The following is a 57671-nucleotide window of genomic DNA, read 5'->3' as shown; positions in this document are numbered from 1 at the left end:
GGCGCTGCCGTCCTCCTGGGGGCGCATCTCGCCGTACAGGAGGGTCAGGAAGCGGCTGCGGGCGCCCTCGTCGAGGATCGCGGAGTTCAGGCGCTCCAGGACGGCCGGCCCGCTCAGGCCCTCGCGGGCCAGCAGGCGCAGGGCGTGCCGGGCGAGGCCGGTGACGGCGGCGGCGTTGGGGCCCGTGCCGCAGACGTCGCCGATGGCGAAGCCGTAGGCGCCGTCGCTGATCGGGAACAGGTCGTAGAAGTCGCCGCCGACCTCGTTGCCCTCGCCGGCCGCGCGGTAGATGACCTCGACCTCGACGCCGTCGATGTGCGGCAGCTCCGGCGGCAGGAGGCTGCGCTGGAGGGACTGGCTGATGGCCGTGCGCTCCGAGTACAGGCGGGCGTTGTCCAGGGCCAGGGCGGCCCGGCGGCTCAAGTCCTCGGCGAGTTCCAGGATTTCCTGGCGGAAGTGCTCGTCGGTGGGCTTGCCCAGGGTGAGCATGCCGATGACGCGGTTGCGGGCGACCAGCGGCAGCACGACCGTCTCGCCGCCGAGCGCGGAGGCCACGGCGAGCGTGGGGCCCATGCCGGAGGCGATCTGGTGGATGGGGCCGCCGGTGAGGCCGAGGCTGCGCATGGAGCTCCGCAGGGCCGTCTGGTGGGCGGTCTCGCCGGGCGTGCTCCACACGCGGGCGCCGGGGGTGGGCACCGGGTCCGGCGGGTCGATCTTGGAGAGCAACGACTTGATGCCGTCGATGAGTTCCTCGTCCTCGTGCAGGACGTACGACAGATACGGCTCGGAGGCCTGGTCGGCGATCGTGTAGACCGCGCACCAGGTGGCCAGGGTCGGGACCGTCATCTGGGCCATGAGGGCGAGGGTCTGGTCGCGGTCCAGGGTGCCGGCGAGGAGGTCGGAGGCCTCGACGAGGAAGCTGAGGGAGCCGCGGCGCAGGCGCTCCAGCTCGCCGAGGCGGGCCGACTCCACGGCCAGCGCGATGCGGTCGGCGGCGAACTGCAGGCGCAGCGCCTCTTCGTTGGAGTAGCGGCCCGGGGCTTCGGCGGCGACGCCGAGGGAGCCGGTGAGGCGGCCCTCGACCTTGAGCGGGACGGTGACGACGGAGCGCATGCCGGTGCCGTTCAGCAGGGGGACGGCGCCGGGGACGGCCGTGAGGTCGTCGTGGACGGCGGGCATGCGGGCGGAGCCGTAGCGGCCGGGGCCCGCCTCGACGGGGACGCGCGCGAAGCGCTGGCGGGCGGAGGGCAGGCCGGTGGAGGCGCGGACCTCCAGCTCGGTCTCGTCGTCGGTGGCGAGCAGCAGGAAGGCGGAGTCGCCGTCGAGCATGTCGCGGGCGCGTTCGACGGTGCGCTGCAGGAGGCCGTCGAGGTCGTCGGGGGCGGGGGAGCCGATGAAGGCGTCGAACGGGTCGTTGTTCTGTCCGTCGGCGGTGGCCGGGTCGGTGGCGGGGGCCCGCAGGGGCGTCTGCAGAACGGCGCGTTCGTGATCGCGGACCAGGAGGCAGACGGTGGAGGGCTCGCCGGAGGTGTCGCGCACGCGCAGGTGGGAGGCGTAGACGGGGATGACGCGGCCGTCGGCGCCGCGGATGCCGTAGCTGCCCTCCCAGCGGGAGAGCTGGAGCGCCTCGGCGATGCCGGTGCCGGTGCCGGGGGTCTGCGGCCAGGCGGCGAGGTCGGTGAGGGGCTTGCCGGTGACCTGGTCGGCGGCGTATCCGAAGAGTTCCTCGGCGTCCTCGCTCCAGGCGCTGATCGCGCCGCCGCGGTCGATCTGGACGACGGCGACGCGGATCCGGCCGTCGGCGATCGGCAGCAGCTCGGCGGGCAGGGCCGGGCCGGCGGTGCGGGTGCCGACGGGGCGGGCGGGCAGGTCGAGCTGGAACCAGACGTTCTTGTGGGTGGGCGTGTACTCCACGCCCCAGCGGCCGGCCAGGGCCGCGCACAGCTGGAGGCCGCGGCCGCCCTCGCGGTCGGGGCTGCCCATGTTCACGGCGGCGCTCTGGACGGGGATCTCCCGCTCGGGGTAGCGGTCGGAGACCTCGATGCGCACGCCGTCCTCGGTGCGCAGGCACAGCACGTCGGCGTGGGTGCCGGCGTGGACCACGGCGTTGGTCACCAGTTCGCTGGTCAGGACGACGGCGTCGTCCACGATGTCCGCGAACCCCCAGCCCTGGAGGGTGTCGCGGACGAACGAGCGGGCGGTCGCGACCGATCGCCCGACAGGCTCGAAGCTGGCTGCCGCGCGCGCGGTGATCACGAAACTCCTCGGCCGGTCGTCGACGTGCTGGGCTGCCCCCGCGTCGGGCTCGCTCCGCTGGTGCGGCGGGCGCGCGCTCGTCGGCCGGGGTTCCGGGGGTTGTGCCCCCGGGATCAGTCCGGTGGTCATGTCTGCGGCCGCCCCTCCGATGCCGGCTCGTACTGTGCCACCGCCCAGGCCGGACGGATCGGTGCGGCTGGACAGCCGCATGCAAGGGTACTTACCTTCCCCGTCCATCCGGATGCCGGTCAGCAGTGTTTCCGTCCGGAGGGTGTGCGGACGATGTGCGAAGCTGCCGAACTGTTATGGCCTGGTTCGGCGAGGGTGAAACACTGGGCAGGCTTCCGGTGAAGGTCCGGGCGGGCCGAGTGTCGTCCGGCCAGGGTGGGCAGCAGCCCGTTCGTGTGGTCTGCCGGCAACGGGCTGACACACGCGGTGGCACCTGGTACGCCAAAGCGGCGGGACCGGGGCACTACGAGCACGGCAGTAACGGTCGATCCCTGCGGGAGGGACACAGTGGAGTCTGGCGCAGCGACGCGGGGCACGAAGACGCGCGCGAAGGACCAGCGCACATCGCGGGGCGGGACGACCGTGGTGGACACGGCTGCCCTGAACCGGCTCCTGGCGGCTCTGGTGTCCATGCGTGACGGGAATTTCCGCAAGCGGCTCACGGTGTCCGGGGACGGCGTGATGTCGGAGATCGCGGCCGTGTTCAACGAGGTGGCCGACCGCAATCTGCATCTGACGGGTGAGCTGTCGCGGGTGCGGCGCATGGTGGGCCGTGAGGGAAAACTCACGGAACGGCTGGAGACGGGCGCCTGCGAGGGCTCGTGGGCGGCCGCCATCGACGCCTCCAACGATCTGGTCGACGACCTGGTGCGGCCGGTCTCCGAGGTCAGCCGGGTGCTGTCGGCGGTCGCGGACGGTGATCTGTCGCCGCGCATGGAGCTGCGGACGCAGACGCCGGAGGGGGCCGGGCATCCGCTGCGCGGGGAGTTCCTCAAGGTCTCGCGGACTGTCAACAACCTTGTCGATCAGTTGTCGACCTTCACCGACGAGGTCACGCGGGTGGCCAGCGAGGTGGGCACCGAGGGCAAGCTCGGCGGGCAGGCACGCGTGCGTGGTCTGTCGGGCTCCTGGAAGGACCTGACGGACTCCGTCAACACGATGGCGTCGCGGCTGACCGCGCAGGTGCGGGACATCGCCCTGGTGACGACGGCGGTCGCCAAGGGTGACCTGTCACGCAAGGTGACCGTGCACGTGGCCGGCGAGATGCTGGAGCTGAAGAACACCGTCAACACGATGGTCGACCAGCTCTCCGCGTTCTCCTCGGAGGTGACGCGGGTCGCCCGTGAGGTGGGCACCGAGGGCATCCTCGGCGGCCAGGCGCAGGTGCCGGGCGTGGACGGGGTGTGGAAGGAGCTGACCGACTCCGTCAACACCATGGCAGGAAACCTTACTGCCCAGGTGCGCGGGATCTCGGAGGTGACGACGGCGGTCGCCAGCGGTGACCTGTCGCGGAAGGTGACCGTTCCTGCGCGCGGTGAGGTCGCGCAGCTCGCCGACACGATCAACCAGATGACGGAGACGCTGCGGATCTTCGCCGACGAGGTCACGCGCGTGGCCAACGAGGTCGGTGCCGAGGGGCGGCTCGGCGGCCAGGCGAACGTGCCGGGCGCGGCCGGCACCTGGAAGGACCTCACGGACTCCGTCAACACCGTGTTCCGGAACCTGACGACGCAGGTGCGGGACATCGCGGCCGTGACGACGGCGGTGGCCAACGGTGATCTGTCGCAGAAGGTCACCGTGGACGTGGCCGGCGAGATGCTGGAACTGAAGAACACCGTCAACGGGATGGTGGACCAGCTCCAGGCGTTCGGTGCCGAGGTCACGCGCGTGGCGCGGGAGATCGGTGTCGAGGGTGAGCTGGGCGGTCAGGCGCAGGTGCCGGGGGCTGCGGGCACCTGGAAGGACCTGACGGACTCGGTGAACACCGCGTTCCGCAACCTCACCGGGCAGGTGCGCAACATCGCCCAGGTGACGACGGCGGTGGCCAACGGTGATCTGTCGCAGAAGGTCACCGTGGACGTCTCGGGCGAGATGCTCCAGCTGAAGAACACCGTGAACACGATGGTGGACCAGCTGTCGTCGTTCGCCGACCAGGTGACGCGGATGGCGCGGGACGTGGGCACCGAGGGCCGGCTCGGCGGCCAGGCCCGCGTGGACGGCGTGTCGGGCACCTGGAAGGAGCTGACGGACTCCGTCAACTTCATGGCGGGCAACCTCACCTCGCAGGTGCGGCAGATCGCGCAGGTGACGACGGCGGTGGCGCGCGGTGACCTTTCCCAGAAGATCGACGTGGACGCGCGCGGCGAGATCCTGGAGCTGAAGAACACCATCAACACGATGGTCGACCAGCTGTCCGCGTTCGCCGACCAGGTGACCCGGGTCGCCCGCGAGGTGGGCACCGACGGGCGCCTGGGCGGTCAGGCGCAGGTGCCCGGCGTGGCCGGCGTGTGGCGGGACCTGACCGATTCCGTGAACGGAATGGCAGGAAACCTCACCGCCCAGGTGCGCAACATCGCGCAGGTGGCCACCGCGGTGGCACGCGGTGACCTCTCCCAGAAGATCACCGTGGACGCGCGCGGCGAGATCCTGGAGCTGAAGAACACCCTGAACACGATGGTGGACCAGCTGTCGTCGTTCGCCCAGGAGGTCACGCGCGTGGCCCGCGAGGTGGGCACCGAGGGCATCCTCGGCGGCCAGGCGGAGGTGCAGGGCGTCTCCGGCACCTGGAAGGACCTCACGCAGTCCGTGAACGGCATGGCCAACAACCTGACCCTTCAGGTGCGGTCCATCGCCGAGGTCACCACCGCGGTCGCCAAGGGTGACCTGTCGAAGAAGATCACCGTCGACGCCAAGGGCGAGATCCTCGAGCTGGTGACGACCGTCAACACGATGGTGGACCAGCTGTCGTCGTTCGCCGAGCAGGTGACCCGGGTGGCCCGTGAGGTGGGTACCGAGGGCATCCTGGGCGGCCAGGCGCACGTACCGGGTGTCACGGGCATCTGGAAGGACCTCAGCGACAACGTCAACCTGATGGCGAAGAACCTGACCACGCAGGTGCGCAACATCTCCCAGGTGTCGGCGGCGGTCGCCAACGGTGACCTGACGCGGCAGGTGACCATCGAGGCGCGCGGTGAGGTCGCGCAGCTCGCCGACACCATCAACACGATGGTGAAGACGCTGAGTTCGTTCGCCGAGCAGGTCACCAAGGTGGCCCGTGAGGTGGGCACGGACGGCATCCTGGGCGGCCAGGCGCATGTGCCGGGTGTGGCCGGCACGTGGAAGGACCTCACCGAGTCGGTGAACCAGATGGCGTCCAACCTGACCGGTCAGGTGCGCAACATCGCGCTGGTCACCACGGCGATCGCCAAGGGCGACCTGAGCAAGAAGATCGACATCGACGCCCGCGGCGAGATCCTCGAGCTGAAGACGACGATCAACACGATGGTCGACCAGCTCTCCAGCTTCGCCGAGGAGGTCACCCGCGTGGCCCGCGAGGTGGGCACCGAGGGGCAGCTCGGCGGTCAGGCACGCGTGCGTGACGTCGACGGCACGTGGCGGGACCTGACCGAGTCCGTGAACGAGATGGCAGGAAACCTGACCCGGCAGGTGCGGGCCATCGCGCGCGTGGCCACCGCGGTGACCCGTGGTGACCTGAACCTGAAGATCGACGTCGATGCCTCCGGCGAGATCCAGGAGCTGCAGGACTACATCAACAAGATGATCGCCAACCTGCGGGACACCACGATCGCCAACAAGGAGCAGGACTGGCTGAAGGGCAACCTGGCCCGCATCTCGGCGCTGATGCAGGGGCGGCGCGACCTGGAGGACGTGGCCTCGCTGATCATGAGCGAGCTGACGCCGGTGGTCTCCGCGCAGCACGGCGCGTTCTTCGTCGCCATGCCGCTGATGGAGGGCAAGGACGTCTCCGGCGGCGAGGACGACTACGAGCTGCGCATGCTCGGGTCGTACGGCTACTCGATGGGGTCCATGCCGGCGTCGTTCCGGCCCGGTGAGGCGCTGGTGGGCACGGCCGCCGAGGAGAAGCGCGCGATCCTGGTGGAGAACGCGCCCAGCGGCTATCTGAAGATCTCCTCCGGGCTCGGTGAGGCGCCGCCCGCGCAGGTGATCGTGTTGCCGGTGCTGTTCGAGGGCAAGGTGCTCGGTGTGATCGAGCTGGCGTCGTTCACGCCGTTCACGCAGATCCAGAAGGACTTCCTGAACCAGATCGCGGAGATGATCGCGACCAGCGTCAACACCATCTCCGTCAACACCAAGACCGAGCAGCTGCTGAAGCAGTCGCAGGAGCTGACCGAGCAACTGCGCGAGCGGTCGGCGGAGTTGGAGCAGCGGCAGAAGGCGCTGCAGGCGTCCAACGCCGAACTGGAGGAGAAGGCCGAGCTGCTGGCGCGGCAGAACCGCGACATCGAGGTGAAGAACACCGAGATCGAGGAGGCGCGGCAGGTCCTGGAGGAGCGTGCCGAACAGCTCGCCGTCTCGATGCGCTACAAGAGCGAGTTCCTCGCCAACATGTCGCACGAGCTGCGCACCCCGCTGAACTCGCTGCTGATCCTGGCCAAGCTGCTCGCGGACAACGCCGAGGGCAACCTGTCGCCGAAGCAGGTGGAGTTCGCCGAGACCATCCACGGCGCCGGATCGGACCTGTTGCAGCTGATCAACGACATCCTGGACCTGTCGAAGGTCGAGGCGGGCAAGATGGACGTCTCGCCGACCAGGATCGCGCTGGTGCAGCTCGTGGACTACGTGGAGGCAACGTTCCGGCCGCTGACCGCGGAGAAGGGCCTGGACCTGTCGGTGCGGGTCTCGCCGGAGCTGCCCGCCACGCTGCACACCGACGAGCAGCGGCTGCTGCAGGTGCTGCGCAATCTGCTGTCGAACGCGGTGAAGTTCACCGACTCCGGTTCGGTGGAGCTGGTGATCCGGCCGGCCGGCACGGACGTGCCGCAGTCCATTCGCGAGCAGCTGCTGGAGGTCGGCTCGCTGACCAGCCCCGACGAGCCGTTGATCGCGTTCTCGGTGACCGACACCGGCATCGGGATCGCGGCCAGCAAGATGCGGGTGATCTTCGAGGCGTTCAAGCAGGCCGACGGCACGACCAGCCGCAAGTACGGCGGTACGGGCCTCGGGCTGTCTATCTCGCGGGAGATCGCGCAGCTGCTTGGCGGCGAGATCCACGCGCAGAGCGAGCCGGGGCGCGGTTCGACGTTCACGCTGTACCTGCCGCTGCACATGAGCGAGCTGCCGCCGCAGGGCTACCAGCAGGCCGCGCCGGCGCTCGGGGGCGGTGACCTGGGGGCGTCCCGGAACGGGGCCCGGGAGCTGTCCGGCCCGGACTTCGAGACGCCGGCCGAGGTGAAGTCGTACCACGAGACCCAGAACGGCGCCGCGGCGCTCTTCCGGCGCCGCCGCCGGGCCGCGTCCGCGGCGCTGGAGCAGCGTCCGGCGGCCCAGCCCGAGCAGTGGCCCGGGACGGGCTCCGGTGCGGCCGGGATCTCGGGGAGCGAGCAGGAGGGGGCGCCGCAGCCGCGCCGCGGCATCCGCTTCGGTGGCCAGAAAGTGCTGATCGTCGACGACGACATCCGCAACGTCTTCGCGCTGACGAGCGTTCTGGAGCAGCACGGACTGTCGGTGCTGTACGCGGAGAACGGCCGCGAGGGCATCGAGGTGCTGGAGCAGCACGAGGACGTGGCGGTCGTCCTGATGGACATCATGATGCCCGAGATGGACGGGTACGCGACGACCACCGCGATCCGCAGGATGCCGCAGTTCTCCGGGCTGCCGATCATCGCGCTCACCGCGAAGGCGATGAAGGGCGACCGGGAGAAGGCCATCGAGTCCGGTGCGTCCGACTACGTCACCAAGCCGGTCGATCCCGATCACCTGCTGACCGTGATGGAGCAGTGGATGCGCGGGGAATGATCGGTGACGTTCACCGGGAGTCGCTGACAGAGGGCGCGCGTGGCTGTGTAGAAGTACGGCATCCGGGGAACCTTCTGGTCTCCCACTACGTTTCTGCTACGTGCACAGTGACATCGCGGTGACAGGGTGTGGCGACGGGCGGGGTGCAGCTACGATGACCGGCACGAGGACGGACGGCGCAAGGGAGTCGTCCAGTGGGGCGGCGCCCGGTGCTTCCCCAAGTCCTGCGGACAGGGGAGGCCCCAAGCCGGGGCGAGGAGGGCGGGCCATGGTGCAGAAGGCCAAGATCCTCCTGGTCGATGACCGGCCGGAGAATCTGCTGGCGCTGGAGGCGATCCTCTCTGCGCTCGATCAGACGCTGGTGCGGGCATCGTCCGGGGAGGAAGCACTCAAAGCGCTGCTCACGGACGACTTCGCGGTCATTCTGCTGGACGTCCAGATGCCGGGCATGGACGGCTTCGAGACGGCCGCGCACATCAAGCGGCGGGAGCGCACCCGGGACATCCCGATCATCTTCCTCACCGCGATCAACCACGGCCCCCACCACACCTTCCGCGGTTACGCGGCGGGCGCGGTCGACTACATCTCCAAGCCGTTCGACCCGTGGGTGCTGCGGGCGAAGGTCTCCGTGTTCGTCGAGCTGTACATGAAGAACTGCCAGCTGCGCGAGCAGGCGTCGCTGCTGCGGCTGCAGTTGGAAGGCGGCGGCAAGGGCGGTGTGGCCGGCAAGGAGTCGGCCGGGCTGCTCGCGGAGCTGTCCGCGCGGCTCGCCGCCGTCGAGGAGCAGGCCGAGGCGCTGTCCAAGCAGCTGGACGAGGAGTCGGCCGACGCGGCCGCGGTCGCCACGGCGGCCCACCTGGAGCGCAAACTCACCGGGCTGCGCCGGGCCCTGGACGCCCTGGAGCCGGGCACCGGCAGCGGCGGCTCCCCGGTGCCCCCGCAGAGCTGACGCGCACGAGGTGCGGAACGACGCGTGCGCTGCGCCCCGTTGCGTATGAGCACGCGTCAGTTCCCCGTGGCGTCCCGCAGGTCGTTCCGCTTGCCGTCAAGCACGTCGGCTGTCCCGAAGTCCGCGGCGACACGAACGGGTGAAGCAGTGGGCACACGTGTCCGCTGTCGTCTCCACCGGTAACCTCACACCCATGGCCTCACGTCCCTCCGCAGCCAAGAAGCCGCCCGCGAAGAAGGCGGCCGCTCCCGTGAAGGCTCCGGCGAGGAAGGCCGTCGCGAAGAAGGCACCGGCCAAGAAGGCGCCCGCCCGCAAGGCCGCGGTGAGGAAGCCCGTGGCCAAACCGGCGCCGAGTCCCACCGGGGGCCTGTACCGCGTGGTGCGCGCGCTGTGGCTGGGCGTGGCGCACGCCGTCGGCGCCGTCTTCCGCGGCATAGGGCAGGGCGCGAAGAACCTCGACCCCGCCCACCGCAAGGACGGCATCGCGCTGCTGCTGCTCGGTATCGCGCTGATCGTCGCCGCGGGCACCTGGGCCGATCTCAAGGGCCCGGTCGGCGACCTGGTCGAGATCCTGGTGACCGGCGCGTTCGGCCGGCTGGACCTGCTGGTGCCGCTGCTGCTCGGCGCGATCGCCGTGCGCTTCATCCGCCACCCGGAGCAGCAGGACGCCAACGGCCGGATCGTGATCGGCCTGTCCGCGCTGGTCATCGGCGTGCTCGGACAGGTCCACATCGCCTGCGGCTCGCCCGCCCGCAGCGGCGGCATGCAGGCCATAAGGGACGCCGGCGGCCTCATCGGCTGGGCGGCGGCCACCCCGCTGACGTACACCATGACCGAGGTCCTCGCCGTACCCCTGCTGGTGCTGCTGACGGTGTTCGGACTGCTGGTCGTCACGGCGACCCCGGTCAACGCGATCCCGCAGCGGCTGCGGCAGCTCGGCATGAAGCTGGGCATCCTGCCCGACCCGGCGGACGACGAGTACGCCGAGTACGGCGAGTACACCGACGACGACGAGCGCTACGACGAGCAGTGGCGCGAGGCGCTGCCCGCGCGCCCCCGCAGGCGCTCGAGCGCCCCCCAGGGATACGACCCCGAGAGCGCCGAACAGGAGGCGCTCGCCCGGCGCCGCGGCCGCCCGCGCCGCTCCGCCGTGCCGCAGCCCGCCCCGGACCGTCAGCTGGACGCCGTGGACATCGCCGCCGCTGCCGCCGCCGACCTCGACGGCGCGGTCCTGCACGGCATGCCGCCCTCGCCGATCGTCGCCGACCTGACCCAGGGCGTGCGCGTCGGCGACCGCGAGGACACCACCCCGACACCCACCCCCACCCCGGCCCCCGCACCGGCGTCCACCCCCGTGCCCGCCGCGCGGCCCCAGCCCGGCAGGCGCACCCCCCAGCCGGAACCCGCCGAGCCCGCCGGGGGCAGGTCCGCGGTCCCCGACCTCACCAAGACACCGCCCACCGAGCCGCGCGACCTGCCGCCGCGCGCCGAGCAGCTCCAGCTGTCCGGTGACATCACCTACGCGCTGCCCTCGCTCGACCTGCTCATAAGGGGCGGCCCCGGCAAGGCGCGCAGCGCGGCCAACGACGCCGTCGTCGAGTCGCTGACCACCGTCTTCACCGAGTTCAAGGTCGACGCGCGCGTGACCGGCTTCACGCGCGGCCCGACGGTCACCCGCTACGAGGTCGAGCTGGGCCCGGCCGTCAAGGTCGAGCGGATCACCGCGCTCACCAAGAACATCGCCTACGCCGTGGCCAGCCCGGACGTGCGGATCATCAGCCCCATCCCGGGCAAGTCCGCGGTCGGCATCGAGATCCCGAACACCGACCGGGAGATGGTCAACCTCGGCGACGTGCTGCGCCTCGCGGAGTCCGCGGAGGACGACGACCCGATGCTGGTCGCCTTCGGCAAGGACGTCGAGGGCGGGTACGTCATGCACTCGCTGGCGAAGATGCCCCACATGCTGGTCGCCGGCGCCACCGGCTCCGGCAAGTCGTCCTGCATCAACTGCCTGATCACCTCGGTCATGATGCGGGCGACCCCGGAGGACGTGCGGATGATCCTGGTCGACCCCAAGCGGGTCGAGCTGACCGCGTACGAGGGCATCCCGCATCTGATCACGCCGATCATCACCAACCCCAAGCGGGCCGCCGAGGCGCTGCAGTGGGTCGTGCGCGAGATGGACATGCGCTACGACGACCTCGCGGCGTACGGCTACCGGCACATCGACGACTTCAACCGCGCCGTGCGCGAGGGCAAGGTCAAGGCGCCGGAGGGCAGCGAGCGGGAGCTGCAGCCCTACCCGTACCTGCTGGTGATCGTCGACGAGCTGGCCGACCTGATGATGGTCGCGCCGCGTGACGTCGAGGACGCGATCGTGCGCATCACCCAGCTCGCGCGCGCGGCCGGCATCCACCTGGTGCTCGCCACCCAGCGTCCGTCCGTCGACGTCGTCACCGGTCTGATCAAGGCGAACGTGCCCTCGCGGCTGGCGTTCGCCACGTCCTCGCTGGCCGACAGCCGCGTCATCCTCGACCAGCCGGGTGCGGAGAAGCTGATCGGCAAGGGCGACGGGCTGTTCCTGCCGATGGGCGCGAACAAGCCGACCCGTATGCAGGGCGCGTTCGTGACCGAGGAGGAGGTCGCGGTCGTCGTCCAGCACTGCAAGGACCAGATGGCGCCGGTCTTCCGGGACGACGTCGTCGTCGGGACCAAGCAGAAGAAGGAGATCGACGAGGACATCGGCGACGACCTGGACCTGCTGTGTCAGGCGGCCGAGCTGGTGGTCTCCACGCAGTTCGGGTCGACGTCCATGCTCCAGCGCAAGCTGCGGGTCGGCTTCGCCAAGGCCGGCCGGCTGATGGACCTGATGGAGTCGCGCAACATCGTCGGCCCGAGCGAGGGCTCCAAGGCGCGGGACGTGCTGGTCAAGCCGGACGAGCTGGACGGGGTGCTGGCGGTGCTGCGGGGGGAGTCCGAGGGCTAGGCCCGGTGCCGGGGCCGCCCGGGTGGTCCTGGCGGGCTTCACCCGGGCGGTCGGTGCGCTGCGCCCGAGTGGGCGGACGCGTTTCGCCCGGGTGGCCGACTGCCGCTCGACCCGGTCCAGGGGGCCGGTTTTCCCCCGGACGGCCGGGTGGGTTGCACCCGCGTGGTCGATCCGCTTCGCCCGGGCGGACTCTCCGTGACTCACCCGTTAGAGAACCCCGGGCAACCGTTTCCCTTCCTCACACGTCAAGTTGAGCGAGAGGACGGGTAGGGGTTTCATCATGGGCTCCGCGCCCGGCCCGTCATCGGTGTGTCCGGCCATACCGATGGCGTACAAAGTCCCACCGCCCGGTTGCCTCACCCTTTCGTACCCCCCCTAGACTGAACCTCCAGCACAGGTGGCTACACGCTCGAAAGGCGCCCCCGTGTCCCTCGGCAACTCCCCTGAAGACGAGCGTCCCTTCGAAGACGGTCGCGAGGAAGCCGGCCTCTCCGTCGGCCGTGCCCTGCGGCAGGCCCGTATCGCCGCCGGACTGACCGTCGACGACGTCAGCAACGCCACCCGGGTCCGTATCGCGATCGTGCACGCGATCGAGGCGGACGACTTCGCCCCCTGTGGCGGCGACGTCTACGCCCGCGGCCACATCCGGACCCTGGCCAAGGCCGTCCACCTCGATCCCGAGCCCCTGATCGCCCAGTACGACGCCGACCACGGCGGGCGTCCCGCGCCCACGCCCGCGGCGCCCCTCTTCGAGGCGGAACGTATCCGCCCCGAGCGGCGCGGGCCGAACTGGACCGCCGCGATGGTCGCGGCGATCGTCGTCGTGATCGGTTTCGTCGGCTTCACCTTCGTCAAGGGCGGCGGCGACAGCGGCGCCGGCCAGCAGGTCGCCGAGGGCTCCGAAGCCGCCACCAGCGCGCCCGCCGCGCCGAAACCGGCCAGGACCAAGCCCGCCGACCAGAAGCCGGAACCCTCCGACAGCGCCATCGCCGCCGCCCCGCAGGACAAGGTGACCGTCCAGGTCAGCGCGACCGACGGGCGCAGCTGGATCCAGGCCAAGGACCACAACGGCCGGCTCCTCTTCGACGGGCTGCTCAAGCAGGGCCAGTCCAAGAGCTTCCAGGACAGCACCAAGATCAACCTCGTGCTCGGTGACGCGGGGGCGATCCAGCTCTACGTCAACGGCAAGAAGATCGAGGACGACTTCCAGCCGGGCGCCGTGGAGCGCCTGACCTACACCAAGGGCGACCCGCAGGTCGGCTAGGCGACGGCACGCGACGCAGCGCAAGGGGCTGGCCAAGATCGGCCAGCCCCTTCGACATGGGGTGCCGGTGGGACGAAGTAGTCTTGAGCCCATGCCTGAACGCCGTACCGTCGCACTCGTCACCCTTGGCTGCGCCCGTAACGAGGTGGACTCGGAGGAGCTCGCAGGCCGTTTGGAGGCGGACGGCTGGCAGCTCGTGGAGGACGCCTCGGACGCCGACGTCGCCGTCGTGAACACCTGCGGCTTCGTCGACGCCGCCAAGAAGGACTCCGTGGACGCCCTCCTGGAGGCCAACGATCTCAAGGGGCACGGCAGAACGCAGGCCGTCGTGGCGGTGGGCTGCATGGCCGAGCGGTACGGCAAGGAACTCGCCGAGGCCCTGCCCGAGGCCGACGGCGTGCTCGGCTTCGACGACTACGCGAACATCTCGGACCGCCTCCAGACCATCCTGAACGGCGGCATCCACGCCGCGCACACCCCGCGCGACCGGCGCAAGCTGCTGCCGATCAGCCCGGCCGAGCGCCAGGAATCGGCCACCGCGGTGGCCCTGCCCGGGCACGGCCCGGCCGACCTGCCCGAGGGCGTGGCCCCGGCCTCCGGTCCGCGCGCACCCCTGCGCCGCCGCCTGGACGGCTCCCCGGTGGCCTCCGTCAAGCTCGCCTCCGGATGCGACCGGCGCTGCTCGTTCTGCGCCATCCCGTCCTTCCGCGGCTCCTTCATCTCCCGCCGCCCGAGCGACGTGCTGAACGAGACCCGGTGGCTGGCCGAGCAGGGCGTGAAGGAGATCATGCTGGTCTCCGAGAACAACACCTCCTACGGCAAGGACCTCGGCGACATCCGCCTGCTGGAGTCGCTGCTGCCCGAGCTGGCCGAGGTCGACGGCATCGAGCGGGTGCGCGTCAGCTACCTCCAGCCGGCCGAGATGCGTCCCGGCCTGATCGACGTGCTGACCTCCACCCCGAAGATCGCCCCCTACTTCGACCTGTCCTTCCAGCACTCGGCGCCCGACGTGCTGCGCGCCATGCGCCGCTTCGGCGACACCGACCGCTTCCTCGAGCTGCTCGACACCATCCGCAGCAAGGCCCCGGAGGCGGGCGTGCGCTCCAACTTCATCGTCGGCTTCCCCGGCGAGTCGGAGTCCGACCTGGCCGAGCTGGAGCGCTTCCTGAACGGCGCGCGGCTGGACGCCATCGGCGTCTTCGGCTATTCCGACGAGGACGGCACCGAAGCGGCGACGTACGACAACAAGCTCGACGAGGACGTCGTCGCCGAGCGGCTGGCGCGGGTGTCCCGGCTCGCCGAGGAACTCGTCTCCCAGCGCGCCGAGGAGCGCGTCGGCGAAACCGTGCACGTCCTGGTCGAGTCCGTCGACGAGGAGGAGGGCGTGTACGGCCGTGCCGCGCACCAGGCGCCGGAGACGGACGGCCAGGTGCTGCTCACGAGCGGCGAGGGGCTCAGCGTCGGTCGTATGGTCGAGGCGAAGGTGGTCGGTACGGAAGGTGTCGACCTGGTGGCCGAGCCGCTGGCGTGTCCTGAGGAGGCGGGCAGATGACGGGTGTCCCGGCGTCGTCCGCCGCGGGCGGCTCCTCCCAGGCGAAGGGGGCGCCGGTGCCGTCCGGCTCGGACGCCTCCGGCGCATCGGCGGGGGCCCGCTCGCCGCGCGGCGGCAAGATCGCCGCTGCCGCCGTCAACCAGGCGAGCGTGTGGAACGTCGCCAATCTGCTGACCATGCTCCGCCTCCTGCTCGTGCCGGGCTTCGTCGCGCTGATGCTGGCCGACGGCGGGTACGACCCGGCGTGGCGGTCGCTGGCCTGGGCCGCCTTCGCCATCGCCATGATCACCGACCTGTTCGACGGGCATCTGGCGCGCACCTACAACCTCGTCACCGACTTCGGGAAGATCGCCGACCCCATCGCCGACAAGGCGATCATGGGGGCGGCGCTGATCTGTCTGTCCGCGCTCGGTGATCTGCCGTGGTGGGTCACGGGCGTGATCCTCGGCCGGGAACTCGGCATCACGCTGCTGCGTTTTCTGGTCATTCGCTACGGCGTCATCCCGGCCAGCCGGGGCGGAAAGCTGAAGACGCTCACCCAGGGCGTCGCCGTCGGCATGTATGTGCTGGCGCTCACGGGGTGGCTGGCCACCCTGAGGTTCTGGGTGATGGCCGCGGCGGTCGTTTTGACTGTGGTGACCGGTCTGGACTACATCAGACAGGCCATTGTGCTGCGGCGGCAGGGAATCGCCGAGCGCCAGGCGGCGTTGGAGGAGAAGGAAGCGTGACGTTCCCGGCCACCGACGTGGTGCGACTACTGACGGTGAGGGGCGAGACCCTGGCGGTAGCCGAGTCGCTGACGGGCGGGCTGGTGGCAGCGGAGATCACCGCGGTGCCCGGAGCGTCCAAGGCGTTCCGCGGTTCGGTGACGGCGTACGCCACCGAGCTCAAGCAGGAACTGCTTGGCGTGGACGCCGCCCTGCTGGCCGAGCGGGGAGCGGTGGACGCGCAGGTCGCGGCCCAGATGGCGGCCGGCGTGCGCAAGGCGCTGGGTGCCGACTGGGGCATCGCGACCACCGGCGTCGCCGGTCCGGAACCGCAGGACGGGCAGCCCGTCGGCACGGTCTTCGTGGCCGTGGACGGCCCCCGCGGCGCCGATTCCGGTTCCGCCGGTGGCGGAAAAGTGGAGCCCCTGCGGTTGAACGGCGACCGTGCGGAAATTCGTAGAGAGAGTGTACGGAGCGTGCTCGAGCTGCTTCTGAAGGAGCTTGCGGGCGAACAGACCGGGAATGAGCGGGCACAGGATACGGAACAGAACGGGGGGTTTTGATGTTTGCAGCCCTGAGTGAACACGACATCGCTCCCCGCACGGCCGCGGCGCGAGGCGGTACGGTGGGGCGAGAAGGATGCGGCTACGCGGTCCGAGGAGGGAGCCACCGATGATTCTGCTCCGTCGCCTGCTGGGTGACGTGCTGCGTCGGCAGCGCCAACGCCAGGGCCGTACTCTGCGCGAAGTCTCCTCGTCCGCCCGAGTCTCGCTCGGCTATCTCTCCGAGGTGGAGCGGGGGCAGAAGGAGGCTTCCTCCGAGCTGCTCTCCGCCATCTGCGACGCGCTGGACGTACGGATGTCCGAACTCATGCGGGAAGTGAGCGACGAACTCGCCCTCGCCGAGCTGGCCCAGTCCGCTGCGGCCACCCCGAGCGAGCCTGTGCCCACATCGGTCCGCCCGATGCTGGGATCTGTGTCGGTGACCGGCGTGCCACCGGAACGGGTGACCATCAAGGCGCCCAGCGAAGCGGTGGACGTCGTCGCCGCCTGACACACCTGTCCGTGGCCCCGGCCGGGGCTTCTCCGGAGCGAACGGAGAAGCGCGGTCGGGGTTTTTGCGTACCCGCGACCTCTGTGGTGCGGCGTTCGACGGTCGTTTTGGTCCATTTGCCCGTCCTGGATGGGGCCGTCATGGTGGAGGGGACGACCGGGTGAACCAACGGAGGCGTGGATGAACGTCGTGAAGAGCCCCCTGTCCGACACCGACCTGAAGACCGTCGGCGACGCCCTGCAGGGCGCGCTCGTCGACCTGGTGGACCTGTCACTGGTCGCCAAGCAGGTGCACTGGAACGTGGTCGGGCCGCGGTTCAGGTCCGTGCACCTCCAGCTGGACGAGGTCGTCGACAGTGCGCGCACCCACATGGACACCGTCGCCGAGCGGGCGTCCGCGCTGGGCGTGTCGCCGGACGGCCGGGCCGCCACGGTGGCCGCCGGCAGCGGCCTCGGCCAGGTCACCGAGGGCTGGATCAAGGACACGGACGCGGTGCGGACCCTGGTGGAAGCGCTCGGCGCGGCGATCACCCGGATGCGGGAACGCGTGACGTCGACGGCCGAGCCCGACCCGGTCAGCCAGGACATCTTCATCCAGATCACCCAGGATCTCGAGAAGCACCACTGGATGTTCCAGGCCGAGAACAGCTGACGGCCGGCTCCCGAGGTGCCCCGATGTGCCGCTCGCGCGCCCCGGCTGTGCCCGGGGCGGCCTTCCGGCGTCCGGCTGGAGGGGGTGGTGGCATGGCGGGGCGAACACCGCGCTGGGGCTCCATAGCGCGCTGCGGGGCCGGGGCGGGCCTCGCGGCGGTGTGGTGGTGGGCTGTTCTGCGGCTCGCCCTCAGCCCTGCGGCAGGGGCCCTGGAGGGCGCCGTGGTGGCCGGCGGCTGGGGGCTGAGTGTGCTGCCGGTGCACTGCGTGCCCAAGAGAAGGGCTGCGGGGGCCGTGCGTGCGGGGCGATGGCGGGAGGCGTGGCGCGGGAGCGCGGGGGGCGGGAGCGAGGCTGGCAGGAGCGCGGGGGGCGGCAGCGCGGCGGGCGGCAGCGCGGGGGGCCCGGGGGGCTACGAAGCGGCGGATGTCGGAGGGGACCCTGTGGATCCCGAGGCGTCACCCCTTCGGTCGGGCGAGGAGTCCGGCCCGTTGTGAACGCCGACGCATGGCCGGCCGGGTGGGGCGCGGGTCTGGAGTCGGGGAGGACGCGTGCCGGGCGCCGGGGAGGGCGCGGGCCGGGTGTCGGGTAGCGATCGGGGACGACGCGGGCCGGGTGCCGGGTGGTGTTCGGGCTGGGCGCGGGCCGGGTGGCGCTAGGTCGCTGAGGCCGGTGCCGGGTCGTCGCGCGGTCGTGGGTCCCGGGGGCGTCAGGGGGTTGTGCGGTACCGGTGGCCGCGGCGTGGGGCCGGGCTGGGGGCCGGGCCCGCCTGGCACCTGGGACACCAGTACGTCGGGCGCTCACGGGACCCGTCGCCCTGGTCGGCCACCCGGATCGAGGTGCCGCACCGCAGACAGGGGCGCGGCGCACGGCCGTAGACGAACAGGTCCTGGCCGCGCTGCCCGGTCGTGGCGCGGATGGGGCGGTCGCGGTTGACCTCCAGCAGCTTCTTGGCCAGCGCGGGCAGCTGCGCGGCGCGCTCGGCGGGCAGGGCGCCGACCGGGAGCCATGGAGTGACGCCCAAAAGGAAGCAGAGCTCGCTCTTGTAGACGTTGCCGATGCCGGCGAGATTGCGCTGGTCCAGCAGGGCCTCGCCGAGCGGGCGCGCGGGGTCCCGCAGCAGGTTCGCCAGGGCGCGGTCGCCGTCCCAGTCGGGACCCAGCAGGTCGGGTCCGAGATGGCCGACGAAGCGTTCCTCCTCGGCGGTGCGCACAAGATCCAGCACCGGCAGGCGGTAGCCGACGGCCGTACGCTCGACGGTGCCCAGGATCGCGCGGATCTGGTGCCCTGGACCGCCGCTCCAGCGCTGGCCGGGGGCGTAGACCTTCCAGGAACCGTCCATCCTCAGGTGCGAGTGCAGGGTCAGGCCGCCCTCGACGCGGGTGAGCAGGTGCTTGCCGCGCGAGGTGACGTCCAGGACGGCACGGCCCGTGAGGTCGACCGTGGCGTACCGGGGGACGCGCAGGTCGCTGCGGGTCAGCACGCTGCCCGCGAGGGCCTCGTGCAAGCGCCTCGCGGCCTGCCAGACCGTGTCACCTTCGGGCATGGGTCAAGGGTGACACGCGCCTCCGTCAGGCCCGTAGCCGAAGGCCGCGGGGAGTCGCGATGAACCCCGCCCCTTCCAGGAGGGTGCCGAAGGGCGAGGTCAGGGCGGAGGCGCCGTTGACGCGCTCCACCGTGACCGTGCCGAGCGAACCGGCGCGGGCCGCCGCCGCCAGGGCCTCCGCCGCCGCCCGCAGACGCGCGTCCTCGGTCGCCTCGGCGTCCGGCTCGGCGGGCCAGGCCAGCAGGGTCTTGCCGCCGCGCTCCATGTACAGCGCCAGCTCACCGTCGACCAGCACCACGAGTGAGCCGGCCTTGCGGCCCGGTTTGTGTCCGGCGCCCGTGGGCGGCTCCGGCCAGGGCAGGGCGGCGCCATACGCGTTGGCCGGGTCGGCGGCGGCGAGGACGACGGAGCGGGTGGCGGCCGCGGGGTCGGTGCGGCGGTTGCCGTAGGTGCCGTACGTGCCCTGGTTGCCGGAACGGCGGTCGTACCCGGGTGCCGAGCCGGTACCGGTGTCGTAGCCGCCGCCGTAGCCGTCGTACGGCGTGCCGGTGCCGTGGCCCGAGCCGCCGCCTCTGGGACCGCCGGCGCCCGGGGACGCGAAGTCGCGCGGGGAGACGTAGTCGCCGGGGGAGGGCGGGAAGTCCGGGAAGTCGGAGAACTGCGTGCCGTCGGGCGGGCCGAAGGCCTTGGCCCAGTCGGCGTCGGAGGCGGGGAAACCGTCGGATCCCGGAGCATCCGGGCTGCCGTGGCCGTCGCCGCCGGGGGCGCCGAAGCCCGCGGGGGCCGCCGCCCTAGCGGCGTCACCGCGCTCGCGGGCGTTGGCCACCGCGCGGAGCCGGTCGACCGCGCCGTCCATGGCGAACTGCGCGGCGCCGAGACCCTCCACCACGTACCCGCGACGGGCCTGGCCGCTCTCCTCGAACACGGACAGGACGCGGTAGACCGCCGAGAAGCCGCCTTCGACGCCCTCCGCGCCGACGGCGCCCCGCGTCACCACGCCGTGCCGGTCGAGAAGTGTGCGGGCCAGGGCGTGGGCGCGGACCGTGGCATCCGGCTCCTGCGCCGGGAGCAGGGACCAGCGCCCGGCGACGGTGGGCGGCCCACCGCGCGAGGCGGGACGGGCCGCAGCGGTCAGCGAGCCGTAACGGCCGCGCGGGACCGCGCGTTTGGCGCGGTGGGCGGTGGAGCCCGCGGTGCGGCCGGAGCCCAGCAGGGAACGCATCGGGGCGAGGGTGTCGTTGGTGAGGCGGCCGGACCAGGCCAGGTCCCACAGCACGTCGGCCAGTTGGGGATCGGTGGCGTCGGGGTGGGTGGTCGCACGCACCTGGTCGGCGATCTGACGGAAGAACAGGCCGTAACCGCCGGACAGCGCGCCCAGGACCGACTCGTGCAGAGCGGTCAGCTCCAGCGGGTGGGGCGGCGGCAGGAGCAGCGGGGCCGCGTCCGCCAGATACAGCGAGACCCAGCCGTCCTTGCCGGGCAGCGCCCCCGCGCCGGCCCAGACGATCTCTCCGGCGGCGGTGAGTTCGTCCAGCATCGCCGGGGTGTAGCCGTTGACCCGGGACGGCAGGACGAGCTTCTCCAGCGCGGACGCGGGCACGGACGAGCCCTGCAACTGCTCGACGGCACGCACCAGTCCGTCGACGCCCCGCAGGGAGTGGCCCTTGCCGATGTGCTGCCACTGCGGCAGGAACTGGGCCAGCGCGGCCGGCGGCACCGGCTCCAGCTCGTGGCGCAGGGCGGCCAGGGAACGGCGGCGCAGCCGGCGCAGCACGGCCGCGTCACACCACTCCTGGCCGATGCCGGCCGGGTGGAACTCGCCCTGGACGACCCGGCCGGCCCCCGCCAGCCGCTGCAGGGCGCCGTCGGTGACCGCGACCCCCAGCCCGAACCGCGCGGCGGCGGTGGCCGAGGTGAACGGGCCGTGGGTGCGGGCGTAGCGGGCGAGGAGGTCGCCGAGCGGGTCCTTGACGGGCTCGGTGAAGGCCTCGGGGACCCCGACCGGCAGCGCGGTGCCGAGCGCGTCGCGCAGCCGGCCCGCGTCCTCGATCGCCGCCCAGTGGTCCCGGCCGCCGATGCGGACCCGGATGGCCCGGCGGGCCGCGGCGAGTTCCTGCGCCCACGCGGGTTCGGCGCCGCGCTCGACCAGCTCCGCGTCGGTGAGCGGGCCGAGCAGGCGCAGCACGTCCGCGACGCCCTCGACGTCCTTGACGCGCCGGTCCTCGGTGAGCCACTGCAGCTCCCGCTCCAGCTCGGTGAGCACCTCGGCGTCGAGCAGCTCGCGCAGCTCCGCCTGGCCGAGCAGCTCGGCCAGCAGCCGGGAGTCCAGCGACAGCGCGGCCGCGCGGCGCTCGGCGAGCGGGGAGTCGCCCTCGTACAGGAACTGGGCGACGTACCCGAAGAGGAGGGAACGGGCGAACGGGGACGGCTCCGGGGTGGTCACCTCGACCAGGCGCACCTTGCGGGACTCCAGGTCGCCCATCAGCTCGGTCAGGCCGGGGACGTCGAAGACGTCCTGGAGGCACTCGCGGACCGCTTCCAGGACGATCGGGAACGAGCCGAACTCGCTCGCCACCTCCAGCAGTTGCGCGGCGCGCTGGCGCTGCTGCCACAGCGGGGTCCGCCGCCCGGGGTTGCGGCGCGGCAGCAGCAGGGCGCGGGCGGCGCACTCGCGGAAGCGGGAGGCGAACAGGGCGGAGCCGCCGACCTGATCGGTGACGACCTGGTCCACCTCGCCCTTGTCGAAGACGACGTCCGCGGCGCCGACCGGGGCCTGGTCGGCGTCGTACTCCGTGCCCGCCTTCGACGGCTGCTGGTCGAGCAGCTCCAGACCCATGAGGTCGGCGTCCGGCAGCCGCAGCACGATGCCGTCGTCGGCGTGCATGACCTGCGCGTCCATGCCGTACCGCTCCGCGAGGCGGGAGCCGAGCGCGAGCGCCCACGGCGCGTGCACCTGGGCACCGAAGGGGGAGTGCACCACGACCCGCCAGTCGCCGAGCTCGTCACGGAAGCGCTCCACGACGATCGTGCGGTCGTCGGGGATGTGACCGCAGGCCTCCCGCTGCTCGTCCAGATACGCCAGGACGTTGTCCGCGGCCCAGGCGTCCAGGCCGGCCGTGAGCAGCCGCAGCCGTGCGTCGTCCCGGTCGAGGGAGCCGACCTCGCGCAGGAAGGCGCCGACCGCGCGGCCCAGTTCCAGCGGACGGCCCAGCTGGTCGCCCTTCCAGAAGGGCAGCCGGCCCGGCACGCCCGGCGCCGGGGAGACCAGTACGCGGTCGCGGGTGATGTCCTCGATGCGCCAGGAACTGGTGCCCAGCGTGAAGACGTCACCGACCCGCGACTCGTAGACCATCTCCTCGTCCAGCTCGCCGACCCGGCCGCCGCCCTTCTTCGGGTCGGAGCCGGCCAGGAACACCCCGAACAGGCCGCGGTCGGGGATCGTGCCACCGGAGGTCACGGCCAGACGCTGCGCGCCGGGGCGGCCGGTGACCGTGCCGGCGACGCGGTCCCACACCACGCGCGGGCGCAGCTCGGCGAACGCGTCGGACGGATAGCGGCCCGCCAGCATGTCGAGCACGGCGGTGAACGCCGACTCCGGCAACGACGCGAAGGGCGCGGCGCGGCGCACCACGGTGAGCAGGTCGTCGACCTGCCAGGTGTCCAGCGCGGTCATGGCGACGAGCTGCTGGGCGAGGACGTCGAGCGGGTTGGCGGGGACCTTCAGCGACTCGATGGACCCGGAGCGCATCCGCTCGGTGACCACGGCCGCCTGGACCAGGTCGCCCCGGTACTTGGGGAACACCACGCCCGTGGACACCGCGCCCACCTGGTGGCCGGCGCGGCCGACGCGCTGCAGACCGGAGGCGACCGAAGGCGGGGACTCGACCTGCACGACGAGGTCGACGGCGCCCATGTCGATGCCCAGCTCCAGACTGGAGGTGGCCACCACCGCGGGCAGCCGGCCCGCCTTCAGGTCCTCCTCGACCAGAGCGCGCTGCTCCTTCGACACCGAGCCGTGGTGGGCGCGGGCGATGACCGGTGGGGCGCCCTGCGCCGCGCCCGAGCCGCCCATCAGCTCGGCCGGCGCGTGGTGCTCGTCCAGCGTCTCGCCGGTCGCCCGCTCGTAGGCGATCTCGTTGAGCCGGTTGCACAGGCGCTCGGCGAGGCGGCGGGAGTTCGCGAAGACGATCGTGGATCGGTGGGACTGCACCAGGTCGGCGATCCGCTCCTCCACGTGCGGCCAGATCGAGGGCCGCTCCGCGCCTTCGGAGGCGTCGGCCGCCGGGGAGCCGCCCAGTTCGCCCATGTCCTCCACCGGCACGACCACCGACAGGTCGAACTCCTTGCCCGATTCCGGCTGGACGATCTCCACCTTGCGGCGCGGCGACAGGTAGCGGGCGACCTCGTCGACCGGACGGACGGTCGCCGACAGGCCGATCCGGCGGGCCGGCTTCGGCAGCAGCTCGTCCAGCCGCTCCAGGGACAGCGCGAGATGCGCCCCGCGCTTGGTGCCCGCGACCGCGTGCACCTCGTCCAGGATCACCGTCTCCACGCCCGCCAGCGCGTCGCGCGTGGCAGACGTCAGCATCAGGAACAGCGACTCCGGGGTGGTGATCAGGATGTCCGGCGGACGCGTGGACAGCGCGCGGCGCTCGGCCGGCGGGGTGTCACCCGAGCGGATGCCGACCTTCACCTCCGGCTCCGGCAGGCCCAGGCGGACGGACTCCTGACGGATGCCGGTCAGCGGGGAGCGCAGGTTGCGCTCCACGTCGACGGCCAGCGCCTTCAGCGGGGAGACGTACAGCACCCGGCAGCGCTTCTTCGGATCGGCCGGGGGCGGGGTGGAGGCGAGCTGGTCCAGGGCGGCGAGGAACGCGGCCAGGGTCTTGCCGGAGCCGGTCGGGGCGACCACCAGCACGTCCGACCCCGCACGGATCGCCTGCCACGCCCCCGCCTGGGCGGCCGTGGGCGCGGAGAAGGCACCCGTGAACCAGCCGCGGGTCGCGGGGGAGAAGCCGTCGAGGGCCGGATGGGCGGAGCTGACCATGCGTCCATCCTGCACCCACCCACTGACAACGGCGCTGAGCTGCGGTGACGCTCGGCGGGTCCGGGCAGTGGGCGGGCGGGGTAGCGGCGGTTCCGGGGGAGGCGGGGAGTTCGGCTCGGGTGGGCGTGAGGGTGACGGTGAGTGGGTGGGGCGGGGCTGCCTTGTCCCGTCGCCCGTCGCCCGTCGCCCGTCGCCCGTCGCCCGTCGTCCGTCGTCCGTCGTCCGTCACCCGTCACCCGTCACTCGGCCCCCGGTCGCCCGTCATCCGCGCCCGCCGGAGGCGCCCCTCACCCGATGGCGCGGCCGTACGCCCTGAGCGTGCGCAGTGCCTCGATGGTCACCATGGGCCGTGCCTCCAGCACCGTGCCCGGGGCCCACTGGCGCCATCTGACCGGCCAGCCGCCGTCCTCCCGCTGCTCGCTCGCGAGATGGTCCAGGGAGCGGGCCATCTCGTCGTCCGTGAACCACCCGCGCGCGAGTGAGTCCGGTGTGGGCGCGAAGTCGTGCGGGAAGTGGTGCTCGCCGGGGGCGTAGCCCGGCGCGACCGGATAGGCGCCGAGGTCGTCCGGGTCCAGGGCGGCGAGCCGCTGCTCCCGTACCAGCCGGCCCAGACGGTCGGCCGCGGCATGGGCGCGCGCCTGGTCGGGCGCGGAGTCCAGGAAGGCCACGGCGGCCTCGATCTCGTACGGATGGGACTTCTCCAGCGACTCGATGCGCTGCCAGCAGAAGTCGGTGGCCCGGAAGAGCCAGGCGTGCCACACCTCGTTGCGGTGCAACAACCCGACCACGGGCCCGGTGGCGAGCAGGTCGCTCGGCGGGTCGTCCACGATCGGGAGGAAGGGCGCCGCCGGGTAGTCCCGCTGGCTGGGGTGGATGGCCGGCAGCGCGCCCTCCGCCGTGGACACCGAGGTCAGATAGCGGCACACGCGTTCGACGCGCTGTCCGGCGCAACGCCCGATGCGGTCCAGCACCCGCAGCGCGTGCGCGGTGTGCAGCGGCTGGCTCACCGGACCGCGCAGGTCCGGTTCCAGGCCGTGGCCGTATCCGCCGTCGGCGTTGCGGTAGGCGTCCAGCGCGGTCTCCACCGGGTCGGCGTCGCCCCGCAGGAAGTGGTACGCGAACAGACGCTGCTCCAGCACGCGCGCGGTGAGCCAGACGAAGTGCTCGGCGCGCGCGAGCGGGGAGCGCGCCGGGGGCGTGGAGAGGAGTGGGGATGCTCCGGATTCGGCCATGGATCAGACCGTAGGCCGGAAAGCGGTCTCGGCGAGCGGTCCTGGGCCGGAGCCCACTCTCAGGGGCGGGATACTGGTGCCATGCGGTTGACGGTCTTCTGGGAGCGGATGGCGGAGCACTTCGGTGCGGGCTACGCCGACACCTTCGCGCGCGACCACGTGATGTCCGAACTGGGCGAACGCACGGTGCACGAGGCGCTGGCCGCCGGCTGGGAGGCCAAGGACGTGTGGCGTGTGGTGTGCACGGTGATGAACGTCCCGCAGGAAAGGCGCTGAGCGCGACCGTGCGGACGACGGGACGCCGCCAGGTCACGACGGGACCACACCGGGTGACCACGGGACCCCGCCGGCTACGGAAAGCCGCGAAAACCCGGGGGCGGGCGCTTGTCGAGCGCAGGCCGGCGAAGGGTTGTCAGTGGCGTCGGCGAGACTTGGTCCGTGGCATCCACTGACGACACCGGGCAGTCCGCCCCACAGGCATCCACCGACGGCGCGACGCCGCCCACCCGGCCTCCGGCCGAGAGCGACGCCGGGCCGGCCGCCCGCATGCCCCGCTGGCTGCCGCGCGCCATGGTGCTCGCGCTCGCCCTCGTCGCGGCCTTCCAGTTCGGCAGCTGGGCGTTTCACCAGCTCACCGGGCTGCTGATCAACATCCTCATCGCGTTCTTCCTGGCCCTGGCCATCGAACCCGCGGTGAGCTGGATGTCCTCCCGCGGCCTGCGCCGCGGGTTCGCCACGTTCCTGGTCTTCCTGGGGCTGCTGATCGTCTCCGCCGGGTTCGTCACCCTGCTCGGCTCGATGCTGGCCGGCCAGATCATCAAGATGATCGAGCACTTCCCCGACTACCTCGACTCGCTCATCCACTGGATCAACAGCACCTTCCACACCGACCTCAAGCGGCTGGACATCCAGCAGGGGCTGCTCCGCTCCGACTGGCTGAAGAAGTACGTGCAGAACAGCGCGGCCGGTGTCCTGGACGTGTCCACCCAGGTCCTCGGCGGCCTTTTCCAGCTGCTGACGATCAGCCTGTTCTCCTTCTACTTCGCCGCCGACGGACCCCGGCTGCGGCGCGGCATATGCTCGGTGCTGCCGCCCGCCCGGCAGGCCGAGGTGCTGCGCGCGTGGGAGATCGCCGTCGACAAGACCGGCGGTTACCTGTACTCGCGCGGGCTGATGGCGCTGATCTCGGCCGTCGCCCACTACGTCATGCTGCAGGCCCTCGGCATCCCGTACGCGCCCGTGCTGGGCATGTGGGTCGGTGTGGTGTCGCAGTTCATCCCCACCATCGGCACGTATCTCGCCGGTGCGCTGCCGATGCTGATCGCCTTCACCGTCAACCCGCTGTACGTGGTGTGGGTTCTGGTCTTCGTCGTGGTCTACCAGCAGTTCGAGAACTACATGCTGCAGCCGAAGCTGACCTCGAAGACGGTGGACATCCATCCCGCGGTCGCCTTCGGCTCGGTCATCGCCGGCACCGCTCTGCTCGGCGCGGTCGGTGCGCTCATCGCCATCCCCGCGGTCGCCACGCTCCAGGCGTTCCTGGGTGCCTATGTGAAGCGGTACGCCGTCACGGACGACCCGCGCGTGCACGGCCACCGCGGCCGCGGCGCGGGCGCCCTCACCCGGGCCCGGGGCCTGTGGGGACGGTCCCGCACACGCGACGAGGACGAGGCCGGTACCTGAGAGCCGGGGCGGGAGGGCCGACTGGTGTGAGGGGCCGGGACGTGAGTGCGAGTGCGTGAGGGCCGGTACGTAAGGGACTGGTCCGTGGGGGGCCAGTCATGAGGTGCTAGTACGTGACGAGCGCCCACACGCCCGCTCCGGCCACCGCGGCGGCGTAACCCCATACCGCCACTGCCACGATCCGCCTGCGCACCCCCGCGTCCCACGAGGTGCGCGCCAGCAGCCAGGCCAGCGCGGGCAGTGCCAGGACGGCGTGCAGGCTCACCCCGTGCAGCGGCTTGAGCGGAGCCGTCGAGTGATACGCCGCCTCCTGATGGCCGGTCCGCGTGAGTACGACACCGCGCGCGATCATCGCCGCGCCCGAGGCGAGTCCCACCAGCAGGATCGCGAAACCGGAGCGCACGGCGAGCGCCATGCCCGCGGGACCGGACGGCCGTCGCCGGAACGACGTCACCGCGAAGACGGTCAGCAGCACGACCAGCACACCGCCGCCCACCGCGAGCGTCATCGAGACCGCCGTGTCGAAGGGCGTCTCCATGTCCAAGTGGGAGGGGACCCGCCGCCACGCCTGCAGCGTGATGCCGCCGACCTCCACCACGCAGTCCACGGCGAACACGGTGAGCAGCGCTGAGCGCAGCCGCGCGCCCACGCTGACGTACGAGGTGACCCATGCGACCGCGAGCAGCGTCACGCCGAACGACAGCCCGAAGGTCACCGGCTTCCGCCAGGAGACCGGTCCGTACCAGGGACCGCCGTCGACGGCGAAGACCAGCAGATGCGCCAGCCCCGAGACGATCAGAACGGCCCCGGTGACCAGGCAGAGCCGGTCGACGCCCCGCAGCGGGCCGGGAGAGCGAGGCCCGGCCGGGGCTGTGCCGAGGTGGAGGGTGTGGTGGGTGTCCCGTGCCTGGGCCGGGAGCGTGCCGTGACGGGTGTCCTGTCCCCGCGCCGACCTGTTGTCCATGCGAGCGAGTTTCCCGGCTGCCGCGGGGGCCGTCGTCGTCCCGCGGAAGACACCCCGCGTACACCGCGGGGAGCAGCGGCCGGGTGAGGTCCCGGTCGGCGTTCAGGCGCGGGCGTACGCTCGGAGGTGCCGCGTGGCGCGCTTGACACCAAAATCGAACATCCATTCATATGGAGGCTCCGGCGAGGCTCAACGGAGGGGATTTCGCCCCATTTTGTAGGGGTGTGTCCCGGGGTTATCCACAGGCCGAACCGGCGTCGGGGCGCGTTGTCAGTGGCAGGCGTTAGCGTCTTTGACGTGAAGCGATCGACTCAAGCAAACCGGGTGGAACCCATGGCAGGTACCGACCGCGAGAAGGCGCTCGACGCCGCGCTCGCACAGATTGAACGGCAATTCGGCAAGGGCGCGGTGATGCGCCTGGGCGAGCGGCCGAACGAGCCCATCGAGGTCATCCCCACCGGGTCGACCGCGCTCGACGTCGCCCTCGGTGTCGGCGGCCTGCCGCGCGGCCGTGTGGTGGAGGTCTACGGCCCGGAGTCCTCCGGTAAGACGACCCTGACCCTGCACGCGGTGGCCAACGCGCAGAAGGCCGGCGGCCAGGTCGCCTTCGTCGACGCGGAGCACGCCCTCGACCCCGAGTACGCGAAGAAGCTCGGCGTCGACATCGACAACCTGATCCTCTCCCAGCCGGACAACGGCGAGCAGGCGCTGGAGATCGTGGACATGCTGGTCCGCTCCGGTGCGCTCGACCTCATCGTCATCGACTCCGTCGCCGCGCTCGTGCCGCGCGCGGAGATCGAGGGCGAGATGGGCGACAGCCACGTCGGTCTGCAGGCCCGACTGATGAGCCAGGCGCTGCGGAAGATCACCAGCGCGCTCAACCAGTCCAAGACCACGGCGATCTTCATCAACCAGCTCCGCGAGAAGATCGGCGTGATGTTCGGCTCCCCGGAGACCACGACCGGTGGCCGCGCGCTGAAGTTCTACGCCTCGGTGCGTATCGACATCCGCCGCATCGAGACCTTGAAGGACGGCACGGAGGCGGTCGGTAACCGCACCCGCTGCAAGGTCGTCAAGAACAAGGTGGCCCCGCCCTTCAAGCAGGCCGAGTTCGACATCCTCTACGGCCAGGGCATCAGCCGCGAGGGCGGCCTGATCGACATGGGCGTGGAGCACGGCTTCGTGCGCAAGGCCGGCGCCTGGTACACGTACGAGGGCGACCAGCTCGGCCAGGGCAAGGAGAACGCGCGCAACTTCCTGAAGGACAACCCCGACCTGGCCAACGAGATCGAGAAGAAGATCAAGGAGAAGCTGGGCGTCGGTGTGCGTGCCGAGGAGCCCGCCGCCGAGCCGGGTGCCGACGCCGCGGTCTCCGCCGGTGGCGACGACGCGGCCAAGGCGGCGCCCGCCCTGGCAGCGGCCAAGGCCACCAAGACCAAGGCCGCCGCAGCCAAGAGCTGACCGTGACACGACGAACCGACTGGGCCGAGTACGCCCACCTCGACGCCTCCGCTGAGCGGGCCGAGAGGCAGGGCGTGACCCCGGCCCGGACCACGGACGGCACCGAGTACGACGACGCCACCGGGTACGACAGCGGGGAACCGCGTCGCGCGGGCGGTGCACGGGACGGCGCGCGTTCCGGGGGGACGCGCGGCGGCCGTGGGCGTCGGCGGCGCGGCTTCGGTGAACAGCCCGGGGAGCCGTCCGCCGAGGACGGGGGCGCCTCTTCCTTGTCGAGGGCCGAGGAGGGGGAGCCCCCCGGGGACCCGGTCGAGCGGGCACGGGCGATCTGCCTGCGCCTGCTCACCGGGACCCCGCGCACTCGCAAGCAGCTCGCGGACGCCCTGCGCAAGCGGGAGATCCCGGACGAGGCCGCCGAGGAGGTGCTGTCACGGTTCGAGGAGGTCGGGCTGATCAACGACAGCGCTTTCGCGGACGCCTGGGTGGAGTCCCGGCATCACGGCCGGGGCCTGGCCCGGCGGGCTCTCGCCCGGGAGCTGCGCACCAAAGGCGTCGACTCGGTCCTGATCGACGAGGCCGTGGCGCAGCTGGACAGCGAGCAGGAGGAGGCGACCGCGCGTGACCTCGTCGCCCGCAAGCTGCGTGCCACCCGCGGCCTCGACCGCGACAAGCGGCTGCGTCGCCTGGCCGGCATGCTCGCCCGCAAGGGCTACCCGGAGGGCATGGCCCTGCGCGTGGTGCGACAGGCGCTCGAGGAGGAGGGCGAGGAGACGGACTTCCTCGACGAGGGAGGACTCTGACGCCGTCCCCGTGCCTGACGTCCTCAGGGTCGGCTCTGAGCTGTCAGGCGTTGACCTCTGAAGGGGACGCGCGTCGGGCTGCGTCGGGCCCGACAGTCCCGACAGGTATCTCCGCGGCCGGCGTGTGCCGACCGCCGACGGCCGGCGTGTGCCGGCCGGCGTGTGACGACCTCCGGCGGCGTCACGGTGCCGGACGCCGTACGGGCCCGGCACCGTCATACCGCTCCTACCGTTCCTGTGTCGTCACCGGCAGCCCCGCTGCACGCCAGGCCTGGAAGCCGCCGACGAGATCGGTTGCCCGGCGCAGGCCCAGCTGGTGCAGGGAAGCGGCCGCCAAGCTGGAGGCGTAGCCCTCGTTGCAGATGACCACGATGCGCAGATCGTGACTCGTGGCCTCGGGGAGACGGTGGCTGCCCTGGGGGTCGAGACGCCACTCCAGTTCGTTGCGCTCGACGACCACCGCGCCCGGGATGAGGCCGTCCCGTTCGCGCAGAGCCGCGTACCGGATGTCGACCAGCAGGGCCTCGCCGGTGCCCGCGGCCTCGTACGCCTCGCGGGGCTCCACGCGCGCGTATCCGGCCCGCACCCGCTCCAGCAGCGCGTCGATGCTCACCGCGGCGCTCACTGCCAGTCCTCCGGGCGCTCGACCTGCTCCAGGCGCAGCACCTGGCCGGTCCGGCTGTAGCGGCGCATGAGGGGCAGCGGCGGGTAGTAGGCGTGCACGGAGACGGCGTGCTCGGCCGTGGACCGGTTGAGCACCTCGTGGACGTGGTGCCGGCCGAAGGAGCGGCCGCGGCCGGCGGGCAGCTGTCGGGTCCGGTCCACCCCGTCGGTCAGCTCCAGGGTCTTCCAGCCGTCGGCGGGCAGTCGCGCCGCCAGCGCGTTCTCCCGCAGCTCACCACGCGCGGTGACGAAGGCACCGATGGATTCGGCGTGGTCGTGCCACCCCGTACCGGTACCGGGCGGCCAGCCGATCAGCCAGGCCTCGCTGCCACCGGGCCCCTCGAGACGCACCCAGGTGCGGCCCTCCGGGTCGAGGGGGAGCGAGTCGATCAGCGCGGTGTCGGCGGCCGTACGCCGGACGAATTCCAGAAGATCCGCCTGCGTGGGCACGGAAGCGGCGGCTGAGACGTTGTTCAGGGCAGAGGGGGGCGAAGGGAAGACAGACACGGGCACCGTCCTGTTGAGCGTTCGCGTCGGCAGCGCGCGACGGCACGACGGGCACGGCGCGCGGCAGAGAAAAGGGGGATGCGAATTCAGCAGGACGGACGACACACGCAGCCCGCGTACCGGAGCAGGTCCATATGGACCCTCCGCCACAGGCGCACATCGGTGTCGGTCACGCTCCGGAGTACACCACGACAGTCCGGGACGGTCAACTGACCGTCACTATGCGGACGCACAGTGACGGCGAGCGGTCTCACTTCGCGGCGGTGCCGGCCGTCGCCTCGGTGCGGGCCGGTCCGCCCAGGGTCGCTTCGGCGGCGGCGTAGAGGTCGGCGGGGCGTACTCCGCTCAGCGCGGTCACGAGATGGCCGTCGGGGCGCACCAGCAGCACCGTGTGGGCGGCGGCTCCGGGGTACTCCTCGGCGACCAGCAGCTCCGCCGGATGCGGCAGCGCGGTCACCGCGGCGGCCAGCCGCGGCATGATCCCGGCCGTGACCCAGTGCTTGCGCTCCCACACGCCGGTGCCGGGCGCGATCAGGACGACGAGCAGCGCCCCGCGGCCGAGCCGGTCGCGCAGCGGGACGAAGGAGCCGTCCTCGGCCGTGACCAGCACGTCGGCGACCTGTGTGCCGGGCGCGGTGGCGACGGGGACCTCCGCCTCCAGATGCCGGGGTGCGAGCGGGGAGTCGGCGTAGTCGGCCGCCTCGCCGAGCGGACCGCGGCCGAGGTGGCCCTCGGTGAGCATGGCGTCGTGCCCGCGGGTCGAGCCGGGGACGTACGACCGAAGTCCGCCCCCGCCCCGCAGCAGCGGCAGGACCTGGTCGGCGGCGCGCAGCCGGGCGGCGACGGCGGCGCGGCGTTCGCTCTGGTAGCTGTCCAGGAGCGCCTCGCGCGGTCCGTGGTGCCAGGCCAGCGCCAGCTTCCAGGCGAGGTTGTCGGCGTCCCGCAGGCCTTCGTCCAGGCCCTGGGTGCCGAGGGCGCCCAGCAGGTGGGCGGAGTCACCGGCGAGGAAGACCCGCCCGGAGCGCCAGCGGCGGGCGAGGCGGTGATGGACGGTGTGCACACCGGTGTCCAGCAGGTCGTACGGCGGTGTGGTGCCGTTGTGCCAGCCGGTCAGGGTCTCCCGGATGCGGGCGATGAGCATCTCCGGCGTGACCAGGTCCTTGCCGGGCGGCAGCAGCCAGTCCAGCCGCCATACGCCGTCCGGCAGCGGGCGGGCGGTGATCTCTCCGGCGGTCGGGCCGGAGGTGCGCCACGGCGGAAGGCGGTGCAGTACGGCCTGGCCGGGCCAGGGGAGTTCGGTGCGCAGCGCGGCGACGGCGTATCGTTCCACCGCCGTACGGCCGGGGAAGCGGATGTCCGCGAGCTTGCGCACGGTCGAGCGGGGGCCATCGCAGCCGACGAGGAAACTGCCTCGCCACCAGGTGCCGTTCGGGCCACGGGTGTGCGCGGTGACGCCGGCGGGCTCCTGTTCGACGGTGTCCAGGCGGCTGTCCGTGGCGATCTCGACGAGGCGTTCACCGGCGAGGGCGTCGCGCAGGGCACCGGTCAGCAGATGCTGGGCGATGTGCACGGGTGCGGGTTCGGTGGCGTCGTCGAAGGCGATCTCGCGCATCACCTGCTTGCGCCGCATCGACCGCCATCCGGCCCAACGCAGACCGGCCTTGTCCAGCGGCACCCCGGTGAGCCGTTCCAGCAGGGCGGTGGTGTCCTCGCGCAGGACGACCGTGCGGGCGAGCCGCGGTTCGTCCTTGCCGGGGCCCTCGTCCAGTACGACCGACGGCACCTCCTGACGCGCCAGCGCCAGGGCGAGCGTGAGCCCCACGGGCCCCGCTCCGACGATGATCACCGGGTCCACGGCGCGGCGCCCCCTGCTCGCAGCGGTGTCCTCGGCGGCGTATGTGAACAACAGGTTGGAGCAGGGTGCACGATCACAGAACGTATGCAACCCATTGCCGCTGCTTGCGTCAAGTGACGGAGGCAGTGGCGATCATGCCACTGCCTCCGTGTGGGTCAAGCCGCTTGACGAGGGATCAGATGGCGCCGCCGGCCCCGGTCCCGTAGGAGCCGCCCGTCGCCGCCGGGTTCAGCTCCTCCATGTCGTCCGCGCCGAGGACCGCGCCCGTGCTGCGCTTGCTGCGCCGCAGGTAGCCCTCCAGCCAGCCGGCGAAGGAGGTCAGGATGAAGTTGACGACGATGTAGATGGCCGCCACGACGATGAAGCTGGGGATGACGTTGGCGAAGTTGGCCGCGAGGGTGCTGCGCGAGTTCAGCAGCTCGTTGTAGCCGATCATCACACCGCCCAGTGCGGTGTCCTTCACGATGACGACCAGCTGGCTGACGATCGCCGGCAGCATGGCCGTGACCGCCTGCGGCAGCAGGATGCTCGTCATGGTCTGGGTCTTGCGCAGACCGATGGCGTAGGCCGCCTCGCTCTGGCCCCTGGGCAGGGACAGAATGCCCGCACGGACGACCTCAGCGAGCACGGAGGCGTTGTAGAGCACCAGGCCGGTGACGACGGCGTAGAACGGCCGGTCCTCGCTGGTGACGTTCGTGTAGCGGGAGTAGAGCTCGTTCGCGAACAGCATCAGCAGCAGGACCGGGATGGACCGGAAGAACTCCACCACCGTGGCGGACGGCACTCGTACCCAGCGGTGGTCGGACATGCGCGCGATGCCGAAGAAGGCGCCCAGCGGGAGGGCGATGACCATGGCGAGCGCGGCCGCCTTGAGGGTGTTGCCGAGCCCCGGGATGAGATACGTCGTCCAGGTGTCGGACTGGATGAACGGCTTCCACATGGCGCTCGTGAGCTGGTTCTTGTCGTCCATCGTCTGCCAGACCCACCAGAGCAGCAGGGCGAGGAGGACGAAGAAGACGACCGAGAGCAGGACGTTGCGCCGTTTGGCACGGGGGCCGGGCGTGTCGTAGAGGACGGAACTCATCGCTTCACCGCCAGTCGCTTGCCGAGCCAGCCGAGGATGAGGCCCGTGGGCAGGGTCAGGACCACGAAACCGAGGGCGAAGATCGCGCCGATGGCGAGCGTCTGGGCCTCGTTCTCGATCATCGACTTCATCAAGGAAGCGGCCTCGGCCACACCGATGGCGGCGGCGACCGTGGTGTTCTTGGTCAGCGCGATCAGCACGTTGGCCAGCGGGCCGATGACCGCCCGGAAGGCCTGCGGGAGCACGACCAGCCGCAGCGTCTGGCTGAAGTTCAGGCCGATGGCGCGGGCCGCCTCGGCCTGACCGAGGGGCACCGTGTTGATACCGGAGCGGATCGCCTCGCAGACGAAGGCCGCGGTGTAGGCGACCAGGCCGAGGATGGCGAGCCGGAAGCCCTGGAGCTTGAAGTCGTCGGAGGCACCCAGGGTCACCCCGAAGATGTCGGCGAGACCGAGCGAGGAGAACACGATGATCACCGTCAGCGGGATGTTCCGGACGATGTTCACGTAGGCGGTGCCGAAGCCGCGCATCAGCGGGACCGGGCTGACCCGCATCGCGGCCAGCAGGGTGCCCCAGATCAGGGAGCCCACGGCGGAGAAGACGGTGAGTTTCACCGTCATCCAGAACGCCCCTAGGACGTCGTAGCCTTCAAGAAAGTCGAACACGATCTCCCGCGCTTCCGGGTGGATGACGTACGTGGAGGGCGGGGCGCGCCGCCGCCGGCAGGGCGACGGGCGGCGGCGCGCACCGGGGGGACCCCGAGCTGACTGCGGTGGGCCGCGTTACTGGACGATCTGACCGATCTTCGGAGCCGGCTCGTTCTTGTAGTCGGCCGGGCCGAAGTTCTTCTTCACGGCGGCCTCCCAGGCGCCGCTGCTCTCCATCTTCTCGATCGCCTTGTTGATCTTGTCGACCAGCTGGGTGTCGCCCTTCTTCACACCGACGCCGTAGTTCTCGTTGCTCAGCTTCAGACCGGCGAGCTTGAACTGGCCCTTGTACTTGTCCTGCGCGGCGAAGCCCGCGAGGATCGAGTCGTCGGTGGTCACCGCGTCCACGGCGCCGCTCTGCAGGCCGGCGATGCACTCGGAGTAGCCGCTGTACTCCTTCAGCTGGGCCTTCGGCGCGATCTTCTGCTGGACGTTCTGAGCGGAGGTCGAACCGGTCACGGAGCACAGCTTCTTGCCGTTGAGGTCCGTGCCCTTGCTGATGTCCGAGTCCTTCTTGATCAGCAGGTCCTGGTGGGCCAGCAGGTAGGGACCGGCGAAGTCGACCTTCTGCTGACGCTTCGGGGTGATGGAGTACGTGGCCACGATGAACTTCACGTCACCGCGGGAGAGCGCGTTCTCGCGGTCGGCGCTCTTGGTCTCCACGAACTGGATCTGGTCCGGCTTGTAGCCGAGCTGCCCCGCGATGTACGTGGCAACGTCCACGTCGAAGCCGGAGAAGTCGCCGTTCGGCTCCTTCAGGCCGAGACCCGGCTGGTCGTACTTGATGCCGATCTTGATCTTGCCGCCACCACCGGAGGACGAGGACGACGAGTTGTCCTTGTTGCCGCCGCCGCACGCCGTGGCGGACAGGGCGATGCTGAGGACGACGGCCGAGGCGGCGGTGACCTTGCGGAGCTTCATGGTGGACATCCTTTGCGTGAGGAAAGAAGCGGGGCGCTGGACGGCGCGACGGGCGCGCGGCCGGTTCAGTGGTGCAGGATCTTCGACAGGAAGTCCTTGGCCCGGTCGCTGCGCGGGTTGCTGAAGAACTGGTCGGGCGCAGCCTGTTCGACGATCCGGCCGTCCGCCATGAACACCACGCGGTTTGCAGCCGAACGTGCGAAACCCATCTCGTGGGTGACGACGACCATCGTCATGCCCTCGCGGGCGAGCTGCTGCATGACCTCCAGCACCTCGTTGATCATCTCCGGGTCGAGAGCCGAGGTCGGCTCGTCGAAGAGCATCACCTTCGGGTCCATGGCCAGGGCGCGCGCGATCGCGACGCGCTGCTGCTGACCGCCGGAGAGCTGAGCGGGGTACTTGTCGGCCTGGGTGCCCACGCCGACCCGGTCGAGCAGGGCGCGGGCCTTCTCCTCGGCTTGCTTCTTGTCGGCCTTGCGGACCTTGATCTGGCCCAGCATCACGTTCTCGAGCACGGTCTTGTGCGCGAAGAGGTTGAAGGACTGGAAGACCATGCCGACGTCGGCGCGCAGCCGGGCGAGGGACTTGCCCTCGGCGGGCAGCGGCTTGCCGTCGATGGTGATCGAGCCGGAGTCGATGGTCTCCAGCCGGTTGATGGTGCGGCACAGGGTGGACTTACCGGACCCGGAGGGTCCGATGACGACGACGACCTCACCGCGCGCAATCGTCAGATCGATGTCCTGGAGCACGTGCAACGCGCCGAAGTGCTTGTTGACGCTCTTCAGGACGACGAGGTCGCCGCTGGGGGCCACGTCTTGCTTGGCCACCGATACTTCGGTCATCGCTCTCAGGCTCCGTCCTCCTCGGTTTCGGAGGAATGTAGTAACCAGCCTCGACCAGCGTCATTACATCTGAGGGGAATCTGAGCATCACGATCCGATAGCAATCGGACACATGTCGTAGCACTTGTGACCTGGGGGCGACCTGGGCACGTATCGGCCGGATAACTAAAGCCCCGACCAACCGGAACCCTCTTGACGCCGTCCTCGTCCATCAGCGTGACTGCCTTGGTGCACGCGCGCGTGCACGCGTTGTTACTCAGACAAACCGTACGCCCGATGAATCGGAGGAGGCCGGGATGAGACTGCTGCTCGTCGAGGACGACAACCATGTCGCCGCCGCACTGTCCGCGGTCCTGGCCCGGCACGGTTTCGACGTCACGCACGCGCGCAACGGCGAGGAGGCGCTGCAGGCGCTCGTCCCCGAGGGGCCCGGCTTCGGTGTCGTCCTGCTCGACCTGGGCCTGCCCGACCAGGACGGCTACGAGGTCTGCAGCAAGATCCGCAAGCGCACCGCCACCCCGGTGATCATGGTCACCGCCCGCTCCGACGTGCGCTCGCGCATCCATGGCCTCAACCTCGGCGCCGACGACTACGTCGTGAAGCCGTACGACACCGGGGAACTCCTCGCCCGCATCCACGCCGTCAGCCGGCGGCGCCCCGCCACCGAGGAGAGCACCGACAACACCGGGACCGCCGTCCACCTCGGACCCGTCCGCATCGAGCTGCCCACCCGTCAGGTGACCGTCGACGGCAGCGTCGTCCAGCTGACCCGCAAGGAGTTCGACCTCCTCGCCCTGCTCGCACAGCGGCCCGGCGTGGTCTTCCGCCGCGAGCAGATCATCAGCGAGGTGTGGCGCACCAGCTGGGAGGGAACGGGCCGGACCCTGGAGGTGCACGTCGCCTCCCTGCGCGCCAAGCTGCGCATGCCGGCCCTGATCGAGACCGTACGCGGCGTCGGCTACCGCCTCGTCGCCCCGGCCGCCTAGCGGGGCCCGCTTGCGCACACGCCTGCTGCCGCTGCTCATCGTCCTGATGGCGGCTGTCCTGCTCGCCCTCGGCATCCCGCTGGCCGTCAGCGTGGCGGCCGCCCAGCAGCAGAAGGTGGTCGTCGACCGCATCGACGACACCGCACGCTTCGCGGCCCTCGCGCAGTACGTCGACACCGCCGCCACCGTCGACCGCAACCCCGGCGACGAACGGCTGGAGACCCTCAGCCACGAACTCGCCAGCTACTACGAGGTGTACGGCATCCGCGCCGGCGTCTTCTACCGCACCGACACGCCCATGGCGCACGCCCCCGCCGGGTTCTTCCTCCCCCGAACGGGTGAGGTGCGGGCCGCTTTCGAGGAGGCGCTGCTCAGCCGGCGCAGCCACGACCCGCAGCAGGTGTGGCCCTGGCAGCGCGGCCGGCTCGTCGTCGCCTCACCGGTGATCCGGGACGGGGACGTCGTCGCCGTCGTCGTCACCGACTCACCGACCGGCGAGATGCGCTCCCGGATCCTGCGCGGCTGGCTGATCATCGGCGCCGGCCTGGTCGCCGCGATGCTGCTCGCCGTCGGCGCCGCGCTCCGGCTGACCGGCTGGGTCCTGCGGCCCGTACGCGTGCTCGACGCCACCACCCACGACATCGCCACCGGGCGCCTGAAATCCCGGGTGGCGGCGGCCGGCGGCCCGCCGGAACTCCAACGGCTGGCCAAGTCGTTCAACGAGATGGCGGACCACGTCGAGGACGTGCTGGAGCAGCAGCGCGCCTTCGTCGCGGACGCCTCGCACCAGCTGCGCAACCCCCTCGCGGCGCTGCTGCTGCGCATCGAACTGCTGAAATTCGAACTCCCGGAGGGCAATACGGAGATCGCCTCGGTCCAGGCCGAGGGCAAGCGGCTGGCGCAGGTCCTGGACGACCTGCTCGACCTGGCGCTCGCCGAGCACGCCGAGGCGGACATGACGACCACCGACATCGGGGCGCTCGCCGCCGAACGCGTCGCGGCCTGGGCGCCCGCTGCCGAGGCCAAGGGCGTACGCCTGGCCGGCGAGTGCCCGCCCACGACCGGCTGGGCCGACCCCGTGACCCTGTCGTCGGCGCTGGACGCGGTGATCGACAACGCGGTGAAGTTCACGCCCGCGGGAGAGCGCGTCGAGGTGGCGGTCGCTGCGGCCGGCGACACCGTGACCGTCGTCGTCACCGACAACGGCCCCGGCCTCACCGACGAGGAACTGACCCGCGTCGGCGACCGCTTCTGGCGCAGCGGCCGGCACCAGAACATCAAGGGCTCCGGCCTCGGCCTGTCCATCACCCGCGCCCTGCTCGCCGCGGGCGGCGGCTCCCTCTCCTACGGCCACCACGAGCCGCACGGCCTGGTGGTGACGGTGACCGTGCCCCGGCACGCACCGCAACCGGTGTCCACGCAGGGCGGGGCGCCGGCCTGAGCGGGAGTCCTGCGGACGACCGCACGGCTTCACGGTCCACAGCTTCGCGGCTTCACGGCTTCACGGCTTTACGGATCCACGGCTTCACGGATCCACGGCTGCATCGAGCGGGCTTGCGGGTGGTGGTTCTACGGCTTCATCGAGCGGTAGTACCTCCGTGCGCCCTCGTGGAGTTGCAGCGGGTCCGTGTAGATCGCCGTGCGCAGGTCCACGAGCTGGGCGGAGTGCACGTGCGCGCCGATGCCGTCGCGGCTCTTGATGACCGTGCGGGTGACCCACTCGGCCAGCCGTGGATCGATGTCCGTGCGCGTGATCAACAGGTTGGACACCGCCATCGTGGGGACGGCCGCGCCGTTCTGCACGGTGGGGTAGGCCGACTCCGGCATGTTGGTGGCCCGGTAGTAGCGCGAGGCGTCGCCCTCGCGGTGCAGCCGCGCCACGAGATCCGGCCCGATCGGCACGAACCGGATCGGGAAGGAACCGGCGAGCTGCCGTACGCCGTCGGTGGGCACACCGCCCGACCAGAAGAACGCGTCGATCGCGCCCTCCCGCAGCCGCTTCGGCGCACTGCCGATGCCGTCGGCCTCGGGCGTGATGTCCTTGTCCGCGTCGATGCCCGCCACCCGCAGCACCCGGTCGGCGATCAGCCGCACACCTGACTCCGGCGGCCCTATCGCCACCCGCTTGCCCCGCAGATCGGCGACCGAGTGGATGCCCGAGTCGCGGGCGACGACGAGCTGGACGTAGTCGTCGTAGAGGCGGGCGACGCCGCGCAACCGGTCCGCGCCCTGGCCGCCGTTCACCGCGTAGGTCTCCACCGCGTCGGCCGCGGCGATGGTGAAGTCGGCCTGGCCGCGCGCCACGCGCGTGACGTTCTCCTGCGAGCCGTCACTGGTCAGCAGGCGCACCTTCAGCTGCGGCATGTCCTTGGCGAGCGCCGTGCGCAGCCGCTTGCCGTAGTCCTGGTAGACCCCGCTCGGGGTGCCCGTGCTGATCGTGATCGATCCGCTCGGCGGCTCCTCGCCGAGCGGCAGCAGCCACCACAGCAGCAGGCCGAGCGCCACGACGCCGGCGGCCGCGCCCGTCAGGACCCGGCGCCTGCCGATGCGGGGGAGGAGCTTGGACATGGGCGCGATCCTGCCAGGCGCCGCACCGTGCTGACCAGGGGCGGCCGCCGGAACTGCGGGCGGAGCCGGGTTGCCGGAACTGCGGACTTGGCGAGGCAGTCGGAACTGTGGGCGGACCGAGGCTGTCGGTGGCGCCCGTTACAGTCGGCCGTATGAGTTCCTCCCCCGCCGACCTGGTCCGTGAGTTCCACCTCGCCTTCGGGCTCGACGCGCGCAGCACGCCCACCGAGGTGTCGCCCGCGCTCGCCGCCCACCGTGGTGAGCTGCTGGCGGAGGAGGCCGCGGAGGTCGCCGAGGTGGCGGTCACCGGACCGCTCGACAAGCTCGCCCACGAGCTGGCCGACGTCGTCTACGTCGCGTACGGCACCGCGCTGGTGCACGGCATCGACCTCGACCAGGTGATCGCCGAGATCCACCGCTCCAACATGACCAAGCTCGGCCCCGACGGTCGGATCGCCCGCCGCGCCGACGGCAAGGTGCTCAAGGGGGAGAGCTACGAGGCACCGGACGTCGCGGGCATTCTGCGCCGGCAGGGCTGGCAGCCGGGGGATGAGAGCGCGGCCTGAGCCCGGCCTGAGCGCCGCCTGAGTCCCTGGCCACGTGACTGGGCGCGCGGATCTCAGTCCCGGGGAACCGCCGCCCGCTCCCGTGGTCCGGCGTCCGCCGCCGGCCCGGCTGCCACGTCGGCGTCCGCCGCCGGCCCGGCCGGCACGCCCGGCGGTGCCGCTTCTGCGGCGTGCCGGGCGGCAGGGCGCCGGGACCAGCGGGCCGCCAGCGGTTCCGTGTAGCGGGCGGTCAGCGGGCCGAGGACGACGAGGATCAGGACGTACGCCGTGGCCAGCGGGCCGAGCGATGGTTCGATGCCCGCCGTCACCGCGAGCCCGGCGATGACGATCGAGAACTCGCCGCGCGCCACCAGCGCACCGCCCGCGCGCCACCGCCCCTTGACCGAGATCCCGGCGCGGCGGGCGGCCCAGTAGCCGGTGGCGATTTTCGTCAGCGCGGTGACCGCGGCCAGTGCCAGTGCGGGCAGCAGCACCGGCGGGATGCTCGCCGGATCGGTGTGCAGGCCGAAGAAGACGAAGAACACCGCGGCGAACAGGTCCCGCAGCGGGCTCAGCAGAGCGTGCGCGCCCTCCGCCACCTCACCGGACAGCGCGATGCCGACCAGGAACGCGCCCACCGCGGCCGACACCTGCAGCTGCTGCGCCACACCGGCGACGAGGATCGTCACACCCAGCACGACCAGCAGCAGCTTCTCCGGGTCGTCGCTGGAGACGAAGCGTGAGATGAGACGTCCGTAGCGGACCGCGACGAACAGCACCACGCCCGCCACGCCCAGCGCGATCCCCAGCGTCACGCTGCCCGCCGCGAAGCCCGCGCCCGCCACCAGCGCGGTGACGATCGGCAGGTAGACCGCCATGGCCAGGTCCTCCAGGACCAGCACGCTGAGGATCACCGGTGTCTCCCGGTTGCCGACCCGCCCCAGGTCGCCGAGCACCTTGGCGATGACCCCGGAGGAGGAGATCCAGGTGACGCCGGCGAGTACCACGGCCGCCACCGGCCCCCAGCCCAGCAGCAGCGCGGCGGCCGCGCCCGGCAGCGCGTTCAGCGCGCAGTCGACCAGACCCGCCGGATAGTGCGTCCGCAGGTTGGAGACCAGGTCGCTCGCCGTGTACTCCAGGCCCAGCATGAGCAGCAGCAGGATGACGCCGATCTCGGCGCCGGTGGCGACGAACTCCTCGCTCGCCCCCAGCGGCAGCAGCCCGCCCTCGCCGAACGCGAGCCCGGCCAGCAGGTACAGGGGGATCGGGGAGAAGCTGAAACGGGCGGCCATCCGGCCGAGCAGGCCGAGGCAGAGGATGATCGAACCGAACTCGATGAGCAGAACCGCGGAGGAGTGCACCGGCGGCTCACTCCCGCCCGAGGATCGCGGCGGCGGCGTCCACGCCCTCGCGCGTGCCGATCACGATCAGCGTGTCACCGCCGGCGAGCCGGAAGTCCGGCGTGGGGGAGGGCACGGCGTCGGCGCGGCGCAGCACCGCCACGATCGACGCGCCGGTCTCCGTGCGCATCCGGGTCTCGCCGAGCAGCCGGCCGTTCCAGTGCGAGGTCGCCGCGATCTCGATCCGCTCGGCCACCAGGCCCAGGTCCGTGGTGTGCAGGAGGTTCGGGCTGTGGTGGGCGGGCATCAGCGCGTCGACGAGCGAGTCCGCCTCCGAGCCGGTCAGCCGGAGCGAGTGCGCGCAGGAGTCGGGGTCGTCGGCCCGGTACACGCTCAGGGTCCGGGTGCCGTCCCGGTGCGCCACCACCGACAGATGGCCCTGTTCCCGTGTCACAAGGTCGTACTTGACCCCGATCCCCGGCAGCGGTGTCGCCCTCAGGCGCGGCGCAGACACGTTTCTTCCCCTTCGTTCGCCGGTCGTGCGGGCACCGCCGGTGATCGTTTCCGGCCGGTACCGAGCGGCCATGCTGCCACCCTTCCGTACGGTGGCGACATGGGTGTCAGCACGGATGGACGCGGTAGGCGGGCGGCGGAGAAGCTGGTCACGGCAGGGCCGTGGGCAGCCGGTGGGGTGCTGCCGTCGGCGGACGTCACGGCCGCGCCACCGGCGGACACGGGGGACTTGCCGGCGGACGTCACGGCCGCGCCACCGGCGGACACGGGGGACTTGCCGGCGGACGTCACGGCGGGGGCGCCGACGGACGTCACGGCGGGGCCGTCGGCAGAAGACACGGCGGGTCCGTCCGCGGACGGAAGGTCAAGGCTCGGGGACGGAAGGACAGGAGGTGCCGGGCGCGTGTCGCTGTTCTGGCGGATCTTCTCCCTCAACGCCGTCGGCCTGGTGATCGCCACGGCGCTGCTGCTCGGCCCGGTCACCGTCTCGACCCCGGTGCTGCCGGGTGAGGCGCTGGTGGTGGTCGGCGGGCTGGCCGCGCTGCTGGTCGTCAACGCCGCCGTCCTGCGGGTGGGGCTCGCGCCGCTCACCCGGCTGGCCGGGGCCATGGCCACCGCCGACCTGCTGCGTCCGGGCGCACGGCCGGAGGTCGCCGGTCCGGCGCAGACGGCCGGGCTGATCACGACGTACAACGCGATGCTCGACCGGCTCGCGGACGAGCGTGCCGCCGGAGCGGCCCGTGCCCTGTCCGCGCAGGAGAGGGAACGCCACCGTGTTGCCCGCGAGCTGCACGACGAGGTCGGCCAGACCCTGACCGCCGTCCTGCTCCAGCTGCGGCGCGTCGCCGACCGGGTGCCGGCGGAGCTGCGCGAGGAGGTGGGCCAGGCGCAGGAGGCCACCCGCGCCGGGCTGGACGAGATCCGCCGCATCGCCCGCCGGCTGCGGCCCGCCGTGCTGGAGGAACTGGGGCTGCTCAGCGCGCTGCGCTCACTCACCGCCGAATTCACCGGGCACGGGCTGACCGTCCGCCACGACCTCGCCGCCGACCTGACACCCCTGCCCGGGGAGACGGAACTCGTGCTGTACCGGGTCGCGCAGGAGGCCCTCACCAACACCGCCCGGCACTCCGGCGCCGACCGCGCCGAACTGTGTCTGCGGGCCGGCGCGACGGGCGTGGAGCTGCTGGTGCGGGACAACGGCCGGGGCACGTCCGGAGCGGCCGAGGGCGCCGGCATCAGCGGCATGCGCGAGCGGGCCCTGCTGGTCGGCGCCGAGCTGAGCGTCGCGGCGGCGCCGGGCGGCGGGACCGACGTACGGCTGCTCATCCCTCACCACGCCGACGTACCGCCGGGCACATCCGGGGGAGGCCCCCTGTGAGCGGCCGCCCCGTCCGCGTGCTGCTCGCCGACGACCACACCCTCGTACGCCGCGGTGTGCGCCTCATCCTCGAGTCGGAGCCCGACCTGACCGTCGTCGCCGAGGCCGGCGACGGGGCCGAGGCGGTCGAGCTGGCACGCGCGCGTGAGGTGGATCTCGCCGTGCTGGACATCGCCATGCCCCGTATGACCGGCCTGCAGGCCGCCCGTGAACTGTCCGGGCGGCTGCCCGGTCTGCGCCTGCTGATCCTGACCATGTACGACAACGAGCAGTACTTCTACGAGGCGCTCAAGGCGGGCGCGAGCGGCTACGTGCTGAAGTCCGTCGCCGACCGCGACCTGGTGGAGGCGTGCCGGGCGGCCATGCGGGACGAGCCGTTCATCTACCCGGGCGCCGAGCGGGCGCTGGTCCGCTCCTACCTGGACCGGCTCCACCGCGGCGACGGCCTGCCCGAGCGAGCCGTCACCGAGCGCGAGGAGGAGATCCTCAAGCTGGTCGCCGAGGGACACACCTCGAAGGAGATCGGCGACCTGCTGTTCATCAGCGTCAAGACGGTCGAGCGGCACCGCGCCAACATCCTGCAGAAGCTCGGCCTGCGCGACCGCCTGGAACTGACCCGCTACGCGATCCGCGCCGGCCTCGTCGACCCCTGAGCCCGGGCCGCCCCACTGGCCTTGTGCCCGTGTGTCCACAGAGCTTCCCGTCCCCTTGTCCACAGAGCTTCCCGTCCCCTTGTCCACAGGGCCTCGCGAGCGTTGTCCACAGCCCGGACCGGGGTGGTCGCGGAACCGCCTACCCTGTAAGACATGAGCAGCAGCGACCGGAGCCCCGCAGTGGACGTCAAGACCTACGAAGTACGCACCTACGGGTGCCAGATGAACGTCCACGATTCCGAGCGGCTCGCCGGCCTGCTCGAAGACGCGGGTTACGTGCGCGCCCCCGAGGGCTCCGACGGCGACGCCGACGTCGTGGTCTTCAACACGTGCGCCGTCCGGGAGAACGCCGACAACCGGCTCTACGGCAACCTCGGCCGGCTCGCGCCGAGGAAGGCCCAGCGGCCGGGCATGCAGATCGCGGTCGGCGGCTGCCTCGCGCAGAAGGACCGCGACACCATCGTGAAGAAGGCGCCCTGGGTGGACGTCGTCTTCGGCACGCACAACATCGGCAAGCTGCCCGTCCTGCTGGAGCGCGCCCGCGTGCAGGAGGAGGCGCAGGTCGAGATCGCCGAGTCGCTGGAGGCGTTCCCCTCCACGCTGCCCACCCGCCGTGAGAGCGCCTACGCGGCCTGGGTGTCGATCTCCGTCGGCTGCAACAACACCTGCACCTTCTGTATCGTCCCCGCGCTGCGCGGCAAGGAGAAGGACCGCCGCCCCGGCGACATCCTCGCCGAGGTCGAGGCGCTGGTCGCCGAGGGCGTCTCCGAGATCACCCTGCTCGGCCAGAACGTCAACGCCTACGGTTCCGACATCGGCGACCGCGAGGCCTTCAGCAAGCTGCTGCGCGCCTGCGGCAAGATCGACGGCCTGGAGCGCGTCCGCTTCACCTCCCCGCACCCTCGTGACTTCACCGACGACGTCATCGCCGCCATGGCCGAGACGCCGAACGTGATGCCGCAGTTGCACATGCCGCTGCAGTCCGGTTCGGACACGGTCCTGAAGGCGATGCGCCGCTCCTACCGCCAGGAGCGCTACCTCGGGATCATCGAGAAGGTCCGCGCCGCCATCCCGGACGCCGCGATCACCACCGACATCATCGTGGGCTTCCCCGGCGAGACCGAGGAGGACTTCGAGCAGACGCTGCACGTGGTGCGCGAGGCCCGGTTCGCGCAGGCCTTCACCTTCCAGTACTCCAAGCGGCCCGGCACCCCGGCCGCGACCATGGAGGACCAGATCCCCAAGGAGGTCGTCCAGGCGCGCTACGAGCGGCTGGTCGCCCTCCAGGAGGAGATCTCCTGGGAGGAGAACAAGAAGCAGGTCGGCCGCACGCTGGAGCTGATGGTCGCCGAGGGCGAGGGCCGCAAGGACGACGCCACCCGCCGTCTGTCCGGCCGCGCTCCCGACAACCGCCTCGTCCACTTCACCAAGCCGGAGCAGGATGTGCGCCCCGGCGACGTCGTCACCGTCGAGGTGACCTACGCCGCGCCGCACCACCTTCTCGCCGAGGGCCCGGTGCTCGACGTGCGCCACACGCGCGCGGGCGACGCCTGGCAGAAGCGCCAGGAGGCCGACCAGGCCAAGCCGGCCGGTGTGATGCTGGGCCTGCCGAAGATCGGCGCGCCCGCGCCCCTTCCGGTGGCCACGGGCAGCGGCTGCGGCTGCGACTGATCTGCGGTGCGGGTGGCCGCGCCGCTACTGACCTGCGGTGCGGGCGGCTTGCGCTGCGCCCGGCTCGCGCTGCGGCGCCGAAGTGACCTACGGTGCGGGTGGCTTGCGCTGCCGCTGACCTGCGCTGCGACCGGCTTGCGCTTCCGTGCTGGCGTGCGGCTGTGAACGACCTGCATTGCGCCTGAGCTGCCGCTGTGACGGCCCGGCTCGCTCCGGCGCGGTGCGCGTGCCGCCGGACGCACGGTGCCCGATCCGCGGGTCGTGGTCACCGGCTGGGCGTGTCCGCCCTGCTGGTGACCGCGTACTCTGCTGATCATGCTTGTCGCCGCAGCCGTCTGCCCCTGTCCGCCGCTGCTCGTGCCCGAGCTCGCGGCAGGCGCCGCTCCCGAGCTGGACGCCGCCCGCGCCGCGTGCACCGACGCGCTGGGCGTCCTCGCGGCCGCCCGTCCCGACCGGCTGGTCGTGGTCGGAGCCGCCGAGGAGGCGGGAACCTACCCGCAGGGAGCCCAGGGCTCGTTCCGCGGGTTCGGCGTGGACGTCGACGTCACCCTCGGCGAGGGGCAGGACGCGGCCGCCGAGCCGGTACTGCCGGTCTCGCTCGCGGTGGCGGGCTGGCTGCTGGGGCGGACGGGATGGGCGGACGCCCCGATCGAGGGGCTGGCCGTGGCGCGGACGCTCGCGCCGGAGCGGTGCGCCGAGCTGGGCGCGGAACTCGCCGGGCGCGGCGAGCGGGTCGCGCTGCTGGTGATGGGCGACGCCAGCGCCTGCCGCACCGTGAAGGCGCCGGGCTATCTGGACGAACGCGCGGCACCCTTCGACGCGGAGGTGGCGCGGGCGCTGGCCGCGGCGGACGTGGCCGCGCTGCGGGCCCTGGACGCGCGGCTCGCGGAGGAGCTGCAGGCCGCCGGCCGGGCGCCGTGGCAGGTACTTGCGGGCGCGGCCGCCGACGCGGACCTGTCCGGGGCGCTGCTGTACGAGGACGCGCCGTACGGGGTGGGCTACCTGGTCGCCACCTGGTCGTAAGGCGTCACCGCCGGGCGCGCTGCCCAGGGTCGCTCCACCGGGGGCGTCAGTGGCGGACGCTTCACACCGAGGGGCGCTTTACGGAGGCCGCGTCACCCGCGACGCGAAGGCACATGACGGACGGGGGCGGAGCCGGGGGGTGTGGGGGGGGGCGGGGGTGGGGGAGGGGGGCGGGGGCCGGCGCCCCGCCGCCGCGCGCCGCGCGGGGCGGGGGGGGGGGGGGTGGTGGGGGGGGGGGGCGCGGGGGGGGGGGGCGGTTGGGGGGGGGGGGGGGGGGGGGCGCCCCCCCGGGGGGGGGGGGGGGGGGGGGGGGGGGGGGGGGGGTGTCCGTCCTCGGTCCGGCCGCCCGTCACTCGATACGGCGCCCTGTGCCGGTGCCGGCCGCTGCGGGCGGACACCCCCCACCCCGGCCCCTTGCCGCCGTCGGCGGCCGCGGCGACGCCGTGGCGTGCGGCCGCCGGTCCACGCCGGACCGTTCACCTTCCGCCACCGCCGGAGGCCAGGTCACGAAACCGTCCCCGGAATTCCGTGGCGGCGCCTGGCATTGGTGTGGGCCCACTACTCTGGATGCGTGACTATTCGCCTGTACGACACCAGCGCCCGGCAGATCCGCGACTTCACCCCCCTCATGCCGGGTTGTGTCTCGATCTACCTGTGTGGCGCCACCGTGCAGGCCGCCCCGCACATCGGGCACATCCGCTCGGGGCTGAACTTCGACATCCTGCGCCGCTGGTTCGCCTATCGCGGCTATGACGTCACCTTCATCCGCAACGTCACGGACATCGACGACAAGATCATCCAGAAGGCGGCCGAGCAGGGCCGCCCCTGGTGGTCCATCGGGTACGAGAACGAGCGGGCCTTCAACGACGGCTACAGCGCCCTCGGCTGCCTCCCGCCGACGTACGAGCCGCGTGCCACGGGCCATGTCACCGAGATGGTCGAGATGATGCGCACGCTCATCGAGCGCGGGCACGCCTACGAGGCCGACGGCAGCGTCTACTTCGACGTCCGCTCGTGGCCTTCGTATCTGGAGCTGTCCCGGCAGGATCTGGACGAGATGCGCCAGCCCGCCGAGGAGGGCATCACCGGCAAGCGGGACCCGCGCGACTTCGCCATGTGGAAGGCCGTCAAGCCGGGTGAGCCGAGCTGGGAGACGCCGTGGGGCCCGGGACGTCCCGGGTGGCACCTGGAGTGCTCCGCCATGGCGCACAAGTACCTGGGGTCCTCCTTCGACATCCACGGCGGCGGCCTCGACCTGATCTTCCCGCACCACGAGAACGAGATCGCCCAGGCCAAGGCGTTCGGTGACGACTTCGCCCGGTACTGGCTGCACAACGCCTGGGTCACCATGAGCGGCGAGAAGATGTCCAAGTCGCTGGGCAACTCCGTGCTCGTCAGCGAGATGGTCAAGCAGTGGCGCCCCATCGTGCTGCGCTACTACCTCGGTACGCCGCACTACCGCTCGACCATCGAGTACAGCGAGGAGTCGCTGCGCGAGGCCGAGTCCGCGTTCGCCCGTATCGAGGGCTTCGTGCAGCGGGTCGTGGAGAAGGCCGGCCGGGTCGAGCCCGCCGCCGAGGTGCCGCCCGCCTTCGCCGAGGCCATGGACGACGACCTCGGTGTGCCGCAGGCGCTGGCGGTCATCCACACGACGGTGCGCCAGGGCAACAGCGCGCTGGCCGCCGACGACAAGGACGCCGCCGTCGCACGGCTCGCCGAGGTGCGGGCCATGCTGGGCGTCCTCGGGCTCGACCCGCTCGACGAGCAGTGGGCCGGCGAGAGCGACCGGGGCGACGATCTGCACGGGGTCGTCGACAGTCTCGTACGCCTGGTCCTGGAGCAGCGCGAGTCCGCTCGCGCGCGCAAGGACTGGGCCACCGCGGACGCCATCCGGGACCAGCTCGGCCAGTCCGGGCTGGTCATCGAGGACAGCCCGCAGGGCCCGCGGTGGAGTCTCGGAGCCCGCTAGAACACCGCGAATGTGCCGCTCGGGGCTCCGGGCGGCACACTTGCACTGACGTACGTACACCAACGCACCACTAAGACAGGTAGGTCATGGCCGCGAACAACCGTCGCATGTCCGGTAAGAAGGGCGCGCAGGTCGGCAGTGGCGGCAAGCGACGCCGGGGCCTGGAGGGCAAGGGCCCGACTCCGCCCGCCGAGATGCGCAAGGGGCACGCCAAGCAGCGCGCGGCGCAGGCGAAGGCCCGGCGCGCCCAGGGGCGCGCACCGCAGCGCCGGGGCGGCGGCAAGTCCGCCTCCGAACTGGTCGTCGGCCGTAACCCGGTCTACGAGGCACTGCGCGAGGGCGTGCCCGCCTCCACGCTGTACGTGCAGCAGTTCATCGACAACGACGAGCGGGTGCGCGAGGCGCTGCAGCTCGCCGCGGAGCGCGGCGGCATCAACCTGATGGAGGCCCCGCGTCCCGAGCTGGACCGGATGACCAACGGGCTCAACCACCAGGGCCTCGTCCTGCAGATCCCGCCGTACGAGTACGCCCACCCCGAGGACCTCGCCGACGCCGCCGCGGACGAGGGCGAGGACCCGCTGATCGTCGCCCTCGACGGGGTGACCGACCCGCGCAACCTCGGTGCCGTCGTGCGGTCCGTCTCCGCCTTCGGCGGGCACGGTGTCGTCGTGCCCGAGCGGCGTGCGGCCGGTATGACCGCCGGTGCCTGGAAGACGTCCGCCGGTACGGCCGCCCGGACGCCGGTCGCCCGCGCGACGAATCTGACGCGGGCGCTCGAGGCGTACAAGAAGGCCGGGATCGTCGTCGTCGGCCTGGCCGCCGACGGGGACGTGGAGCTGCATGAGCTGGACGCCCTCGGCGGGCCGGTGTGCATCGTCGTCGGCAGCGAGGGCAAGGGGCTGTCCCGGCTCGTGGGGGAGACCTGCGACTACCGGGTGCGCATCCCGATGCCGGGCGGAGCGGAGTCGCTCAACGCCGGTGTCGCCGCGGGCATCGTGCTCTACGAGGCCGCGTCCCGCCGCAGGGCCTGAATGTCTGTTCGCTGATATCGCCCACACGGGGGATTACGGGCTGTCCGGACAACCTTGACGGGGTCCGGACAGATCCACGCGGTCAAGGCAGTGTCCTATCTCGGCGTCACTCGGTTAGATGAGTGTGGACACCAGAACACCCCGCACACCCACGGGGGACCGCTCGTCGGGTTACGACGACGCTCCCGCGCTGAGCATGGTGAAGGTGCCGAGCGATCCGGCGCAGATCATCGTGAGCCACGCGAGCTTCCGCGTGCAGTTGGGTGCGTCGTCCGTGCGCACCCGGTCCCCGCGGATCGCGCGGCACTTGAGCGCCGGCCAGGACACCGCGCGCGTGCCCGCCGCCGCGGCCGCCGGGGCCGCCCGCCGCCGACCCGTCGTCTGGAGCGGCAGGTCCGACCCCGACGACACCGGCGCCCACCGCCTGCTCCAGGCCGTGCGGGCCGGCAGCGTCGGCCACGCCGAGCCCTCCGCCGGCGACGCCGGAGCCACCCAGGTGCTGCCCCGCGTCGCGCCCGGCCACGAGGGCTACGTCGGCTACGACGACCTGGATCAGACCGTCGAGACGCCCGTCGTCGGCGCCCAGCGCACATCCGAGGACGCCGCGGGCACCCGCCTGCTGCCCGCCATGCGCAGCGTCGGCAGCGTCTACGACGAGCCCGGCGACCCCGGATACGGCGACCCCGGATACGGCGATCGCGGATACGGCGATCGCGGGTACGGCGGCTTCGGCGAGCGCGACGAGGACAGCGGCGAGACGGACGTCCGTGGCCGGCGCCACGGCGACGACCCGGCGCGGCACGCGTACTACCCGCACCGCCGCATGAACCTCGGCGTCGTCCTGCTCCCGCTGCGCATCTTCCTCGGCTTCATCTCCATCTACGCCGGCATGGGCAAGCTGTGCGACCCCGTCTACTTCGACGGCGGCAAGCGCGGCTCCATGGTCAAGTGGCTCAACACCCTGCACCCCTGGGAGGTCGCCGAGCCGCTGCGCCAGTTCGCCCTCCACCACCCGGTCGGCTCCGGCCTGGTCATCGCCTTCCTCCAGGTGGTGGTCGGCGTGCTGACCGTGCTCGGCTGCTGGCAGCGGGTCGCGGCCGTGTTCGGCGCTCTGCTGTCGGCCGCGCTCATCGTCACCGTCAGCTGGAAGACGGTCCCCGTCTACGACGCCCCCGACATCATCTACCTCGCCGCCTGGTCCCCGCTGATCATCGCCGGCGCCCCCGTCTACTCCGTCGACGGCCGCCTCGCCGCGAGCGCCTGGCGGCGGCTCGGTCCGCGCTCCGACATCTGGGAGCTGCGGCGCTATGTGCTGCGCCGCGGCGCGCTGATCACCGCGGTCGTCACCGGGCTGACCCTGCTCGTCGGTTCGCTGCTGGGCGGTGCCGTGCGCGACGCCGACCGGGTCGTCGCGCCCGGGCCCGGTGAGCCCCCGCGCAACGAGCTGCCCGGCTCGCCGCTGCCGCAGCGGCCCGGTGAGCACACCCGGCGGCACACGCCGTCGGCGTCCGCCGCGCCGACCCGGGGCGCGGCCTCCTCCGGCCCCAAGCACGAGAAGCACAAGCCGGGGGCGACGCACTCCTCGGGTACGGCGAGCACCGGCACGCCCAGCCAGACGCAGGGCACCGGCGGGCAGGCGCCGTCGCGGCACTCCTCGCCGACCGGTCAGGGCCCGAGCACCAGTTCCGGGCCGACCTCCGGGGGCGGCACGTCGGGCGGCTCCGGGTCGTCGGGCGGCAGCGGCGGCGGCTCCGGGTCGTCCTCGTCCGGTGGTTCCGGCTCCTCCTCCGGCCAGTCCGGCCTTGTGGGCGGCCTGTTGGGGTAACGGGGCCGGTGGGCGACATGCTCGGGTAGCCCACCGGCCGAATCCTCCGACGATCCTTCGGCCGACCCGGCGGCCGGTACGGCGATGGGGCTCCGCGTGCGGTGTGCGGAGCCCCATCGGCGTGCGGAGCGGTGCGGTGCGGTGGTCGCGGCGCGGGCGCGGCCCGCGTGGTGCGGTGCGGCGTAGTGCGATGGCGGGTGTGTGGGGGTGTGCCCGGCCGTGCGGGCGTGTGCCGCGGTGGCGGGCCTGGTTCGCCCTGCCGGCGTGCGTGCGTGCGTGTGCCGCGGTGGGCCGCCGTGCCGTCAGCGGCCCAGGGCCGCCAGTTCCTTGGCCGCCTCGGTCAGGTCCTTCGCCGTGTCGATCGCCCGCCAGTAGGCGCCCTGGGGGATCGGGAAGCCGGCCAGGCGGCGTTCCCGGGCCAGGTGCGGGAACGTGGTGCGTTCGTGGTCACCGCGCTCGGGGAGGAGGCCGGCGAAGGCCGGGGAGAAGACGTAGACGCCCGCGTTGATCTCGAACGTGGACGGCGGGGCCTCGATGAAGTCGGTGATGTGGCCGAAGCCGTCGGTCTGCACGGCGCCCCACGGGATGCGGGGGCGGGCGAGGGCGAGCGTCGCCATGGCGTCCCGCTCGGTGTGGAAGTCGGCCATGTCCCGCAGCGAGAAGCGGGTCCAGATGTCGCCGTTGGTGGCGTACCAGGGCCGGTCCGGGTGCGGCAGGTGCGCGGCGGCGAACTTCAGGCCGCCGCCACGGCCGAGGGGCTCGGCCTCCACGACGGTGGTCACCCGCACGGGCAGGTCGGCCGACCGGAGCCACTGCTCGAGCACGTCGGCGAGATGGCCGCAGGAGACGACCACGTCGGTGACGCCCTCCTCGGCGAGCCAGGTGAGCTGGTGGCCGATGATGGGCGTGCCCGTCCCGGGGATCTCGACCATCGGCTTGGGCCGGTCGTCGGTGTAGGGGCGCAGCCGGGAACCTTGGCCTCCGGCCAGGATGACGGCTTGGGTGGGGCGGGTCAGGGCGTGCGGATGGGTCATGCCGGAAGACTACGGCGGGGTGCCTGCGGCCGGCTGTGCGGGTGCCCGCGGTGCCCGCGGTGCCCGCGGTGCCCGCGGTGCTCGCGGTGCCCGGTGCCGGTGCGTTGCGGCCGGTCGTCGCCCGTCCGCGGGTGCGTGGGTGGTTGCTCGCGCCGTTCCCCGCGCCCCTTTTTGTGCCTGCGGCGGCCCGTTGCCGTCCGTGGGCGGTTGCTGCCGCGCCCGCGGCGCGTGGTGAGCCGGGGCCGCGGCGGGGGGTGTCCGTCCTCGGTCCGGCCGCCCGTTTCCGACGGGCTCAGCGTGTGCCGGTGCCGGACGCTGCGGGCGGACACCCCCCACCACGTCCCCTCCCCGCCGTACGCGGGTGCGGAGGACGCCGTGGCATGCGCTGCGGGCGTCAGCTGTGGGCCGCCAGGACGCCCGAGGCGTACGACGTGTCGCAGACCGGGCGGGCGAAGGACTGCGCGCGGGACGGGCCGTAGATGCGGACGGCGGCGCGGCCCAGGGCCCGGGCGATGGAGGTGCAGTGCTTGGCCAGTGAGGGCTTGTCGTTGACGACCTGCTGGAGGTGGGTGAGGGCGATGCCGGGGTCCTTCTGCTGGAGCTCGGTGAGGAGCTGGTCGCGCAGGAGGTCCTGCGGCGCACGGGGGGCGGAGTTCTTGGCGTCCGTCGCGCCCGTCACGTCGGTGGCGGTGAGCACCGAGTCCGAGGGGTTCCCGGACCAGTTGACCCGGGTGACCGCGAGGGTCCCGGAGAGCACCAGGACGACGGGCAGGACGAGGGCGAGGGAGCGGCCGATGCGGCGGGCGGGGCCCCGGTGACCGCGTCGCGTCTGTTGGGTGGTGGAGTGCTTCACGCGTGTGAGGGTAGCGCCCGGTAATGATTTGGCGACATTTAGTCACCTGTTCGGGGGACGGCGGAGGGGGGATTTTGCGGTAGCGAGTTGACGTACGGCGGTCGAAAGGGGGGTTTTGCCGGGGTATTTGTCGACAACGAAAAGGGCCTCGCTCCGGTTCGCGGGGCCCTCGTCGTCAACCTGGGTGAATCATGCGGCGGAGGATCAGTCCGACAGGCGCGCGCCCGTCGACGTGGAGAACACGTGGGTCTCGCCCGAGCGCGGCACGACGTGCAGCGTGCTGCCCTTCTCCGGCACCTCGCGGCCGCCCACGCGGACCACGAGCTCCTTGGACTCGGCGCCGACCTTGGCGGTGCCGTAGACGAACGCGTCGGAGCCCAGCTCCTCCACGACGTTCACGGTGACCGCGACACCGAGGTCGGAGTCGGGGCCCGCCACGTCGAAGTGCTCGGGCCGGACGCCGACGGTGACGGTCTTGTCGGTGGCGGCGGCCAGCGCGTCGCGGTCGACCGGCACGACGCTGTTGCCGAACTTCACTCCGCCGTCGGTGATCGGGACCTCGACGAGGTTCATCGCCGGGGAGCCGATGAAGCCGGCCACGAAGAGGTTGGCGGGCCTGTCGTACATGTTGCGCGGGGTGTCGACCTGCTGGAGCAGACCGTCCTTGAGGACCGCGACGCGGTCACCCATGGTGAGGGCCTCGACCTGGTCGTGGGTGACGTAGACCGTGGTGATGCCCAGACGGCGCTGGAGGGAGGCGATCTGGGTACGGGTGGAGACGCGGAGCTTGGCGTCCAGGTTGGACAGCGGCTCGTCCATGAGGAAGACCTGCGGCTCGCGGACGATCGCACGGCCCATCGCCACACGCTGGCGCTGACCGCCGGACAGGGCCTTCGGCTTGCGGTCCAGGTACTCGGTGAGGTCGAGGATCTTCGCGGCCTCCTCGACCTTCTGCCGGATCTCCGCCTTGTTGACGCCCGCGATCTTGAGCGCGAAGCCCATGTTGTCGGCGACCGTCATGTGCGGGTAGAGCGCGTAGTTCTGGAACACCATGGCGATGTCCCGGTCCTTCGGCGGCAGATGCGTCACATCGCGGTCGCCGATGCGGATGGCGCCGCCGTTGACGTCCTCCAGGCCGGCGAGCATCCGCAGGGAGGTGGACTTGCCGCAGCCGGACGGACCGACCAGGACGAGGAACTCCCCGTCGGCGATCTCGATGTCCAGGGCGTCGACGGCGGGCTTGGTGGAACCCGGGTAGATCCGGGTCGCCTTGTCGAACGTGACAGTGGCCATGGTGAATGGGCCCCCTTCTACCGGCAGGAACGTGCCGGACGATCCGTTGTAGGAAGGTGGTTGGTGTAGTCCACGCAGGTGAACTGGCACAGGACGGTACCTGGCGTTCACCTGGTCTGTCAGTAGGCGAGCCCCTGTGAACTTCGCGGAAATTTTCGATCGGGGCGCCGCGGAGGGTGGGTACACTGCACGGGCGTGTCCGCGCCGCGCGCGGACCCGGGCCTCCTTAGCTCAGCTGGTTAGAGCACCGCTCTTGTAAAGCGAAGGTCGTCGGTTCGAATCCGACAGGGGGCTCCGCTGGGCCCAGGTCGGTTGTGCCGGCCTGGGTCTTTGTCACTTCGTGGCCAGGTTGTTCAGGGCCTCGTCCGTCAGGCGGTATACCGTCCACTCGTCCTGGGGGCGGGCGCCTAGGGCGTCGTAGAAGCCGATCGCGGGTTCGTTCCAGTTGAGGACCGACCACTCCAGGCGCTGGTAGCCGCGCCGGGTGCAGATGCGGGCCAGTTCCGTGAGCAGGGCCTTGCCGTGGCCGCCGCCGCGGGCCTCGGGGCGTACGAAGAGGTCCTCCAGGTAGATGCCGTGCGTTCCGCGCCAGGTGGAGAAGGACAGGAACCACAGGGCGAAGCCGACCGGCTCGCCGGTGTCGTCGTCCTCGGCGATGTGGGCGAAGGCGGCCGGGTGGTCGGAGAAGAGCGCGTCGTGGAGCTGGGCGGGGGTCGCCCTCGCTTCCTGCGGGACCTTCTCGTAGGTGGCGAGTTCCCGGATCAGGGTGTGGATGACGGGGACGTCGGCGGGGGTGGCGGGGCGGATCATCGGGGCTCTTCTCGTCAGGGGTGGGCGGGCGGGCGCAAGCGGCGGGCGATCTCGAGTTGCTCCGGGTCCAGGGGGCGGCCGTCCTCGATGTCCCACAGGGCGTTCTGCAGGAGGCGGCCCAGGGTCCACGCGCGGGCGCGGTCCCGGTCGAGGCCCATGACGGCGGTCATCGCGTCGAAGCGCCACCGCACGTCGTCGGGGTCGTAGCGGTTGTCCAGGGCCGGCCAGAGTTCGAAGCCGGGGTCGCCGGCCAGGGGTTTGGGGTCGATGGCGAGCCAGTCGGCGCGGTCGGCGGCCAGGACGTTCTCGTCGTGCAGGTCCCAGTGCAGCAGACGGTCGCCGGGTTCGGCCACGACCTCGCGTACGGCCGCGGCGCAGTCGGCGACGATCCGGCGGGCCTCGGGGTCGGGGATGCGGGGCAGCGCCCCGGGGGTGCGGTCGAGCATGCGCCGCGCGATGTCGTCCAGGCGGCGCAGGCCGGGCGGGGCGGGGGTGGCGTTGAGGTGGGCCAGCAGGGCGGCGATCACCTCGACCGCCTTGTGGACGTCGGGGTGGTGGGCGAGCATGCGGGTGGCGTCGAGGCGTTCCAGCAGCATCGTGCCGGTGGGCTCGTCGTGGTCGAGGAGGCGTACGGCGCCGTCGCCGTCCCACAGGCGCAGGGCGACCGGTTCGCCCGCGCTCTCCTCGTCGAGGAGCTGGAGCTTGAGGACGGCGCGCAGTCCGTCGGCGCGGACGACGGGCAGGACCAGGGCGCACACGCCGTACATCGAGGGGCCGTCCAGCGTCAGCTGCCAGCGGCCGAGGAAGTGAGCCGCCAGTTCCGGCAGGCGCGCGACGAACGCGCGGCCCGCCTCGCCGTTGTACTCCGCCTGTGACGCCGCCAGCTCGTCCGGAATGTCGATCACCGATCGGACGATACTGCTGTGCGTGAATCGGCTCATGCGAATTACGCGGGGTCTGCGCCGGGTCGGGGCCTACGTCCGCAGCGCGCCGGGGACGTACGTCTGGCTGGGGATCCTGTTCGTCACCACGGTCGCCCTGCACCACATGTCGCCGGAGTTCGAGCGCGAGTTCCTGCGGCAGCGCTCGACGAACCTGGAGGAGCTGTCGCAGAACCCGGTGCGGGTGCTCATCGCCAGCGCGATGTGGATCGACGGGGGCCGCTGGCTGCCGTACGCGGTGCTGTACAGCGTGTTCCACGCGCCGGCCGAGCGATGGCTGGGGACGGCGCGCTGGCTGGTGGTGTGTGTGGCGGCGCATGTGCTGGCCACGCTGCTCAGCCAGGGGGTGCTGCTCGTCGCGATCCGCCGCGGGCTCGCCCCGCACTCGGAGGCCGACGCGCTGGACATCGGGGTGAGTTACGCCCTGGCGGGTGTGGTGGGCGTGCTGACGTACCGGATCCCGGGGCCGTGGCGGTACGTGTACCTGTTCGCGGTGCTGGTCTTC

The 57671-nt window shown here is 71.9% G+C and carries 46 protein-coding genes and 1 tRNA gene (2 of these 47 running past the window's edge); 26 read left to right on the top strand and 21 right to left on the bottom strand.

From position 1 onward, the window contains the following. On the bottom strand, positions 1–2385 hold the 5' portion of the coding sequence (locus AB0E88_RS18890) for a SpoIIE family protein phosphatase (RefSeq protein ID WP_361631640.1). Its footprint begins 369 nt before the window's first position; 2385 of the gene's 2754 nt are visible here — the first part of the coding sequence; it begins with the start codon at positions 2383–2385; its stop codon lies beyond the left edge, outside the window. Positions 2386–2772: 387 nt separating this feature from the next. Between AB0E88_RS18890 and AB0E88_RS18885 the strand changes: the two genes are divergently transcribed. The 10 genes from AB0E88_RS18885 (at position 2773) to AB0E88_RS18840 (ending at position 17918) form a co-directional block, all read left to right on the top strand. Next, on the top strand, positions 2773–8262 hold the full coding sequence (locus AB0E88_RS18885) for a HAMP domain-containing protein (protein WP_361631638.1): 5490 nt from the start codon (positions 2773–2775) through the stop codon (positions 8260–8262). Between the two features lie 268 nt (positions 8263–8530). Then, the gene (locus tag AB0E88_RS18880) at positions 8531–9211 is read left to right on the top strand and encodes a response regulator (RefSeq protein ID WP_361631636.1); all 681 of its coding nucleotides are present in this window, start codon (positions 8531–8533) and stop codon (positions 9209–9211) included. 193 nt (positions 9212–9404) lie between these two features. Then, positions 9405–12197, top strand: a complete 2793-nt coding sequence (locus tag AB0E88_RS18875) for a DNA translocase FtsK (protein ID WP_361631634.1) — start codon at positions 9405–9407, stop codon at positions 12195–12197. Between the two features lie 424 nt (positions 12198–12621). Then, complete coding sequence (locus AB0E88_RS18870; protein WP_361631632.1) at positions 12622–13461, top strand: RodZ domain-containing protein; 840 nt, start codon at positions 12622–12624, stop codon at positions 13459–13461. Positions 13462–13552: 91 nt separating this feature from the next. Next, on the top strand, positions 13553–15013 hold the full coding sequence (gene rimO, locus AB0E88_RS18865; protein WP_361631630.1) for a 30S ribosomal protein S12 methylthiotransferase RimO: 1461 nt from the start codon (positions 13553–13555) through the stop codon (positions 15011–15013). Then, a complete protein-coding gene (gene pgsA, locus AB0E88_RS18860; RefSeq protein WP_361631628.1) occupies positions 15010–15741 on the top strand; it encodes a CDP-diacylglycerol--glycerol-3-phosphate 3-phosphatidyltransferase in 732 nt (243 codons plus the stop codon). The genes rimO and pgsA overlap by 4 nt, the downstream gene beginning before the upstream one ends. Beyond that, a complete protein-coding gene (locus AB0E88_RS18855; protein WP_361631626.1) occupies positions 15738–16283 on the top strand; it encodes a CinA family protein in 546 nt (181 codons plus the stop codon). Before pgsA ends, AB0E88_RS18855 begins: the two co-directional genes overlap by 4 nt. Positions 16284–16392: 109 nt before the next feature. Beyond that, a complete protein-coding gene (locus tag AB0E88_RS18850) occupies positions 16393–16773 on the top strand; it encodes a helix-turn-helix transcriptional regulator (protein ID WP_062700236.1) in 381 nt (126 codons plus the stop codon). A 180-nt stretch (positions 16774–16953) separates the two neighbouring features. Next, positions 16954–17424 (top strand): DNA starvation/stationary phase protection protein, encoded by a 471-nt coding sequence (locus AB0E88_RS18845; RefSeq protein ID WP_361631623.1) that lies wholly within the window; start codon positions 16954–16956, stop codon positions 17422–17424. A 92-nt stretch (positions 17425–17516) separates the two neighbouring features. Then, positions 17517–17918: a hypothetical protein gene (locus AB0E88_RS18840; RefSeq protein WP_361631621.1), complete on the top strand. Its 402-nt coding sequence runs from the start codon at positions 17517–17519 to the stop codon at positions 17916–17918. A gap of 212 nt (positions 17919–18130) precedes the next feature. Here the strand turns inward: AB0E88_RS18840 and AB0E88_RS18835 are convergent, their stop codons facing one another. The 3 genes from AB0E88_RS18835 to AB0E88_RS18825 all read right to left on the bottom strand — a co-directional run bounded on the left by AB0E88_RS18835 (position 18131) and on the right by AB0E88_RS18825 (position 25246). Beyond that, positions 18131–18967, bottom strand: coding sequence for a DNA-formamidopyrimidine glycosylase family protein (locus AB0E88_RS18835; RefSeq protein WP_361631619.1), 837 nt, complete (start codon positions 18965–18967; stop codon positions 18131–18133). Between the two features lie 25 nt (positions 18968–18992). Further along, on the bottom strand, positions 18993–24014 hold the full coding sequence (locus AB0E88_RS18830; RefSeq protein ID WP_361631617.1) for an ATP-dependent helicase: 5022 nt from the start codon (positions 24012–24014) through the stop codon (positions 18993–18995). 287 nt (positions 24015–24301) lie between these two features. After that, positions 24302–25246 carry a hypothetical protein gene (locus AB0E88_RS18825; protein WP_361631615.1) on the bottom strand — a complete coding sequence of 315 codons (945 nt, stop codon included), beginning with the start codon at positions 25244–25246 and terminating at the stop codon, positions 24302–24304. 81 nt (positions 25247–25327) lie between these two features. Between AB0E88_RS18825 and AB0E88_RS18820 the strand changes: the two genes are divergently transcribed. Beyond that, positions 25328–25522 (top strand): DUF3046 domain-containing protein, encoded by a 195-nt coding sequence (locus tag AB0E88_RS18820; RefSeq protein WP_361631613.1) that lies wholly within the window; start codon positions 25328–25330, stop codon positions 25520–25522. A 162-nt stretch (positions 25523–25684) separates the two neighbouring features. Beyond that, positions 25685–26929, top strand: coding sequence for an AI-2E family transporter (locus AB0E88_RS18815; protein ID WP_361631611.1), 1245 nt, complete (start codon positions 25685–25687; stop codon positions 26927–26929). A 106-nt stretch (positions 26930–27035) separates the two neighbouring features. Here the strand turns inward: AB0E88_RS18815 and AB0E88_RS18810 are convergent, their stop codons facing one another. After that, positions 27036–27893, bottom strand: a complete 858-nt coding sequence (locus AB0E88_RS18810) for a hypothetical protein (RefSeq protein ID WP_361631609.1) — start codon at positions 27891–27893, stop codon at positions 27036–27038. Positions 27894–28226: 333 nt separating this feature from the next. Between AB0E88_RS18810 and recA the strand changes: the two genes are divergently transcribed. Then, positions 28227–29354: a recombinase RecA gene (gene recA / locus AB0E88_RS18805; protein ID WP_361631607.1), complete on the top strand. Its 1128-nt coding sequence runs from the start codon at positions 28227–28229 to the stop codon at positions 29352–29354. Positions 29355–29356: 2 nt separating this feature from the next. Next, entirely contained in the window at positions 29357–30154 is a 798-nt protein-coding gene (gene recX, locus AB0E88_RS18800) for a recombination regulator RecX (RefSeq protein ID WP_361631605.1), read from the top strand. Positions 30155–30380: 226 nt separating this feature from the next. Here recX and AB0E88_RS18795 read toward each other — a convergent pair whose 3' ends face one another. From AB0E88_RS18795 to AB0E88_RS18760, 8 genes are all read right to left on the bottom strand, one after another. Next, positions 30381–30779 carry a rhodanese-like domain-containing protein gene (locus AB0E88_RS18795; protein ID WP_361631603.1) on the bottom strand — a complete coding sequence of 133 codons (399 nt, stop codon included), beginning with the start codon at positions 30777–30779 and terminating at the stop codon, positions 30381–30383. Next, the gene (locus AB0E88_RS18790) at positions 30776–31324 is read right to left on the bottom strand and encodes a cysteine dioxygenase (protein WP_361631601.1); all 549 of its coding nucleotides are present in this window, start codon (positions 31322–31324) and stop codon (positions 30776–30778) included. Before AB0E88_RS18790 ends, AB0E88_RS18795 begins: the two co-directional genes overlap by 4 nt. Positions 31325–31410: 86 nt before the next feature. Beyond that, a complete protein-coding gene (locus AB0E88_RS18785) occupies positions 31411–31482 on the bottom strand; it encodes a putative leader peptide (RefSeq protein ID WP_310851512.1) in 72 nt (23 codons plus the stop codon). Between the two features lie 92 nt (positions 31483–31574). Next, positions 31575–33179, bottom strand: coding sequence for an FAD-dependent monooxygenase (locus AB0E88_RS18780; protein ID WP_361631654.1), 1605 nt, complete (start codon positions 33177–33179; stop codon positions 31575–31577). Between the two features lie 175 nt (positions 33180–33354). Continuing rightward, entirely contained in the window at positions 33355–34263 is a 909-nt protein-coding gene (locus tag AB0E88_RS18775; protein ID WP_361631599.1) for an amino acid ABC transporter permease, read from the bottom strand. Further along, on the bottom strand, positions 34260–34928 hold the full coding sequence (locus AB0E88_RS18770) for an amino acid ABC transporter permease (protein WP_361631597.1): 669 nt from the start codon (positions 34926–34928) through the stop codon (positions 34260–34262). The genes AB0E88_RS18775 and AB0E88_RS18770 overlap by 4 nt, the downstream gene beginning before the upstream one ends. A 117-nt stretch (positions 34929–35045) precedes the next feature. After that, positions 35046–35891 (bottom strand): glutamate ABC transporter substrate-binding protein, encoded by an 846-nt coding sequence (locus tag AB0E88_RS18765; protein ID WP_361631595.1) that lies wholly within the window; start codon positions 35889–35891, stop codon positions 35046–35048. Positions 35892–35956: 65 nt separating this feature from the next. Next, positions 35957–36733 carry an amino acid ABC transporter ATP-binding protein gene (locus tag AB0E88_RS18760; RefSeq protein WP_361631593.1) on the bottom strand — a complete coding sequence of 259 codons (777 nt, stop codon included), beginning with the start codon at positions 36731–36733 and terminating at the stop codon, positions 35957–35959. Between the two features lie 296 nt (positions 36734–37029). Here AB0E88_RS18760 and AB0E88_RS18755 point away from each other — a divergent pair, with 296 nt between their 5' ends. Both AB0E88_RS18755 and AB0E88_RS18750 read left to right on the top strand, forming a co-directional pair. Further along, positions 37030–37719, top strand: coding sequence for a response regulator transcription factor (locus AB0E88_RS18755; protein ID WP_361631591.1), 690 nt, complete (start codon positions 37030–37032; stop codon positions 37717–37719). 10 nt (positions 37720–37729) lie between these two features. Then, the gene (locus AB0E88_RS18750; protein WP_361631589.1) at positions 37730–39160 is read left to right on the top strand and encodes an ATP-binding protein; all 1431 of its coding nucleotides are present in this window, start codon (positions 37730–37732) and stop codon (positions 39158–39160) included. Between the two features lie 128 nt (positions 39161–39288). Here the strand turns inward: AB0E88_RS18750 and AB0E88_RS18745 are convergent, their stop codons facing one another. Continuing rightward, positions 39289–40287, bottom strand: coding sequence for a TAXI family TRAP transporter solute-binding subunit (locus AB0E88_RS18745; protein WP_361631587.1), 999 nt, complete (start codon positions 40285–40287; stop codon positions 39289–39291). A 152-nt stretch (positions 40288–40439) separates the two neighbouring features. Between AB0E88_RS18745 and AB0E88_RS18740 the strand changes: the two genes are divergently transcribed. Next, a complete protein-coding gene (locus tag AB0E88_RS18740; protein ID WP_361631585.1) occupies positions 40440–40853 on the top strand; it encodes a MazG nucleotide pyrophosphohydrolase domain-containing protein in 414 nt (137 codons plus the stop codon). A gap of 53 nt (positions 40854–40906) precedes the next feature. Here the strand turns inward: AB0E88_RS18740 and AB0E88_RS18735 are convergent, their stop codons facing one another. After that, positions 40907–42193 (bottom strand): cation:proton antiporter, encoded by a 1287-nt coding sequence (locus tag AB0E88_RS18735; RefSeq protein ID WP_361631583.1) that lies wholly within the window; start codon positions 42191–42193, stop codon positions 40907–40909. A 7-nt stretch (positions 42194–42200) separates the two neighbouring features. Next, positions 42201–42686, bottom strand: coding sequence for a TrkA C-terminal domain-containing protein (locus tag AB0E88_RS18730; RefSeq protein ID WP_361631581.1), 486 nt, complete (start codon positions 42684–42686; stop codon positions 42201–42203). Between the two features lie 402 nt (positions 42687–43088). Between AB0E88_RS18730 and AB0E88_RS18725 the strand changes: the two genes are divergently transcribed. From AB0E88_RS18725 to AB0E88_RS18695, 7 genes are all read left to right on the top strand, one after another. Further along, a complete protein-coding gene (locus AB0E88_RS18725; protein WP_361631579.1) occupies positions 43089–44063 on the top strand; it encodes a sensor histidine kinase in 975 nt (324 codons plus the stop codon). Beyond that, positions 44060–44716 carry a response regulator transcription factor gene (locus tag AB0E88_RS18720; RefSeq protein WP_361631576.1) on the top strand — a complete coding sequence of 219 codons (657 nt, stop codon included), beginning with the start codon at positions 44060–44062 and terminating at the stop codon, positions 44714–44716. Before AB0E88_RS18725 ends, AB0E88_RS18720 begins: the two co-directional genes overlap by 4 nt. Before the next feature lie 153 nt (positions 44717–44869). After that, positions 44870–46387 carry a tRNA (N6-isopentenyl adenosine(37)-C2)-methylthiotransferase MiaB gene (miaB, locus tag AB0E88_RS18715; RefSeq protein ID WP_361631574.1) on the top strand — a complete coding sequence of 506 codons (1518 nt, stop codon included), beginning with the start codon at positions 44870–44872 and terminating at the stop codon, positions 46385–46387. 315 nt (positions 46388–46702) lie between these two features. Then, complete coding sequence (locus AB0E88_RS18710) at positions 46703–47410, top strand: class III extradiol dioxygenase subunit B-like domain-containing protein (RefSeq protein WP_361631572.1); 708 nt, start codon at positions 46703–46705, stop codon at positions 47408–47410. Positions 47411–47981: 571 nt separating this feature from the next. Continuing rightward, on the top strand, positions 47982–49379 hold the full coding sequence (cysS, locus tag AB0E88_RS18705) for a cysteine--tRNA ligase (RefSeq protein ID WP_361631570.1): 1398 nt from the start codon (positions 47982–47984) through the stop codon (positions 49377–49379). Positions 49380–49465: 86 nt separating this feature from the next. Beyond that, complete coding sequence (rlmB, locus tag AB0E88_RS18700) at positions 49466–50410, top strand: 23S rRNA (guanosine(2251)-2'-O)-methyltransferase RlmB (RefSeq protein WP_361631568.1); 945 nt, start codon at positions 49466–49468, stop codon at positions 50408–50410. A gap of 118 nt (positions 50411–50528) precedes the next feature. After that, a complete protein-coding gene (locus AB0E88_RS18695) occupies positions 50529–52235 on the top strand; it encodes a DoxX family membrane protein (RefSeq protein ID WP_361631566.1) in 1707 nt (568 codons plus the stop codon). Between the two features lie 302 nt (positions 52236–52537). On the opposite strand, the gene AB0E88_RS18690 is transcribed toward AB0E88_RS18695, so the two are convergent. The 3 genes from AB0E88_RS18690 to ugpC all read right to left on the bottom strand — a co-directional run bounded on the left by AB0E88_RS18690 (position 52538) and on the right by ugpC (position 55415). Beyond that, entirely contained in the window at positions 52538–53269 is a 732-nt protein-coding gene (locus AB0E88_RS18690) for a nucleotidyltransferase family protein (protein WP_361631564.1), read from the bottom strand. Between the two features lie 394 nt (positions 53270–53663). Next, the gene (locus AB0E88_RS18685; RefSeq protein WP_361631562.1) at positions 53664–54122 is read right to left on the bottom strand and encodes a hypothetical protein; all 459 of its coding nucleotides are present in this window, start codon (positions 54120–54122) and stop codon (positions 53664–53666) included. A 204-nt stretch (positions 54123–54326) separates the two neighbouring features. Further along, positions 54327–55415, bottom strand: a complete 1089-nt coding sequence (ugpC, locus tag AB0E88_RS18680) for a sn-glycerol-3-phosphate ABC transporter ATP-binding protein UgpC (protein WP_361631560.1) — start codon at positions 55413–55415, stop codon at positions 54327–54329. 220 nt (positions 55416–55635) lie between these two features. Here ugpC and AB0E88_RS18675 point away from each other — a divergent pair. Continuing rightward, positions 55636–55709: transfer RNA gene (locus AB0E88_RS18675), tRNA-Thr, on the top strand. A gap of 39 nt (positions 55710–55748) precedes the next feature. On the opposite strand, the gene AB0E88_RS18670 is transcribed toward AB0E88_RS18675, so the two are convergent. Then, positions 55749–56225, bottom strand: coding sequence for a GNAT family N-acetyltransferase (locus tag AB0E88_RS18670; protein WP_361631558.1), 477 nt, complete (start codon positions 56223–56225; stop codon positions 55749–55751). A gap of 14 nt (positions 56226–56239) precedes the next feature. After that, positions 56240–57130: an aminoglycoside phosphotransferase family protein gene (locus AB0E88_RS18665; RefSeq protein WP_361631556.1), complete on the bottom strand. Its 891-nt coding sequence runs from the start codon at positions 57128–57130 to the stop codon at positions 56240–56242. Positions 57131–57164: 34 nt separating this feature from the next. Here AB0E88_RS18665 and AB0E88_RS18660 point away from each other — a divergent pair, with 34 nt between their 5' ends. Continuing rightward, positions 57165–57671: the 5' portion of a rhomboid-like protein gene (locus AB0E88_RS18660; protein ID WP_361631554.1), read on the top strand. The gene runs 147 nt beyond the window's last position; 507 of the gene's 654 nt are visible here — the first part of the coding sequence; it begins with the start codon at positions 57165–57167; the stop codon falls past the right edge of the window.

It is taken from the genome of Streptomyces sp. NPDC028635, from assembly GCF_040637635.1.
In the GTDB taxonomy this organism is placed as follows: Bacteria; Actinomycetota; Actinomycetes; order Streptomycetales; family Streptomycetaceae; genus Streptomyces.
Note: the sequence above shows the minus strand (reverse complement) of the source record. Positions and strands in the feature narration are given on the sequence as shown.

Coding starts and splice junctions, on each gene's coding strand:
- recA (WP_361631607.1), top strand. CDS start 28,227: ATGGCAGGTACCGACCGCGAGAAGGCGCTCGACGCCGCGCTCGCACAG.
- AB0E88_RS18765 (WP_361631595.1), bottom strand. CDS start 35,891: ATGAAGCTCCGCAAGGTCACCGCCGCCTCGGCCGTCGTCCTCAGCATC.
- AB0E88_RS18710 (WP_361631572.1), top strand. CDS start 46,703: ATGCTTGTCGCCGCAGCCGTCTGCCCCTGTCCGCCGCTGCTCGTGCCC.
- AB0E88_RS18830 (WP_361631617.1), bottom strand. CDS start 24,014: ATGGTCAGCTCCGCCCATCCGGCCCTCGACGGCTTCTCCCCCGCGACC.
- AB0E88_RS18755 (WP_361631591.1), top strand. CDS start 37,030: ATGAGACTGCTGCTCGTCGAGGACGACAACCATGTCGCCGCCGCACTG.
- AB0E88_RS18825 (WP_361631615.1), bottom strand. CDS start 25,246: ATGGCCGAATCCGGAGCATCCCCACTCCTCTCCACGCCCCCGGCGCGC.
- AB0E88_RS18835 (WP_361631619.1), bottom strand. CDS start 18,967: ATGCCCGAAGGTGACACGGTCTGGCAGGCCGCGAGGCGCTTGCACGAG.
- AB0E88_RS18880 (WP_361631636.1), top strand. CDS start 8,531: ATGGTGCAGAAGGCCAAGATCCTCCTGGTCGATGACCGGCCGGAGAAT.
- AB0E88_RS18740 (WP_361631585.1), top strand. CDS start 40,440: ATGAGTTCCTCCCCCGCCGACCTGGTCCGTGAGTTCCACCTCGCCTTC.
- AB0E88_RS18810 (WP_361631609.1), bottom strand. CDS start 27,893: ATGGACAACAGGTCGGCGCGGGGACAGGACACCCGTCACGGCACGCTC.
- AB0E88_RS18695 (WP_361631566.1), top strand. CDS start 50,529: ATGAGTGTGGACACCAGAACACCCCGCACACCCACGGGGGACCGCTCG.
- AB0E88_RS18840 (WP_361631621.1), top strand. CDS start 17,517: ATGGCGGGGCGAACACCGCGCTGGGGCTCCATAGCGCGCTGCGGGGCC.
- AB0E88_RS18745 (WP_361631587.1), bottom strand. CDS start 40,287: ATGTCCAAGCTCCTCCCCCGCATCGGCAGGCGCCGGGTCCTGACGGGC.
- AB0E88_RS18760 (WP_361631593.1), bottom strand. CDS start 36,733: ATGACCGAAGTATCGGTGGCCAAGCAAGACGTGGCCCCCAGCGGCGAC.
- ugpC (WP_361631560.1), bottom strand. CDS start 55,415: ATGGCCACTGTCACGTTCGACAAGGCGACCCGGATCTACCCGGGTTCC.
- AB0E88_RS18775 (WP_361631599.1), bottom strand. CDS start 34,263: ATGAGTTCCGTCCTCTACGACACGCCCGGCCCCCGTGCCAAACGGCGC.
- AB0E88_RS18845 (WP_361631623.1), top strand. CDS start 16,954: ATGAACGTCGTGAAGAGCCCCCTGTCCGACACCGACCTGAAGACCGTC.
- AB0E88_RS18850 (WP_062700236.1), top strand. CDS start 16,393: ATGATTCTGCTCCGTCGCCTGCTGGGTGACGTGCTGCGTCGGCAGCGC.
- rimO (WP_361631630.1), top strand. CDS start 13,553: ATGCCTGAACGCCGTACCGTCGCACTCGTCACCCTTGGCTGCGCCCGT.
- miaB (WP_361631574.1), top strand. CDS start 44,870: ATGAGCAGCAGCGACCGGAGCCCCGCAGTGGACGTCAAGACCTACGAA.
- AB0E88_RS18690 (WP_361631564.1), bottom strand. CDS start 53,269: ATGACCCATCCGCACGCCCTGACCCGCCCCACCCAAGCCGTCATCCTG.
- pgsA (WP_361631628.1), top strand. CDS start 15,010: ATGACGGGTGTCCCGGCGTCGTCCGCCGCGGGCGGCTCCTCCCAGGCG.
- AB0E88_RS18875 (WP_361631634.1), top strand. CDS start 9,405: ATGGCCTCACGTCCCTCCGCAGCCAAGAAGCCGCCCGCGAAGAAGGCG.
- rlmB (WP_361631568.1), top strand. CDS start 49,466: ATGGCCGCGAACAACCGTCGCATGTCCGGTAAGAAGGGCGCGCAGGTC.
- AB0E88_RS18670 (WP_361631558.1), bottom strand. CDS start 56,225: ATGATCCGCCCCGCCACCCCCGCCGACGTCCCCGTCATCCACACCCTG.
- AB0E88_RS18820 (WP_361631613.1), top strand. CDS start 25,328: ATGCGGTTGACGGTCTTCTGGGAGCGGATGGCGGAGCACTTCGGTGCG.